This is a genomic window from Kitasatospora sp. NPDC089509 (assembly GCF_044749365.1).
GTDB lineage: Bacteria > Actinomycetota > Actinomycetes > Streptomycetales > Streptomycetaceae > Kitasatospora.
This window is the reverse complement of record NZ_JBIVHS010000007.1, coordinates 56686-113401: the sequence shown is the minus strand read 5'-3', so window position 1 is coordinate 113401 and position 56716 is coordinate 56686. Positions and strand designations below refer to the sequence as shown.

General features: G+C 73.5%; 49 protein-coding genes (2 of these 49 running past the window's edge). 32 read left to right on the top strand and 17 right to left on the bottom strand.

Annotated features, from left to right (window positions below):
* The 4 genes in view from ACIP4P_RS17225 to ACIP4P_RS17210 are tightly spaced (at most 56 nt apart) and all read right to left on the bottom strand, a layout consistent with a single transcriptional unit that may run on beyond the window.
* Positions 1–46, bottom strand: partial view of an iron-siderophore ABC transporter substrate-binding protein gene (locus ACIP4P_RS17225; protein WP_350513389.1) — the beginning only. It extends 953 nt beyond the left edge of the window; only the first 46 of its 999 coding nucleotides appear in the window; its start codon is at positions 44–46; the stop codon falls past the left edge of the window.
* A 56-nt stretch (positions 47–102) separates the two neighbouring features.
* Positions 103–1011: an ABC transporter ATP-binding protein gene (locus tag ACIP4P_RS17220; RefSeq protein ID WP_400919131.1), complete on the bottom strand. Its 909-nt coding sequence runs from the start codon at positions 1009–1011 to the stop codon at positions 103–105.
* Positions 1011–2045, bottom strand: a complete 1035-nt coding sequence (locus ACIP4P_RS17215) for a FecCD family ABC transporter permease (protein ID WP_400919783.1) — start codon at positions 2043–2045, stop codon at positions 1011–1013. The genes ACIP4P_RS17220 and ACIP4P_RS17215 overlap by 1 nt, the downstream gene beginning before the upstream one ends.
* Positions 2046–2083: 38 nt before the next feature.
* Complete coding sequence (locus ACIP4P_RS17210; protein WP_400919781.1) at positions 2084–3049, bottom strand: FecCD family ABC transporter permease; 966 nt, start codon at positions 3047–3049, stop codon at positions 2084–2086.
* Between the two features lie 230 nt (positions 3050–3279).
* On the opposite strand from ACIP4P_RS17210, the gene ACIP4P_RS17205 reads away from it, so the two are divergent.
* Positions 3280–4185, top strand: a complete 906-nt coding sequence (locus ACIP4P_RS17205; RefSeq protein WP_400919129.1) for an iron-sulfur protein — start codon at positions 3280–3282, stop codon at positions 4183–4185.
* 80 nt (positions 4186–4265) lie between these two features.
* Here ACIP4P_RS17205 and ACIP4P_RS17200 read toward each other — a convergent pair whose 3' ends face one another.
* Positions 4266–4592: a DUF6191 domain-containing protein gene (locus ACIP4P_RS17200; RefSeq protein WP_400919126.1), complete on the bottom strand. Its 327-nt coding sequence runs from the start codon at positions 4590–4592 to the stop codon at positions 4266–4268.
* Between the two features lie 123 nt (positions 4593–4715).
* On the opposite strand from ACIP4P_RS17200, the gene ACIP4P_RS17195 reads away from it, so the two are divergent.
* The 5 genes from ACIP4P_RS17195 (at position 4716) to ACIP4P_RS17175 (ending at position 11343) form a co-directional block, all read left to right on the top strand.
* On the top strand, positions 4716–5477 hold the full coding sequence (locus ACIP4P_RS17195; RefSeq protein WP_400919123.1) for a dienelactone hydrolase family protein: 762 nt from the start codon (positions 4716–4718) through the stop codon (positions 5475–5477).
* A 235-nt stretch (positions 5478–5712) separates the two neighbouring features.
* A complete protein-coding gene (locus ACIP4P_RS17190) occupies positions 5713–6648 on the top strand; it encodes an alpha/beta fold hydrolase (protein WP_400919120.1) in 936 nt (311 codons plus the stop codon).
* 106 nt (positions 6649–6754) lie between these two features.
* On the top strand, positions 6755–8767 hold the full coding sequence (locus ACIP4P_RS17185; protein ID WP_400919117.1) for a protein kinase: 2013 nt from the start codon (positions 6755–6757) through the stop codon (positions 8765–8767).
* Positions 8767–9105 carry a glutaredoxin domain-containing protein gene (locus ACIP4P_RS17180; protein ID WP_400919780.1) on the top strand — a complete coding sequence of 113 codons (339 nt, stop codon included), beginning with the start codon at positions 8767–8769 and terminating at the stop codon, positions 9103–9105. Before ACIP4P_RS17185 ends, ACIP4P_RS17180 begins: the two co-directional genes overlap by 1 nt.
* A 597-nt stretch (positions 9106–9702) precedes the next feature.
* Positions 9703–11343, top strand: coding sequence for a M4 family metallopeptidase (locus ACIP4P_RS17175; RefSeq protein ID WP_400919114.1), 1641 nt, complete (start codon positions 9703–9705; stop codon positions 11341–11343).
* A 221-nt stretch (positions 11344–11564) separates the two neighbouring features.
* Here ACIP4P_RS17175 and ACIP4P_RS17170 read toward each other — a convergent pair whose 3' ends face one another.
* Positions 11565–12545: an ABC transporter substrate-binding protein gene (locus ACIP4P_RS17170; protein ID WP_400919111.1), complete on the bottom strand. Its 981-nt coding sequence runs from the start codon at positions 12543–12545 to the stop codon at positions 11565–11567.
* A gap of 122 nt (positions 12546–12667) precedes the next feature.
* Positions 12668–13444 (bottom strand): MerR family transcriptional regulator, encoded by a 777-nt coding sequence (locus tag ACIP4P_RS17165; RefSeq protein WP_350513399.1) that lies wholly within the window; start codon positions 13442–13444, stop codon positions 12668–12670.
* Positions 13445–13657: 213 nt separating this feature from the next.
* Here ACIP4P_RS17165 and ACIP4P_RS17160 point away from each other — a divergent pair, with 213 nt between their 5' ends.
* From ACIP4P_RS17160 to ACIP4P_RS17150, 3 genes are read left to right on the top strand one after another with little or no spacing between them, the layout of a single operon-like run.
* Complete coding sequence (locus ACIP4P_RS17160) at positions 13658–15259, top strand: flavin-containing monooxygenase (protein WP_400919108.1); 1602 nt, start codon at positions 13658–13660, stop codon at positions 15257–15259.
* Positions 15256–16254 carry an alpha/beta fold hydrolase gene (locus ACIP4P_RS17155; RefSeq protein ID WP_400919105.1) on the top strand — a complete coding sequence of 333 codons (999 nt, stop codon included), beginning with the start codon at positions 15256–15258 and terminating at the stop codon, positions 16252–16254. The genes ACIP4P_RS17160 and ACIP4P_RS17155 overlap by 4 nt, the downstream gene beginning before the upstream one ends.
* Entirely contained in the window at positions 16251–17159 is a 909-nt protein-coding gene (locus ACIP4P_RS17150) for an SDR family oxidoreductase (protein ID WP_400919102.1), read from the top strand. The genes ACIP4P_RS17155 and ACIP4P_RS17150 overlap by 4 nt, the downstream gene beginning before the upstream one ends.
* Positions 17160–17274: 115 nt before the next feature.
* Here the strand turns inward: ACIP4P_RS17150 and ACIP4P_RS17145 are convergent, their stop codons facing one another.
* Positions 17275–18639, bottom strand: a complete 1365-nt coding sequence (locus ACIP4P_RS17145) for a PLP-dependent aminotransferase family protein (protein WP_400919100.1) — start codon at positions 18637–18639, stop codon at positions 17275–17277.
* A gap of 185 nt (positions 18640–18824) precedes the next feature.
* Here ACIP4P_RS17145 and ACIP4P_RS17140 point away from each other — a divergent pair, with 185 nt between their 5' ends.
* From ACIP4P_RS17140 to ACIP4P_RS17130, 3 genes are all read left to right on the top strand, one after another.
* On the top strand, positions 18825–19469 hold the full coding sequence (locus tag ACIP4P_RS17140) for a LysE family translocator (RefSeq protein WP_400919778.1): 645 nt from the start codon (positions 18825–18827) through the stop codon (positions 19467–19469).
* A 193-nt stretch (positions 19470–19662) separates the two neighbouring features.
* Entirely contained in the window at positions 19663–20436 is a 774-nt protein-coding gene (locus ACIP4P_RS17135) for an SDR family NAD(P)-dependent oxidoreductase (protein WP_400919098.1), read from the top strand.
* Between the two features lie 136 nt (positions 20437–20572).
* The gene (locus tag ACIP4P_RS17130) at positions 20573–22441 is read left to right on the top strand and encodes an ABC transporter ATP-binding protein (protein WP_400919094.1); all 1869 of its coding nucleotides are present in this window, start codon (positions 20573–20575) and stop codon (positions 22439–22441) included.
* Positions 22442–22481: 40 nt separating this feature from the next.
* On the opposite strand, the gene ACIP4P_RS17125 is transcribed toward ACIP4P_RS17130, so the two are convergent.
* Positions 22482–23150, bottom strand: a complete 669-nt coding sequence (locus ACIP4P_RS17125; RefSeq protein ID WP_350513407.1) for a lysophospholipid acyltransferase family protein — start codon at positions 23148–23150, stop codon at positions 22482–22484.
* 176 nt (positions 23151–23326) lie between these two features.
* On the opposite strand from ACIP4P_RS17125, the gene ACIP4P_RS17120 reads away from it, so the two are divergent.
* A complete protein-coding gene (locus ACIP4P_RS17120) occupies positions 23327–23539 on the top strand; it encodes an EF-hand domain-containing protein (protein ID WP_350513408.1) in 213 nt (70 codons plus the stop codon).
* 156 nt (positions 23540–23695) lie between these two features.
* Here ACIP4P_RS17120 and ACIP4P_RS17115 read toward each other — a convergent pair whose 3' ends face one another.
* Positions 23696–25912 (bottom strand): CDP-glycerol glycerophosphotransferase family protein, encoded by a 2217-nt coding sequence (locus ACIP4P_RS17115; protein ID WP_400919090.1) that lies wholly within the window; start codon positions 25910–25912, stop codon positions 23696–23698.
* A 740-nt stretch (positions 25913–26652) separates the two neighbouring features.
* Here ACIP4P_RS17115 and ACIP4P_RS17110 point away from each other — a divergent pair.
* Together ACIP4P_RS17110 and ACIP4P_RS17105 are read left to right on the top strand one after the other, a co-directional pair.
* A complete protein-coding gene (locus tag ACIP4P_RS17110) occupies positions 26653–26922 on the top strand; it encodes a hypothetical protein (protein WP_350513410.1) in 270 nt (89 codons plus the stop codon).
* 284 nt (positions 26923–27206) lie between these two features.
* Positions 27207–27662 carry a YjbQ family protein gene (locus ACIP4P_RS17105; RefSeq protein ID WP_400919086.1) on the top strand — a complete coding sequence of 152 codons (456 nt, stop codon included), beginning with the start codon at positions 27207–27209 and terminating at the stop codon, positions 27660–27662.
* Here ACIP4P_RS17105 and ACIP4P_RS17100 read toward each other — a convergent pair.
* Positions 27659–28231 carry a DUF1990 family protein gene (locus ACIP4P_RS17100; protein WP_400919083.1) on the bottom strand — a complete coding sequence of 191 codons (573 nt, stop codon included), beginning with the start codon at positions 28229–28231 and terminating at the stop codon, positions 27659–27661. The two genes, ACIP4P_RS17105 and ACIP4P_RS17100, sit on opposite strands and share 4 nt — an antisense overlap.
* 117 nt (positions 28232–28348) lie before the next feature.
* Here ACIP4P_RS17100 and ACIP4P_RS17095 point away from each other — a divergent pair, with 117 nt between their 5' ends.
* A complete protein-coding gene (locus ACIP4P_RS17095; protein ID WP_350513413.1) occupies positions 28349–28582 on the top strand; it encodes a hypothetical protein in 234 nt (77 codons plus the stop codon).
* 58 nt (positions 28583–28640) lie between these two features.
* Here ACIP4P_RS17095 and ACIP4P_RS17090 read toward each other — a convergent pair whose 3' ends face one another.
* On the bottom strand, positions 28641–31730 hold the full coding sequence (locus ACIP4P_RS17090; RefSeq protein ID WP_400919080.1) for an AAA family ATPase: 3090 nt from the start codon (positions 31728–31730) through the stop codon (positions 28641–28643).
* Positions 31727–32896, bottom strand: a complete 1170-nt coding sequence (locus ACIP4P_RS17085; RefSeq protein WP_400919077.1) for an exonuclease SbcCD subunit D — start codon at positions 32894–32896, stop codon at positions 31727–31729. Before ACIP4P_RS17085 ends, ACIP4P_RS17090 begins: the two co-directional genes overlap by 4 nt.
* Before the next feature lie 604 nt (positions 32897–33500).
* On the opposite strand from ACIP4P_RS17085, the gene ACIP4P_RS17080 reads away from it, so the two are divergent.
* The 4 genes from ACIP4P_RS17080 (at position 33501) to ACIP4P_RS17065 (ending at position 37777) form a co-directional block, all read left to right on the top strand.
* Positions 33501–34526 carry a hypothetical protein gene (locus tag ACIP4P_RS17080; protein WP_400919074.1) on the top strand — a complete coding sequence of 342 codons (1026 nt, stop codon included), beginning with the start codon at positions 33501–33503 and terminating at the stop codon, positions 34524–34526.
* A 188-nt stretch (positions 34527–34714) separates the two neighbouring features.
* Positions 34715–35353 (top strand): hypothetical protein, encoded by a 639-nt coding sequence (locus ACIP4P_RS17075; RefSeq protein WP_400919071.1) that lies wholly within the window; start codon positions 34715–34717, stop codon positions 35351–35353.
* A 394-nt stretch (positions 35354–35747) separates the two neighbouring features.
* On the top strand, positions 35748–36545 hold the full coding sequence (locus tag ACIP4P_RS17070; protein WP_400919068.1) for an SGNH/GDSL hydrolase family protein: 798 nt from the start codon (positions 35748–35750) through the stop codon (positions 36543–36545).
* 434 nt (positions 36546–36979) lie between these two features.
* Positions 36980–37777 carry an SGNH/GDSL hydrolase family protein gene (locus tag ACIP4P_RS17065; RefSeq protein ID WP_350513419.1) on the top strand — a complete coding sequence of 266 codons (798 nt, stop codon included), beginning with the start codon at positions 36980–36982 and terminating at the stop codon, positions 37775–37777.
* A 105-nt stretch (positions 37778–37882) separates the two neighbouring features.
* Here ACIP4P_RS17065 and ACIP4P_RS17060 read toward each other — a convergent pair whose 3' ends face one another.
* Positions 37883–38770 carry a nitroreductase/quinone reductase family protein gene (locus ACIP4P_RS17060; protein ID WP_400919063.1) on the bottom strand — a complete coding sequence of 296 codons (888 nt, stop codon included), beginning with the start codon at positions 38768–38770 and terminating at the stop codon, positions 37883–37885.
* A 276-nt stretch (positions 38771–39046) separates the two neighbouring features.
* Here ACIP4P_RS17060 and ACIP4P_RS17055 point away from each other — a divergent pair, with 276 nt between their 5' ends.
* Positions 39047–39445, top strand: a complete 399-nt coding sequence (locus ACIP4P_RS17055) for a hypothetical protein (protein ID WP_400919060.1) — start codon at positions 39047–39049, stop codon at positions 39443–39445.
* A 156-nt stretch (positions 39446–39601) separates the two neighbouring features.
* On the opposite strand, the gene ACIP4P_RS17050 is transcribed toward ACIP4P_RS17055, so the two are convergent.
* Together ACIP4P_RS17050 and ACIP4P_RS17045 are read right to left on the bottom strand one after the other, a co-directional pair.
* On the bottom strand, positions 39602–40744 hold the full coding sequence (locus tag ACIP4P_RS17050; RefSeq protein WP_400919776.1) for a polysaccharide deacetylase family protein: 1143 nt from the start codon (positions 40742–40744) through the stop codon (positions 39602–39604).
* 251 nt (positions 40745–40995) lie between these two features.
* The gene (locus tag ACIP4P_RS17045) at positions 40996–42825 is read right to left on the bottom strand and encodes an AMP-dependent synthetase/ligase (RefSeq protein ID WP_400919058.1); all 1830 of its coding nucleotides are present in this window, start codon (positions 42823–42825) and stop codon (positions 40996–40998) included.
* Positions 42826–43348: 523 nt separating this feature from the next.
* Between ACIP4P_RS17045 and ACIP4P_RS17040 the strand changes: the two genes are divergently transcribed.
* The 5 genes from ACIP4P_RS17040 to ACIP4P_RS17020 all read left to right on the top strand — a co-directional run bounded on the left by ACIP4P_RS17040 (position 43349) and on the right by ACIP4P_RS17020 (position 49768).
* A complete protein-coding gene (locus ACIP4P_RS17040; protein WP_400919055.1) occupies positions 43349–46345 on the top strand; it encodes a nitrate- and nitrite sensing domain-containing protein in 2997 nt (998 codons plus the stop codon).
* Positions 46342–46761 carry a roadblock/LC7 domain-containing protein gene (locus ACIP4P_RS17035; RefSeq protein ID WP_350513424.1) on the top strand — a complete coding sequence of 140 codons (420 nt, stop codon included), beginning with the start codon at positions 46342–46344 and terminating at the stop codon, positions 46759–46761. The genes ACIP4P_RS17040 and ACIP4P_RS17035 overlap by 4 nt, the downstream gene beginning before the upstream one ends.
* A 245-nt stretch (positions 46762–47006) precedes the next feature.
* Positions 47007–47411, top strand: coding sequence for a DUF742 domain-containing protein (locus tag ACIP4P_RS17030; RefSeq protein ID WP_400919774.1), 405 nt, complete (start codon positions 47007–47009; stop codon positions 47409–47411).
* Between the two features lie 139 nt (positions 47412–47550).
* Complete coding sequence (locus tag ACIP4P_RS17025; protein ID WP_400919772.1) at positions 47551–48099, top strand: GTP-binding protein; 549 nt, start codon at positions 47551–47553, stop codon at positions 48097–48099.
* Between the two features lie 880 nt (positions 48100–48979).
* Positions 48980–49768 carry a winged helix-turn-helix domain-containing protein gene (locus ACIP4P_RS17020; protein ID WP_400919051.1) on the top strand — a complete coding sequence of 263 codons (789 nt, stop codon included), beginning with the start codon at positions 48980–48982 and terminating at the stop codon, positions 49766–49768.
* A gap of 141 nt (positions 49769–49909) precedes the next feature.
* On the opposite strand, the gene ACIP4P_RS17015 is transcribed toward ACIP4P_RS17020, so the two are convergent.
* Complete coding sequence (locus ACIP4P_RS17015) at positions 49910–50692, bottom strand: IclR family transcriptional regulator (protein ID WP_400919048.1); 783 nt, start codon at positions 50690–50692, stop codon at positions 49910–49912.
* A 415-nt stretch (positions 50693–51107) separates the two neighbouring features.
* Here ACIP4P_RS17015 and ACIP4P_RS17010 point away from each other — a divergent pair, with 415 nt between their 5' ends.
* From ACIP4P_RS17010 to ACIP4P_RS16985, 6 genes are all read left to right on the top strand, one after another.
* Entirely contained in the window at positions 51108–52133 is a 1026-nt protein-coding gene (locus tag ACIP4P_RS17010) for an ABC transporter substrate-binding protein (protein WP_400919045.1), read from the top strand.
* 222 nt (positions 52134–52355) lie between these two features.
* Positions 52356–53384 carry an NrtA/SsuA/CpmA family ABC transporter substrate-binding protein gene (locus ACIP4P_RS17005; RefSeq protein WP_400919042.1) on the top strand — a complete coding sequence of 343 codons (1029 nt, stop codon included), beginning with the start codon at positions 52356–52358 and terminating at the stop codon, positions 53382–53384.
* Between the two features lie 71 nt (positions 53385–53455).
* Complete coding sequence (locus ACIP4P_RS17000; RefSeq protein WP_400919770.1) at positions 53456–54286, top strand: ABC transporter permease; 831 nt, start codon at positions 53456–53458, stop codon at positions 54284–54286.
* The gene (locus ACIP4P_RS16995; RefSeq protein ID WP_400919039.1) at positions 54283–55026 is read left to right on the top strand and encodes an ABC transporter ATP-binding protein; all 744 of its coding nucleotides are present in this window, start codon (positions 54283–54285) and stop codon (positions 55024–55026) included. The genes ACIP4P_RS17000 and ACIP4P_RS16995 overlap by 4 nt, the downstream gene beginning before the upstream one ends.
* A 93-nt stretch (positions 55027–55119) precedes the next feature.
* A complete protein-coding gene (locus ACIP4P_RS16990) occupies positions 55120–56025 on the top strand; it encodes an ABC transporter substrate-binding protein (protein WP_400919036.1) in 906 nt (301 codons plus the stop codon).
* 3 nt (positions 56026–56028) lie between these two features.
* A protein-coding gene (locus ACIP4P_RS16985) for an LLM class flavin-dependent oxidoreductase (RefSeq protein WP_400919033.1) crosses the window boundary here: on the top strand, positions 56029–56716 show its 5' portion. The gene runs 386 nt beyond the window's last position; 688 of the gene's 1074 nt are visible here — the first part of the coding sequence; the start codon lies at positions 56029–56031; the stop codon falls past the right edge of the window.

The following is a 56716-nucleotide window of genomic DNA, read 5'->3' as shown; positions in this document are numbered from 1 at the left end:
CGGAGAGCGTGACGGCGAGGACGGCGACGGGGAGTCGGCGGTTCATCGGAATTCCTTGGATCGGGTCGAACGGGGACGACTAGGGGGACGGGCAGAGGAAGTTCAGGAGGGGGAGGAAGTTCCGGCGGGGGCGGAGCGGCGGACCCGGGCCCGCGGCACGACCAGCGGCGTACCGGTCTCCGGGTCGGGCACCACCCGGCACGGCACGCCGAACACGGACTCCACCAGCTCGGCCGTGAGCACCTCGGCGGGCGGACCGGCCGCGGCGAGCCGTCCGTCCTTGAGCACCACCAGGTGGTCGGCGTACCGGGCGGCCTGCCCGAGGTCGTGCAGCACCATGACCACAGTGCGCCCGGCCTCGGCGTGCAGGTCGGCGACCAGGTCCAGCACGTCGAGCTGGTGCCGCAGGTCGAGGAAGGTGGTCGGCTCGTCGAGCAGCAGCAGGTCGGTCTCCTGGGCGAGCGCGAGCGCGATCCAGACCCGTTGGCGCTGGCCGCCGGAGAGCCGGTCGACCTGCCGGTCGCGCAGTTCGGCGGTGCCGGTGCGCTCCAGCGCCTCCTCGACCGCCGCCTGGTCGGCCTTGGACCACGGGCTGAGCATCCGCTGGTGCGGGTAGCGGCCGAGCCGGACCAGCGCCTCGACGGTGACCGCCTCGGGCGTGACCGGCTGCTGGGGCAGCAGGCCCATCCGCTTGGCGAGCGTCCGGGCGGGCATCCGGTGGATGTCGGCGCCGTCCAGGGTGACGGTGCCGGCGGCCGGGTCGAGCAGCCGGACCAGCCCGCGCAGCAGGGTCGACTTGCCGCAGGCGTTCGGTCCGACGATCGCGGTGACGGCGCCGCCGGGCAGTTCGAGGTCGAGCCCCTCGACGATGGTCCGGTCGCCGTAGCGCAGCCCGAGGCCGTGGACGGCGAGCCGGTTCCCGGCGGTGCGACCGGCGGTGCGACCGGCCGTGGGATCGGTGGTGCGATCGGCGGCGTGATCGGCGGTGAGGTCGGTGGCGGGCGAGGTCATCAGCTGCTCCTCTGGGGAAGCCGGCCCTGGCGGATCATCAGCACCAGGAGCCAGGGCGCGCCGAGGGTGGCGGTGACGGCACCGACCGGCAGGCCGTGGACGGGGATCACGTGCAGCACGAGGAGGTCGGCGGAGAGCAGCAGCACGGCGCCGGTGAGCGCGGTGAGGCCGAGGGTGCCGGGGGTGGGCGGTCCGGCGAGCAGTCGGACCAGGTGCGGGACGGCGAGCGCGACGAAGGCGACCGGGCCGGTCAGGGCGGCGGCCAGCGAGGCGAGGGTGATGGTGAGCAGCAGCAGCCAGAGCCGGTCCCGGGCGGGGTTCAGGCCGAGGGCGCCGGCCGAGTCGTCGCCGAGGTCGAGCACGGAGACCCGCCGCTGGCAGAGCACCACGGCCCCGGCGGTCAGCGCGATGGCGGTGCCGCCGATCCACACCTCGGTCCAGTTGCGGCCGTACAGCGAGCCGGTGGTCCACTGCATCGCGGAGGAGGCCAGCTCGGCCGGGAACCGTACGATCATCAGGTTCACGGCGGCGGCCAGGCCCTGCTGGACCGCCAGCCCGACCAGGATCAGCCGGGTGACGGCCATCCTGGAGCGCCACGCGAAGCCGCCGAGCAGCAGCGCGGCGAGCAGCCCGCCACCGACCGCGGCCAGCGGGATCAGCTGCTGCGAGGCGCCGGTGGCGAGCATCAGTACCGCGCCGAAGGAGGCGCCGCCGGTGATGCCGATGGTGTCGGGGGCGGCCAGCGGGTTGCGGAACAGCCGCTGCAGCATCGAGCCGGCCATCGCCAGCCCGGCGCCCGCGATCAGTGCGGACACCACGCGCGGCGCCCGGAACTGCTGCACCACCAGGACGTCGCCGGGCGAGCCCTGGCCGAACAGGGCGCGCAGCGCGTCCCAGGCGGAGATGCTCACCTGGCCGGTGCCGAGGGCGATGCCGGTGAGCACCACGAGCAGGACGACGGCCAGCAGCGACCAGGCGGCGGTACGGGCCCGGCGGCGCGCGATCGCGCTCAACGGGGCGGTGCGCGGGCTCAGTTGGCCACGCTCGGGCGTGGTCGGGGCGGTCGGCGCGCTCACTTGGCCACCCTCCGGGCCAGCACCGCGAGCAGCGGCGCGCCGAGGAAGGCGGTCACGATGCCGACCTCGATCTCGGAGGGCTGCACCACCAGCCGGCCGAGCACGTCGGCGGCGAGCAGCAGCAGGGGCCCGGCGATCAGGCAGCCGGGCAGCAACCAGCGGTGGTCGTTGCCGAGCAGCGGGCGGACCAGGTGCGGCGCGGCCAGTCCGATGAACGCCACCGGTCCGGAGACGGCGACCGCGCTGCCCGCGAGCAGGACCACGGCCAGTCCGCCGACCACCCGGATCCGGGCCACCGGCACGCCCAGCGCCTGGGCGGTCTCGTCACCGAGGGCCAGCGCGTTCAGCGCGGGGGAGATCGCGAGGGCGGCCAGCAGGCCGAGCACCAGGAACGGCAGGACGGGGGTGAGGGTGTCCAGGTGGCGTCCGGCGATCGAGCCGGCCAGCCAGAACCGGGCCTCGTCCAGGGTGCGGTGACTGGCCAGCATCAGCGCGGAGGTCCAGGAGGTGAGCACCACGGTGAGCACGGTGCCGCCGAGCGCGAGCCGGACCGGGTCGAGGTCCCCGCCGCGCCGGGACATGGCGTACGCGGCGACGGCCGCGACAGCCGCACCGGCGAACGCGAACCAGACGTACTCGGACGGGCGGGAGAGGCCCAGTGCGTAGATCGCGGCGACCACGGCGAGGCTCGCACCGGCGTTGATGCCGAGGGTGACCGGGGAGGCCAGCGGGTTGCGGGTGACGCCCTGGGCGACCGCCCCGGCGACGCCGAGCGCGGCCCCGACGGCCAGTCCGATGAGCGTGCGCGGGACCCGAAGGCCCGTCACCACGTCGGCGTCCCCGCCGTGCGCGGCGCCGGTGAGGGCGTCGACGACGGTGGACAGCGGGATGGCTCGGGAGCCCAGCGCAAGGCTCAGGGCGGCGCACAGCACGAGCGCGCCCACTCCGGCGGCCAGCAGCAACGGCCGCTTGACCGCCGAGGAACGGGGCGTCGCCGGGGCCGTGGCGGCCGGCGGATCGGTTCTCAGCACGAGCAGACATCTTAGGTTAGGTTTGCCTAAGTTCGTCAAGGTCGGGCCGGTCGTCGACGGGGGCGCACGGCCGTGCGGCCGGGTGGCCGGTGCACCCCCTGAGGCATTGTAAGGTGAGCCTCACCTTAATCGATCACTCGGAGTCGATCTCGGGAGCGCCGATGGTCCCCGGAACACCCCTGCCCGTTGCGCCGTCCCCGCTCCCCGCGGGACGGCCGAGCGCCCTGGTCGGCGACTACGAACGGCTGCGCCGGCTCTGCCCGGTGCTCCGGCTGCACCTGCTCGACCCCGCCGAGCCCGACCCGGCGGCCGCCGACGGCTGGTACTCCGGCGCCCGACTCGCCGCCGACGAACGGGCCCTGGCCGCGGTCCTGGCCGGAGAAGAGGCCCGGATCGCCGCCGAGCACGGCCGGGCGCCCCGCCCGCACGTCGCCGCCTCCCGGCTGCTCCACCACTACGCCTGGTCCGTCTGCCTGCTCATCGCCGGGCCCTGGCACCTCGCCCGGCGGGTCCCCCTCATCGACCCCGCCGACCTCTGGCTGCACGCCCCCACCGGGGCCCTCGCGCTGCGGCCGCGCGGGTCCGTCACCCTCCCCGGCGACGACGAACTGCGCGCCGAACTGCGGGCCGCCGTGGTCGCCCACCTGGAACCGGTGCTGGCCGCGTTCACCGGGCCGACCCGGCGCCGCGACCGCGCGCTCTGGGGCATGGTGACGGACGACCTCGCCTCCGCGGTCTGGTACCTCGGCCGGATGCTCGACGCCGCCGGGACGGATGCCGCCGGAACCGCGGACCTCGCCGGAACCGCGGACCTCGCCGGAACCGCGGACCTCGCCGGAACCGCCGGCGAGGACGCCGCCGTCGCGGCCGCCGGGGCCCTGCTGCCCGGTGGCACCCTTCCGTTGCCCGGAGCCGCCGACTTCCGTCGGCTGCGCACCCCGGACGGCCGCGAGCACCACACCCGCACCCGGCTCGGCTGCTGCCTCTACTACGCCGTCAAGCCCGAGGCCCTCGCCTGCCTGACCTGCCCGCGCACCTGCGACGAGGAGCGGCTGAGCCGGTTCTGACCCGGCGCCGGCGTACTGGCCCGGCGCCGACGTCCTGACCCGGCGCCAGCGCGATGACCCGTCGGCACTCCGACCCGGCGCTACCGACCGTCCGCGGCGCCCTCCGGACGGTCGGACCGCCGCAGTACCGCGGTGCCCCGCTCCAGGTCGATCCCGAAGTGCGGCGGCGCCCCGGCCTGGGTGTCGTCCCGGTGCGAGGCCTGCTCCCGCTGCTGCTCGACCTGGATCCGCTTGCCCGGGCTGAACATCGCCTGCAGTTCGTCCAGCGCCCCGCCGCCGCCCACCCCGACGCCCGGCGCCCGCTCGCGACGGTGCGGCGAGGACTCGCCCCGGACCTGCCAGCCGGCCAGGGCCACCAGCCCGAGCACCGCCGCGACCGCGCACGCCACACCCACCACAAGTCCCATGCCCGGTCCAACGGGGTTCCCCCGCACCGGTGTTCCCCGTCCCGGAGTTCCAGGTATCGGTGCTCCCGGCATCGGTCATGTACCGGCTAGGCTGCCCGCGGACCCTAAGGAGAGCTCTCACCCATGACCGTGCACGGAATCCTCGTGGACATCCCGACGGCGGACGGCACCGCCGACGCCTACCTCACCCACCCCGACGACGACCGGCCCCACCCCGGCGTCCTGCTCTACCAGGACGGCTTCGGAGTCCGCCCCCACCTGAAGGCCATGGCCGACCGGATCGCCGAGGCCGGGTACACCGTCCTGGTTCCCAACGTGTACTACCGCTCGGGCCGCGTGCCGTTGATCGAACTGCCCGAGCTGATCGACGTCGACCAGTGCGATGAGATCTTCGCCACGATCGGCCCGCTGCTCGTCGCGGCCACCGTCCCGGACGTGGTCCTCCGCGACGCGGAGGCCTACCTGGCCTGGTTCGCCGACTCCCCGCTGGTCACGGACGGCCCGATCGGCGTCACCGGCTACTGCCTCGGCGCCTACCTCTCGCTGCGCACCGCCATCGGCCACCCGGACCGGGTCGCCGCCGCGGCCTGCTTCCACGGTGGCCGCCTCGTCAGCGACCGCCCGGACAGCCCGCACCTGGAGGCCGGCCGGATCACCGCCGAGCTGTACTTCGGCCACGCCGACCAGGACCCGTCGATGACGTCCGAGCAGATCGCCGAGCTCGACGAGGCCCTCACCGCCGCCGGGGTCCGCTTCCGCTCCGAGGTGTACGAGGGCGCCACCCACGGCTTCACCCAGGCCGACACCTCCCGCTACGACGCGGTCGGCGACGCCCGGCACTGGACGGCGCTCCTCGACCTGCTGAAGCGCGCCCTCCCGGCGTAGCGCCCGGTGCGTCGGCACGCACGGCGCGTCGGCGCGCACGGCGCGGCACCGTACGAGGAAACCCACCGGTGCAACCCGGTTCGGAATCCGCCCGGTCGACCCCGGGCGGATTCCGGGCGGATTCCGGGCGGATTCCGGCCTGTCGGCCCCCGATCCATCGGCCGTACCGTGGGAGCCGGGGTCACGCCGCGCCGGAGCGGTGGGCCCGTCGACGCGAGCCACGGGGGAGCCGAACATGCCGATCAGGCCGAGTGGTCGGACCACACGACCCGACCGCCGGGCGCTGGAGGGCGTTCAGCGGGACATCGCCGAGGTGTTGGCCGAACACACGCCCGGCGGGGTGCGCCCCGGTGAACTCGACCGGGGCGGACGGGTGTTGTGCTGGCTGGAGGCGGGTCCGGCCGAGGGCCGGCCGATCGTCCTGGTCGCGGGCTGCGGCACCTCCTCGCTCACCTGGGCCCCGCTGCTGCCCGAACTCGCCCGTTCGGGGCGGGTGGTGGCGTACGACCGGGCCGGGCTCGGGGCCAGCGACCCGGATCGCGTCCCGGCCTTGACCCTGGCGGCGCAGGTCGCGGACCTGGCCGCGCTGGTGCGGCACCTGGACGCCGGTCCGGCCGTTCTGGTCGGCCACAGCTGGGGCGGTCAGCTGGCCCGACTCCTGCTCCGGCGGCGGCCGGAGCTGGTGGCCGGGCTGGTCCTGGTGGATCCGGCGCACGAGGACTTCCGGCCGCGGGCGATCAGTGTGATCGAGACGGCACTGACCCGGTACGAGCTGTTCCGGACGGCGCTGGCACCCGCCCGGCCGACCCCGGGTGACGCGCTCGCCCGGGCCGAGGCGGCCGTCCTCGCCCACCCCCACCAGCGGCGGGCCGTGCTCGCCGAGAACCGGCTGTCGAACCGCGCCACCGCGCAGTTGCGCCGGCTGCGGGCGGCCGGGCCGCTGCCCGAGGTGCCGGTGACCGTGCTGAGCGCGACCGAGGGGTTGCCGCGCGTACTGCGCGCCCGCTTCACCGCCGCGCAGGCCCGGATCACGGCCGGTACCGCCCGAGGCGTCCACGCCGTGGTGCCCGGCGCCGGGCACGCCGTCCACCAGGACGTGCCGGGGGCCGTCGTCGCGGCCGTCCGGGAGGTGTCCGGCCGGTCCCGAAACGCCCGGAAGGCCGGATCCTGAGGGGCGATTCCCGTCCCTACCAGGGCTGCTGAGTCCCTGACACGCTCTGGCACACTGTGTGCCGACGACCCGGCGGGGAGGGTCATGACACCGGGGGGCAGGGGAGATGAGTAGCGCGGGAACCGTGCTCGGCGGGCGGTACACGCTGGTCGAGAAGGTCGGTGGCGGGGGGATGGGCGCGGTCTGGCGCGCCGAGGACCAGGTGCTGGCCCGGCCGGTCGCCGTCAAGATCCTCCGGGCGGACCTGTTCGAGGACGACACCTCCGTCCAACGCTTCCGCCGCGAGGCCCAGTTGGTCGCGGCGATCGACCACCCGGGCATCGTGGGCGTCCACGACTACGGGGAGAGCGGCGCGGGTGGCTCCGACGATCCGGACGCCTCCGGCGACGACACCCACTGCGCCTACATCGTGATGGACCTGATCGAGGGCCGGCCGCTCAACCAGGTGCTCAAGGAGGACGGCCCGATGAGCGCCGAGCGCGCCCTGGGCCTGCTCGCCGACGCCCTGGACGCGCTGCACGCCGCCCACCGGCGCGGGATCGTGCACCGTGACCTCAAGCCCTCCAACCTGATGGTGCGCGAGGACGGCGGGGTGGTGATCACCGACTTCGGCATCGCCCGGGCCGTGGCCAGCACCAAGCTCACCGCGCCGTACGCGATCATCGGCACCGCCGCCTACATGTCCCCCGAGCAGGCCTCCGGGGAGACCACCGGCCCGGCCTCCGACCTCTACTCGATCGGCGTGGTCGGCTACGAGTTGCTGGTCGGGCAGGTGCCGTACCTGGGGGAGGGGCCGCTGCAGGTCGCGCTCAAGCACGTCAACCAGCCGGTGCCGGAGCTGCCGGAGACCTTCCCGGCGGCGGTCCGGGCGCTGGTCGCCACCGCGCTGGCGAAGCGGCCCGAGGACCGGTTCGAGAGCGCCGCCGGGATGGCGTCGGCGGCCCGGGTGGCGATCGGCCTGCCGGGCACGGCGCGGCGGGCGGCGAACACCGGGACGATCGACCTGCGGGCCGGAGCGGGGGCGGGTGCGGAGGTCGCCGCGGTCGGGGGAGCGGCCCCGGCCGCGCCGGAGCAGGTCGTGAAGGTGGACCCGCAGGCCGACACCGAGCCGGGCAAGCGCCGTTCGCGCCGCACCCTGCTGATCCCGATCGTCATCCCGGTCGTCATCTCGATGGGCACGGCCACCGCGCTGCTGATCGACCGCGGCGCCGGCGGCTCCGACGCGGCGGCCGGGACGCCCACCGCCCAGCCGACCGTGGTGGTGACCGTTCCGGCGGCCGCCGCCGGCACCGGCCAGGCCACCACGGCCCCGGCCACCGGCTCCGCGTCCGCCACCCCGCAGCCGACCGACGCGCCGTCGACCGCTCCGGCCGCCGCCCAGCCACCGGCCGGTGGGCAGCTGCCGCCGGGCGGGCAACAGCCCGTTCCGGCCCAGGGTGGGAACGGCGGCGGACCGGGGCGGGGCGGCAGTGGCAGCGGTGGCGGTGCCGGCAATGCGGGCGGGGGCAACGGCGGTGGGGGCAACGGGGCCGGTGCGGGCACCGGCCAGGGCGGCGGTGCGGCCCCCGGCGGCTCCTCGGGCGGCCAGGCCAACCCGCCGACCGGCTCGGGTGGCAGTGCGGCACAGCCCCCGGCCGGCTCCGGCAACTCGGCTTCCCAGGGCGGAAGTTCGGGCGGGTCCTCGGCCGGTGGCACGTCGTCCCGAGGTGCCCGGCCCTCCTCCTGCGAGGGCAGCAGCTGGAGCACCATCGTCAGCGTCAAGCACGGCAGCCCGATCGGGATGCGCAACGACAACCTGAACGGGGACAACCCGCTCGTCCTCGGCGGCGCCTCGCAGTACGGCTGGGTGCGCTCCACCGACCCCGGCGCCTGGACGCTGTTCAACGCCTGCAACAACGGCGGCCCGCAGCTGGTCCAGACCATGGACGGCAAGGTCGTGCTGAGCAACGGCTTCAGCTTCCTCACCAGATGGAGCGTCCGCAGCGGCAGCACCGCGGGCTCGTACACGCTCGGCGACTACCAGAACCAGTCCTGCATGACGGACAACGGACCGGGCAACGAGATCACCATGGTCACGTGCACACCCGGAAACACGGCCCAGGAATGGCGGTTGCAGTGATGGATCACGACGGCGTGAACAGCGGTGCGGGCGGCGGCGCGGGCGGCGGCGGCGCGGAGCGTGCCGCGGGCAGCGACGTGGTGCTCTACTGGCGTCCCCTCTGCTCGTTCTGCCTGCAGCTGCGGTTCGGCCTGCTCTTCACCCGCCTGCGCTACAGCCGCCGGTTCACCCGGGTCAACATCTGGAAGTCCCCGGACGCGGCGGCCTTCGTCCGCTCGGTCGCGGACGGCAACGAGACGGTACCGACCGTCACCGTGGCCGGCCGTCCGATGGTGAATCCGTCGCTCCGTCAACTCCTGCGTGCTGTACGGGAGTCCGACGCATCGCCCGCTTCCTGATCGACCCCTGATCGGCCCCTGGCCGACCCCTCGCGCAGTGGCCCCGAGCCGCCCGTGCCACCGGTTGAACCGGCGTCCGGGCGGCTCTGTGCTGTCCGTCGTCCGGGTCGTCCACTAGCAGACCGTCGTGCGGCGGACAAGGCCGGCCGGTGGCGGGACCTCGCCACCCCTCTGTCAAGGGTATGTATGGAAAGTTCTACAAGGATGTAAAAGTCGATCGTCCGACGATCGCTCTTGACACTCTGTTGGTCCGTTGGTGACCGTCCGTCTGTCGCCCCAGGCGGTCGGCCGTGGTCCGGATCGGAACCCGCTGCAAGGCGCGCTGGATTGCCCCGATTTGACCACCATTTGAATCCCTTTACCAACTGGCGGGACCTGGCCAATTCCTGAGGCAGACCTGTCATTTCACCAGCTGGATTGTCATGCTTCTGGTCACCCCCCAGCGGTAGCCCCCCACCCCCACCCCTCGGTGGCGAGCCGCTCGAACCGCACGGGGTTCCAGCACGTCAGCGCCCGTCCCGCCCCACAGGTGTCGACCCCGGCCCCCGGGACGTGGTGCGACCGCGCCCACACGCGGTTTCCCGGAAGGACTCGCACGTGAAGCGAAAGCTCGCAGCTGTCGCCGTCATCTCGGCCACGGCCCTGTTGACCGGTGTCGTCCAGGTCGCCACCACCGCCCAGGCCACCCCCGCGGCCCCCTCGCTGCAGGCGCAGGCCACCCAGCAGCACGAGGCCGTGCTCGCGGTGGCCAACGGCCAGTCCGCGCCGATCGCCAAGGCGCTCGGCCTCGGTGGCCAGGAGAAGCTGGTCGCCAAGGACGCGATCGTCGACAAGGACGGCACCCGTCACCTGCGCTTCGAGCGCACCTACGCCGGCCTCCCGGTGATCGGCGGCGACCTGGTCGTCCACCAGAAGGCCGACGGCGCCGTGAAGTCGGTCGACAAGGCGGTCTCCGCCCAGATCGCGCTGCCGAGCCTGACCCCGAAGATCCCCGCCGACAAGGCGGCCGACCAGGCCTCCGGCACGGTCAAGGCCACCATCGGCCAGACCATCGACGCCGACGAGTCCCCGCTGGCCGACGTCCACCAGGTCGGCAAGGCCCAGCTGGTCGTGTGGGCCACCACCGGCACCCCGCGGCTCGCCTACCGGACCACCGTCGAGGGCGTGCGCGCCGACGGCACCCCGAGCGCCCAGATCCTGGTCACCGACGCGGCCAGCGGCGAGGTGCTCTCCACCCACGAGAAGATCGAGACCGCGGCCGGCACCGGCAACGGCATCTTCGTCGGCCAGGTGGGCCTGAACACCAACCAGAACGGTTCCCAGTACGAACTCAAGGACGCCAGCCGCGGCGGCCAGTCCACCACGGACATGAGCAACAGCGAGTCGGGCAGCGGGTCGCTGTTCGCCAACACCAGCAACAGCTTCGGTGACGGCACCAACAACAACCGCGAATCCGCGGCCGTGGACGCCCAGTTCGGCGCCGCGACCACCTGGGACTTCTACAAGAACACCTTCAACCGCAACGGCATCCGCAACGACGGCGTCGGCGCGCTCAGCCGGGTGCACTACGGCTCCAACTACGTCAACGCGTTCTGGAGCGACGACTGCTTCTGCATGTCGTACGGCGACGGCGCCAACAACAGCGCGCCGCTCACCGAGATCGACGTGGCCGGCCACGAGATGACCCACGGCGTCACCGCCGCGACGGCCGCGCTCAACTACTCGGGCGAGTCCGGCGGCCTCAACGAGGCCACCTCGGACATCATGGGCACCATGGTGGAGTGGTACGCCAACCTGCCCTCCAACCCGCCGAACTACTGGATCGGCGAGCTGATCAACCTGCGGGGCGACGGCAGCCCGCTGCGCTACATGGACCAGCCCAGCAAGGACGGCTCCTCGGCCGACTACTGGGACGCCAACGTCGGCAACCTGGACGTGCACTACTCGTCCGGTGTGGCGAACCACTTCTTCTACCTGCTGTCCGAGGGCAGCGGAGCGAAGACCATCAACGGGTTCAACTACAACAGCCCGACGTCGGACGGCTCCTCGCTGGCCGGCATCGGCCGCGACAAGGCCGCACAGATCTGGTACCGCGCGCTGACCACGTACTTCACGTCGACGACCGACTACGCGGGTGCCCGTGCGGCCACCCTCAGCGCGGCGACGGACCTGTACGGCGCGAACAGCGCCGAGTACAACGCGGTCGCGGCCACCTGGACCGCGGTCAACGTGAACTGACTCGGCCGTGAACCGGGACCGGGCCTGAGTTGGGCAGGTCCGTCCCGGGGCACGTCCGAGCGGAGCCCGGCCGGACTGTGGGTGCCGAACGGTCGGGCCTGACGGCGGGGGCGACGGTGCGCGGACCACCGTCGCCCCCGCCGTCGCGTGCGTCGGCCGTCGACGTCAACTGTCCTCCGCGCGCCGCCCGTTGTACGCCGCGCGTCGCATGCCGTCCCGCGTCACCCCAGGTCCTTGCGGATCTGGTCCAGGATCAGTCCGGCCCCGGTGTAGCCGATGCCGAGCATCCACAGGTTGTCGTCCACCGGGAACACCTTGCCGTTGCGGACGGCGTCCAGGTTCTTCCACAGCGCGCCCTCGGTGATCCGGCTCCGGTCGGACTTCGCCGGGTCCCCGTACACCGAGTAGAAGATGACGTCGGCCGCCGCCTGGTCCACCTGCTCGGGGCTGATCTCCAGCGAGAATCCGGGCTTGTCCTGATTGGCCGGGCGGCCCAGCCCGAGGTCCTTGAACAGCGAGCCCACGAAGGTGTCGTCGAGGTAGAGCCGGGTGGGCGCGCCGGCCAGGAACCGGGCCATCTCGACCCGGGTGGCGGCCGCCTTGGCGGGCCCGCCCAGCGCGGTGACCACGTCCCGCAGCCGGGCGCGGTACGCCGTGTCCGCCGCGTCGGCCTCGCTGCGACGGCCCATCGCCTCGGCGTGCAGCCGGGCGTTCTCCTTCCAGGTGGGCCCGGTGGTCTTCGACAGCACCGTCGGCGCGATCCTGGACAGCTGGTCGTAGTGCTTGTCGTCGCGGACCTGGTTGCTCAGGATGAGGTCCGGCCGCAGCGCCGCGATCGCCTCCAGGTCGGGTTGGCCGATCGTGCCGACCGGCTTCGTCCCGGCCAGCCGCTCGGCGGGCAGGTAGGCGGGGAAGGACGCACCCGCGTCGACCGTGGTGGCGCCGACCGGGCTCAGGCCGAAGGTGACCACCGAGTCCAGGGCGTCGGTGTCCAGTGCCACGACGCGGCCGGCCCGGTCCGGTACGGTGCTCTCCCCGCGCGCGTGCTGGACCGTCCGGGTGCCCCCGGAGGCGGAGGAACTCCCGTCGGCGGAACTCCCGCCGGCGGAACGGGAGTCGGACCCGCAGGCGGCGAGGACCAGGCCCGGGGCGAGGCCGGCGGCGAGGCCGAGGGCGCTGCGGCGGCTGAGGGTTCGGGGCATCGGCGGCTCCTCCAACGAACGGGGCGCCCCCATGGGACTGCCCATGGGACCGTCCCCGTCAACGGGCGGGCGCCCCAACTGGCCGACGGCGCCCGGGAATCACTGCCCGCCCGGCGGCCCCGCTACGCCTCGGGGCCGTACTCCCGTCGCTGGCGCAGCAGTTCGGCGTACTCGGCCTGCACCCGGCGGTCCATCGCGAGGGTGAACTGGGCGTCGGCCACCGTACGGGCGAGCGGCCGCACCCGCAGGATGCGCTCGGTGAGCCGGGCCGCCTCGCCGGGCGCCAGCGGGGTCTCGCCGGAGAGCGCGTTGAGCAGGTGGTCGCTGACCACCTCGATGAAGATCTCGGCGATGGCGTCGACGTACTCCCGGGTGCGCCGGCTGGCGTCCAGCACGGCCGCGAGCGGTACGCCCTCGGCGACGAGTTCGGTGGTGGCGTCCATCAGCCGCCGGCTGATGTGGGTGATCCCGTCGTCCTCGATCGAGATGTAGCCCTGGGCGATGGCCTCGGCGGTGTTCTCCTCGGTGAGCTGGTCCCCGAAGGCGGTCTTCAGCTCCTCCCAGTCGAGGCGGACCGGGGTCTCGTCCGACCAGGGGGCGACGATCGCGGCTTCGAGCCCGATCAGTTCGGCGACGTCCCGCCCGCTCTCGCCGGCGCCGATCAGTTCGGTGATCCCGCCCAGGGTGTGGCCGCGGTCGAGCAGCTCGGCGATCATGCGCAGCCGGGCCAGGTGCTCCTCGCCGTACCAGGCGATCCGGCCCTCCTTGCGGGGCGGCTGGAGCAGTTTGCGCTCGCGGTAGAAGCGCAGGGTGCGGGTGGTGATCCCGGCCGCCTCGGCCAGTTCCTCCACCCGGTACTCGCGTTTTCTGTCGTCCGCAGCAGCTCTGACCTTGTCCACGGCGATCAGCATAGGTCCGTCGGGTCGGCGCGGGAGCCTTCGAGGACTTCGGGAACTTCCGGTGAATCCGGGCTGTCGTGCTCCTTCCCTCCGGTGTCGGCAAGGACTACCCTGCCAATCGTGCCAGTATCTACTGGCGTGATTGGCAGGGTTCGGGGAGCGCGATCCCCGGAAGAGCGTGAAGACCACCGCCCCACCCTCAGGAGGAGCCGCATGGCATCCAGCAGCAAGCGCCCCCGCTCCGGCACCGCCGGCGCGACCGACACCAGCGCTGCGGCGGAGCCCGTACCGCACGTGCGGGTGGCGGTGATCGGCTCCGGCTTCGGCGGCCTCGGCGCGGCCGTCCGGCTGCGCCGCGCCGGGATCACCGACTTCGTCGTCCTGGAGCGCGCGGACTCGGTCGGCGGCACCTGGCGGGACAACAGCTACCCCGGCTGCGCCTGCGACGTGCCCTCGCACCTCTACTCCTTCTCCTTCGCGCCCAACCCCGACTGGCCGCGCAGCTTCTCCGGCCAGCCGGACATCCGCGCCTACCTGGAGAAGGTCGCCACCGTCTTCGGCCTCCGCCCCCACCTGCGCTTCAACGCCGAGGTGCTGGAGGCGCGCTGGGAGAGCGAGCAGACCCGCTGGCGGGTCACCACCACGGCCGGCCAGTGGACCGCCGACGCCGTCGTCTCCGCCGCCGGACCGCTCGCCGACCCGCAGGTCCCCGACCTGCCCGGTCTGAGCTCCTTCCCCGGCAAGGTGTTCCACTCCTCCCGCTGGGACCACGACTTCGACCTCACCGGCAAGCGCGTCGCGATGGTCGGCACCGGCGCCTCCGCCGCCCAGATCATCCCGTCGATCCAGCCGAGGGTCGGCAAGCTGACGGTCTTCCAACGCACCCCCGCCTGGGTCCTGCCGCGCCGCGACCGCGAGATCACCCAGCTGGAGAAGTGGCTGCACGGCCGCCTGCCGGTCACCGCCAAGATCCGCCGGGGTACCCTCTTCGCCCTCCGCGAGCTCCAGGTGGACGCCTTCGTGCGCCGCCCCGGACTGCTGCGCGTGGTCCAGCAGCTCGCCGAACGCCACATCGCCCAGAGCGTCTCCGACCCGGCGCTGCGCGCCCGGCTGACCCCGGACTACCGGATCGGGTGCAAGCGCATCCTGCTCAGCAACACCTACTACCCGGCGCTCGCCGCGGCCAACACCGAGGTCGTCTCCTCCGGGCTGCGCGAACTGCGCGGCTCCACCCTGGTCGCCGCCGACGGCAGCGAGCACGAGGTGGACGCCATCGTCTTCGGCACCGGCTTCCACGTCACCGACATGCCCATCGGCGCCCGGGTGTTCGGGGCGGACGGGACCAGCCTGGCCGAGGAGTGGAAGGGCGGCATGGAGGCGCTGCGCGGCTCGACCGTGCACGGCTTCCCGAACCTCTTCTTCGTGATCGGCCCCAACACCGGCCTCGGCAACAGCTCGATGATCCTCATGATCGAGTCCCAACTGAACTACCTGATCGACGCATTGACCACGCTGGACTCGGTCGGCGCCACCGCCATGCAGCCCACTGCGCGCGCCCAGCGGCAGTGGAACCTGGAGCTGCAGCACCGAATGGACCGCACCGTCTGGACCACCGGCGGCTGCCTCAGCTGGTACCTGGACCCGAGCGGCCGGAACACCGTGCTCTGGCCCGGCTCCACCACCTCGTTCCGCCGTGCCACCCGCAAGGTCGACCTCGGCGAGTACGAGCTGATCATGCGCACCGCCCCGACCGGCGGATCCCGCCCCGTCGCCCGTGCCGCCGCCCGCACCGCCGCCCAGGAGGCCAGCGCATGACCGCCGTCCAGCTGCCCGCCGACTACGAACCGCCCACGCCCGTCGAGGAGTTGAGCGTCCGCTCGGCGGACGGCATCCGGCTGCACGTCGAGGTGCACGGCCAGCCCGGCGCGCCCACCGTGGTGCTCTCCCACGGCTGGACCTGCTCAACCGCCTTCTGGGCCCCGGTGATCCGGCAACTCGCCGACCGCTACCGGGTGGTGGCCTACGACCAGCGCGGCCACGGGCACAGTGAGATCCCGCCCAGCCGGGCCCGCTACTCCACCCGGGCACTCGCCGACGACCTGGCCGCCGTGCTCGCGCGGACCGTCCCGGCGGGGGAGCGGGCCGTGCTGGCCGGACACAGCATGGGCGGGATGACCATCATGGCCGCCGGCGGCCGCCCCGAGGTCGCCGAGCGCACCGCCGCGAACGTCCTGATCTCCACCGGCCCGGCCGACCTGGTCGCCGAGCTCACCGTGATGCCGGACGGTGTGCGCGCCCCGGGGCTGCGGCGCTTCCTGCACCGGCAGCTGCTGCGCTCCCGGATGCCGCTCGGGCCGGTCTCCGCGGTCAGCCGGGCCGCGCTCAAGTACGCGGTCATGGGGCCGGGTTCATCCGCCGGGCAGGTCGAGGCGACGGCCCGGATCGTGCACGCCTGCCCGTCCGCCGTCCGCTTCCACTGGGCCGGGGTGCTGGAACGGCTGGACGTGCGCGCCGGACTCGGCCGGATCACGGCCCCCACCGCCGTGGTGGTGGGCACCTCGGACCGGCTGACGCCGCCGGTGCACGCCCATCGGATGGTCGCCGAACTCGCGGACCCGCAGGGGCTGTTGCTGCTGCCGGGGGTCGGTCACATGGCTCCGCTGGAGCGGCCGGAGGAGGTGGCCGCGGAGATCCACCGGATGGCCGCCGCCCACCTGGCCGGCGCGCTTTCCTCCGGCGCCGCCTCGTCCGTCGCTCCTGCCGTCGAACCCGGCTCCGCCGCCGCTGTCGAGAGGACCACCGTCGCATGAACGCCGTACCGCCGTTGTCCGCACAGGTCGTGGTGGTCACCGGGGCCGCCCGTGGGGTCGGCGCCTCGCTGGCCCGCAAGCTGGCCCGGCGCGGGGCCAAGGTCGCGCTGCTCGGCCTGGAACCGGAGGAGCTGAAGGCCGTCGCGGCGCAGTGCGGCGCGGCCGCCACCGCCTGGGAGGTGGACGTCACCGACCTGGCGGCGCTCAGCGACACCGCGGAACGGATCAAGGAGCACTACGGGCGGATCGACACCGTGGTGGCCAACGCCGGCATCGCGATCGGCGGACCGCTGGCCGACAGCGACCACCGGGCGTTCAGCCGGGTGATCGAGGTCAACCTGCTGGGCAGCGTCGCCACCGCGCGGGCCTTCCTGCCCGCGCTCACCGAGAGCCGCGGCTACCTGCTGCAGATCGCCTCGCTCGCCGCGCTGACACCCGCGCCGTTGATGAGCGCGTACTGCGCCAGCAAGTCCGGGGTGGAGGCCTTCGCCCATTCGATCCGCGCCGAGGTCGCCTACCAGGGGGTCAAGGTCGGTGTGGGCTACCTGAGTTGGACCGACACCGACATGGTGCGCGGCGCCGACCAGGACGCCGCGCTGAAGCAGATGCGCAGCCGGCTGCCGTGGCCGGCCAACAAGACGTACCCGTTGGAGCCGGCGGTGGACCGGATCGTCGCGGGCATCGCCCGCCGGTCCGCCCATGTGTACGCCCAGGCCTGGCTGCGCGGGATGCAGCCGGTGCGCTGGCTGCTGCCGAGCCTGATCGCGGTGGTCGGCTCCCGCGACGTGGCCAGGATCGCCCCGCAGCTCGCGGCCACCGCCGCCTCCCGCCTGCGCGCGGTCGGGGCCGGCGGCGCCGCGGACACGGCGGCGGCGCGGGGGAACCGGACGGGGGCGGAGGACTGACGGCGGGCGGCTGACGACCGACCGCTGAACAACGAACAACGAACAGCGAACAACAAACAGCCGACAGATAACAGATTTCGTCATCTGTCGGCTGTTATCTGTTGGTTGTTCGCTGTCATCTGTCGGTTGTCAGTTGTTCGCCGACTCCCGTTCCCGTTTCCCCGCCCGAGGCGATCCCCGCCAACACCCCCAGCGCCCGCCCCAGCACCGGCAACGGCGGCGAGGCCAGTCCGACCCGGACCGCCGACGGAGTGCTCCGCGGGTCGACGGCGAACGCCGCCGCGGCCGTCACCGAGATCCCGGCCCGCGCCGCCGCCGCGACGAAGGTCTCCGCCCGCCAGGCCCCCGGCAGCTCCCACCACAGGTAGTACGAGCACGGGTCCGCCCGCACCCGTTGCCCCGCCAGCACCTCCCGCGCCAGCGCCTGCCGGGCCGCCGCGTCGGTCCGCTTCGCCGCCTCGACCGCCGCCACGGTGCCGTCCCCGATCCAGCGCACCGCCGCCTCCAGCGCGAAACCGCCCGGCGCCCAGCCGCCCGCCCGCAGGGCACCCGCCACCCGGTCGCGCAGCCCGTCCGGGAGGACCGCGAACCCGGTGGTCAGCCCCGGCGCGAGTCGCTTGGACAGGCTGTCCACCAGCACCGTCCGCTCCGGCGCCAGCGTGGCGAGCGGCGCCGCTGCGGGCCGCAGGAAGGACCAGATCGCGTCCTCCACCACCGGCAGGTCCAGCCGCCGCAGCTCCCCGGCCAGCGCGACCGCCCGCTCCTGCGGCAGGCTCGCCCCGGTCGGGTTCTGCAGTCGCGGCTGCAGGTACACCGCGCGCAGCGGCGCGGTCCGGTGCGCCGCGGTCACGGCCCCGGGCAGCAGCCCGTCCCCGTCCATCGGCAGCGGTACCAGCCGGATGCCCAGCCGCTCCGCCACCGCCCTGACCACCGGATACGTCAGTGCCTCCACGCCCAGCCGCTGCCCCGGCGGCACCAGCGCGGACAGTGCCCCCGCGACGGCCTGCCGTCCGTTGCCCGCGAACAGCAGCCGCTCCGGGTCGACGGTCCAGGCGTCCGTCGACAGCAGTCCCGCGAAGGCCCGCCGCGCCGCGCCCGTCCCGGCCGCGCCGACCGGACGCAGCGCCGCGCCCAGCGCGTCGGCCCGCAGCAGCGGCGCCAGCCCGGCGGCCAGCAGGTCGGCCTGCCCGGGCGCGGTCGGGTAGTTGAGCTCCAGGTCGACCGGCGCGGCGGCCGGTTCGGCGAGTGCGACCCGTCCGTCGTCGCCGTCCCGTCCGGCCCGGACGAAGGTGCCCCGCCCGACCTCCCCGACGGTCAGGCCGCGCCGGGCGAGCTCGCGGTAGACCCGGGTCGCCGTCGAGTTGGCGATGCCCCGACGGCGGGCGAAGGCGCGCTGGGTGGGCAGTTGCTCGCCGGGTCGCAGTCGTCCGGTGGCGATGTCGGCGGCGATCCCGTCCGCGATCAGCCGGTAGTCGTCCATCGCGAGCCAACCCCTCCTCTGCGGGCAACCCCATGATTGCACCGAGCGCAAAGTCATCATTGCATCGACCTCGCGCCGGGCCCTAGCCTCCTCCCATGAGCGATTCGCACGCGTTGGCGTCGGTGGTGTCCGGGGCGTCCGGGGTGTCCGGGGCATCCATGACTTCCGTGACGTCCGTGACGTCCGTGGTGGACGGTCACGCCGTGCTCGGCGTCGCCGCCGTGGCCCTGGGCATGGTGCTGTCGCCAGGGCCGAACATGATCTACCTGGTCTCGCGCTCGATCTCCCAGGGCCGCCGCGCCGGGTTGATCTCCCTGCTGGGCGTGGCGGCCGGCTTCCTGGTCTACCTGGTCGCGGTCACGGCCGGGGTGGCGGCGGTCTTCTCGGTCGTCCCCGCGCTCTACACCGCGATCAAGCTGGTCGGCGCCGGCTACCTGCTCTGGCTGGCCTGGAAGGCGGTCAAACCCGGCGGCACGGCGGTCTTCGCCCCGCGGCAACTGCCCCCGGACCCGCCCCGCCGGCTGTTCGCGATGGGCTTCCTGACCTGCCTGCTCAACCCCAAGATCGCCATCATGTACATCTCGCTGCTCCCCCAGTTCGTGGTGCCCGGGCGCGGCCACGTCGGCCTGCAGAGCCTGGTGCTGGGCCTGGTCCAGATCCTCGTCGCGCTCGCCGTGAACGGCCTGATCGCGATGAGCGCGGGCGGCATCGCCGGGTTCCTCAACCGCCGCCCGGCCTGGCTGCGGATCCAGCGCTACGCGATGGGTACCGTCCTGGCGGGCCTCGCCGTGCGGATCGCCGCCGACCGGGCCAAGGTCGTTGCCGCCTAGGGCCGTCGCCGCCTAGGGCCGTCGCCGCCCAGGGCCGTCGCCGCCCGGGAGCGGCGAGCGGTGACCCGCAGCACCAGGAGGCGAACCCCCGGGTGCCGCCGGAGTGGATGCAGTCCGCCGCCGGCCTCCGGCGGGTACGTGGGACGTCGCCCTGGGTGTGGGCACGGCTGCGGTGAGTCGGTACGGTCTGGGCATGACCACAGCCTTGATCACCGGCGCGACCGCCGGCATCGGAGCCGCGTTCGCCCGCCGGCTCGCCCGTAGCGGCTACCAGCTCGTGCTGGTGGCCCGGGACACCGGGCGCCTGGAGCGCGCGAGCGCCGACCTGCACGCGAAGTTCGGCATAGAGGCGGAGGTGCTGGCCGCCGACCTCGCCACCGAGGAGGGCATCACCGCCGTCGAGGCCCGGCTCGCGGACGTCGAGCGCCCGGTGGACCTCCTGATCAACAACGCCGGCTTCGGCAACAAGGGCGCCTTCGGGACGGTCCCGCTCCAGGACGAGCTGGACATGCTGAAGGTGCACATCGAGGCCGTCCTGCGGCTGACCACGGCCGCCCTGCCGGGGATGCGCGAGCGCGGCCGGGGTGCGATCGTGAACGTCGCCTCGGTGGCCGCCTTCCTGCCGCGCGGGACGTACGGGGCGAGCAAGGCGTGGGTGGTGAGCTTCACCCAGGGCGTGCTGCGTGACCTGGGCGGGACGGGCGTGCGGATGATGGCGCTGTGCCCGGGCTTCACCCGGACCGAGTTCCACGAGCGGGCGGGGATGGGCACCGGCAACATCCCGTCCTGGTCCTGGCTCTCGGCGGAGCGGGTGGTGAACGAGGCGATGCGTGACCTCGCCCGCGGTCGCACGGTTTCCGTGCCGGGCAAGCGCTACAAGCTGGCGGTGGCGGTCGCCCGGGTACTGCCGTCCGGCAAGCTCGGCGGCCTCTCCAACAAGGCGGCGCGCACCTACCGGACCGACTGAGACGGTGGGGCCGGGCGGGCGGATCGTCGTCGGCAGCGGGAATAGAGCGAGCCTCACTATTAGCTTGCCTAACTATGAGCTACCCTCGCTATGCTGATGACATCCGCCCGTCCGTCCTACCCAGGGAGGCCCGTTCTTGAGGCCCGCCATCGACTGGACCCCGCCCGAACGCGCCGAGGGCGACCCCCGCCCGCCGGCCCAGTGGCGCCGGATCCTCGCACTGTTCCGCCCCTACCGGGGCCGCCTGACCACCGTCGGCCTGCTGGTCGCCGCCTCCGCCGTGGTGTCGGTGGTCTCCCCGTTCCTGCTCAAGGCCGTGCTGGACACCGCCATCCCGCAGGGTCGCACCGGGCTGCTCAGCCTGCTCGCGCTCGGGATGATCCTCACCGCCGTGGTGAACAGCGTCTTCAACGTGCTGCAGACGCTGATCTCCACCACCGTCGGCCAGCGCGTCATGCACGACCTGCGCACCTCCGTCTACGGCCACCTGCAGCGGCAGTCGCTGGCCTTCTTCACCCGCACCCGCACCGGTGAGGTGCAGTCCCGGATCGCCAACGACATCGGCGGCATGCAGTCCACGGTGACCTCCACCGCGACCAGCCTGGTCTCCAACCTGACCGCGGTGATCGCCTCGATCGTCGCCATGATCGCCCTGGACTGGCGCCTGACCGTCGTCTCGCTGCTACTGCTCCCGCTGTTCGTCTGGATCAGTCGGCGGGTCGGCCAGGAGCGCAAGAAGATCACCACCGAGCGGCAGAAGCAGCTGGCCGCGATGAGCTCGGCGGTCCAGGAGTCGCTGTCGGTCAGCGGCATCCTGCTCGGCCGCACCATGGGCCGCTCCGACTCGCTCGCCCGGGAGTTCACCCAGCAGTCCGACCAGCTCGCCGACCTGGAGGTGCGGGCCAGCATGGCCGGGCGCTGGCGGATGAACACCATCCAGATCGTGATGGCCGCGATGCCCGCGCTGATCTACTGGGCCGCCGGACTGACCTCCGCGGCCGGTGCGCCGATCGTCTCGGTCGGAACCCTGGTCGCCTTCGTCACCCTGCAGCAGGGCCTGTTCCGCCCGACCGTCAGCCTGCTCTCCACCGGCGTGGACGTGCAGACCTCGCTGGCACTGTTCCAGCGCATCTTCGAGTACCTCGACCTGCCGGTGGAGATCTCCGAACCGCCGCGCCCGGTCGTCCTGGACGACATCCGCGGCGAGGTCCGCTTCGAGGCCGTCGACTTCCGCTACGACCCCGAGCAGGAGCGCCCGACCCTGGCCGGCGTCGAACTCAAGGTCCCGGCCGGGAGTTCACTGGCGGTGGTCGGCGAGACCGGCTCCGGCAAGACCACCCTCAGCTACCTGGTGCCGAGGCTGTACGACGTCACCGGCGGCCGGGTCACCCTGGACGGCGTGGACGTGCGCGAGCTGTCCTTCGGGACGCTGGCCCGCGCGGTCGGCGTGGTCTCCCAGGAGACCTACCTGTTCCACGCCTCGGTCGCCGAGAACCTGCGCTTCGCCAAGCCCGGCGCCAGCGACGCCGAACTGGTCGAGGCCGCCCGGGCCGCGCAGATCCACGACACCATCGCCGGCCTCCCGGACGGTTACGACACCATGGTCGGCGAACGCGGCTACCGCTTCTCCGGCGGCGAGAAGCAGCGCCTCGCACTCGCCCGCACCATCCTGCGCAACCCGCCGGTGCTCATCCTGGACGAGGCCACCAGCGCGCTCGACAACCGCACCGAACGCGCCGTCCAGCAGGCCGTGGACACCCTGGCCGCGGGCCGGACCACCATCACCATCGCGCACCGGCTCTCCACCGTCCGGTCCGCCGACCAGATCGCCGTGCTCGACCACGGACGGGTGGTCGAACTCGGCACCCACGAGGAACTGGTGGAGCTGGACGGCCGCTACGCGGCGCTGCTGCGCCGGGAGGCTCCGGAGTCGCCGGACGCGGTGGAGGCCGTGGAGGCTGCCGAGGCCCTGGCCCTGACGAACGCGGCCCTCGGCCACGCGTGATGCTTGCGACGCGTGACCGGACGTCGTCCCGGGCGGGCGGTCAGGCCGCCTTCGGTGCCTCGTTGTAGCTCTCCGCGACCTCCTGGCCGGAGAGCCGCTGGATCGCCGCCATCACCTCGTCGGTCACCTGGCGGCGGGCCTTCAACGCCCGGGCCTGCCCGTGCAGTTCGTCGAAGTGCAGCGGCTCGCCGAAGCGGACGGTCACCTTCTTGAGCCGCGGTACGCGCTTGCCGACCGGCAGGATCTGCTCCGGGCCCTCCAGGGCCACCGGCACCACCGGGACGCCCGCGGTCAGCGCGAGCCAGGCGACGCCCGTCTTGCCCCGGTAGAGCCGGCCGTCCAGCGAGCGGGTGCCCTCGGGGTAGATGCCGAAGGCCTTGCCGGACTCCAGGATCTCCAGCGCCGACTCCAGCGAGGCCTGAGCGGAACGGTAGGTGCCGCGCTCGACCGGCACCGCGCCGATCGCCTCGAAGAAGCCCTTGGAGAGCCGGCCCTTGAGCCCGGTGCCGGTGAAGTACTCGGCCTTGGCGAGGAAGTGGACCCGGCGCGGGGCGGTGAGCGGGATCACCACGCTGTCGATGAACGACAGGTGGTTGCTGGCCAGGATCACCCCGCCCTTGCGCGGCACGTTCTCGATGCCCTCGATGACCGGGCGCCAGATCCCGCGCGACACGGGTTTCAGCACCAGCTTGGTGGCGAGGTCGAGCACGGTTCCCTCCCTGGACGAACGACCGCCCGGGAGGAGCCCGGGTCAGCAATCAGATCCGCAGACTACGACACCCACCCCGGCGGGCGTCCACTCCCGGCGACCGTGGCGAACACCACGGCCGGGTAGGGTGCGTCCGTCCGAACCGAGCAAGACCCCGCAGTACCCAGGAGGGAACGATGGAGAGCGTCGAGGCCATCAAGGAGATGTTCGACCGTATCGACAGGAACGGCGACGGCAAGATCACCGCGGCCGAGTACGCGCTGGCCGCCAATGAGATGGGTGACCACGGCGTCACCCTCTCGATGGCCGAGGCGCTGATCCACGCGATGGACACCCGTCACCAGGGCTACCTGGACTTCGAGGAGTTCCTGGCCGCCCGCCAGCGCTGAGCGCGCGCCGACGGGGCCGGTCGCCGTACCGGCGGCACCGGCTCCCGTCGGCGGCCCCTCGATGGCCCTCGGCCTCCTGAGGCCGATCGAAGGCCCCCGGCCTCCTGAGGCCCCTCGAAGGCTCTGGAGCGCCCGCCAGGGGCCGCTACCGCCCGGTCACTCGTCGGCCGGCGCCACCGGGAACACCCGGCGCACCACCCGCTCCGCCGCCCCGCCGTCGTCCCAGACGCAGAACCTCGCCCGGAACCGCTCCCGCGCCGCCGGCTCCGGATCGCCCGCGCGCAGCGCCCGCGCCAGCCCGTCCAGGTCCACCGTGACCGCGCCCGGCGGCTCGGCGAACAGGTCGAAGTACACGCCGCGTTCGCGCTGGTACTCCTCCCAGTCCGGCGCGAATATCACCACCGGGCGGTCCAGCACCGCGTAGTCGAACATCATCGACGAGTAGTCCGTCACCAGCGTGTCCGCCGCCAGGTAGAGGTCCTCGACCACCGGGTGCTCCGACACGTCGACGATCTCCGCCGCGTCCGCACCGGCCGTCAGGTCGCCCGGGCCGTCGGTGTGGAAGTAGTGGGTGCGCACCAGCAGCGTGAACCGCGGGCCCAGTCGACGGGCCAGCTCCGCCACGTCCAGCAGCGGCACGTAGCCGCCCTTGCCGCCGCGGTGGGTCGGCGCGTACAGCACCGCCGTGGTGCCGGGGCGCAGTCCCAGCCGCTCGCGCATCGCCCGGACCTCCGTCGAAGTGGCGTTGGCCAGGCGGTCGTTGCGCGGATAGCCGGTGTCCAGCAGCTCGTACCGGCCAGGGAAGGCCCGGATGAAGTGCTCACTGGTGTGCGGGTTGGAGGAGACCAGGAAGTCCCAGCGGTCGATGGCCTCCCGGAGCCGGTCGAAGTCCATCCCCTCGGCCGCCTCGGGACGGCCCTGGAGGTCCATGCCCATCGCCTTGAGCGGGGTGCCGTGCTGGGTCTGGACGTGCACCGTGCCCTGGCGCTTCGCCATCGTGCGCGGGAAGTTGACGTTGTTGACGAAGTACTTCGCGGTCGCCATCGCCTTGAGGTAGGCGGGGGTGTTGACGATCACGTACGGCACGCCGGGCGGCATGGCCTCGGCCTGCCGGCGGTTCTCCACCACCCACACGCCCCTGATCTGCGGGGCGAGTTCCTTCGCCTTCTCGTAGATAGCCGCCGGGCTGCACGCGTAACCCCGGTGCCAGTAGGCGGCGTAGACCGCCAGGTGCTCGTCCAGCGGGAGGCGGCGGAACGCGTTGTACGCGGTGAACCGGGCGCCGCTGCGCATGCCCTTCTTCACCGCCGGTGCCACCGCCCGTGCCCCGCGCTTGAGTTCGCGCGGCAGCCGGCCGGTGCGGCGCAGCTCGGCGTACGCGATCCGGGCGCCTCGGGCGGCCAGCCGGTACTGCACGCCGCGCACCCCGCCGGGGAAGCGGTAGTCGGCCGGGCGGTGGCGCTCGAAGTGCACGGCGAGCCGGTGGAAGTAGTCCTTGCGCCGGTGGAGGGGGACCAGTCCCGGGGTGTCGTAGACGTTCAGCGCCTGGCGGACGGTCCGGTCGAAGACCAGGGTGCGCAGCGACTGCGGGACGGGCCGGGCGGGGCCGCCCGGGCGGTCGCAGCGGTCCAGGAAGGCGAAGATGGCGTCGTACTGGGCGAACACGTCGGCGTGCTTGGGGGAGGCGGTGGCGGTGATCGCGCCGTCCCGGCCGCGCCGGTAGAAGTAGCAGGGCCGGTCCAGGTAGCGCAGCCGCTCGGCGGCCAGCAGCGCCGGGTAGGTGACCGAGATGTCCTCGTAGTAGCCGCGTCCGAAGGCGACGTCCAGGCCCTCCAGGAAGGCGCGGCGGAACACCTTGTTCCACACCGACATCACGGTCTGGAACAGCGCCGGGTGCTCGGCCGCGGTGCAGCCCTCGACCAGCGGGGAGCCGACCAGCACGTGCCGCCAGGGGTTGGGCTCGCTCCCGCCGTCCGGGTAGACGTGGGTGAAGTCGGTGAGCAGCACGTCGGCGGGCACCTCGCGGCGCCGTTCCTGGGCCAGCTCGTCCAGGATCACGCCGACCGTCCGCTCGGGCAGCCAGTCGTCGCTGTCCACGAACCAGACGTAGTCGCCGCGCACCTGCGGCAGGGCGGCGGCCCGGGCGCCGCCGAGGCCCTGGTTCTCGGTGAGGTGCATCACGCGCAGCCGGGGGTCACGGGCGGCGTAGGCGTCCAGGATCGCGCCGGAGCCGTCGGGGGAGAGGTCGTCGACCGCGATCACCTCGAAGCGGGTCTCGGCGGCGGGGGTCTCGCCGAGGATCGAGTCGAGGCAGCGCGGCAGGTACCGCTCCACGCCGTGGACCGGAAGCACGATGCTGAGGAGGAGGGACACGCTGGCCGAGTCTACCGATCCACACGGTGCGACCTGCGGGGACGTCCGGTTGTTCGGGCTCCGGGCGGGAGGCGGGGTGGCTGGGTGGGGGCCGGGACCCGGAACCGCCGGTGCCGGGCCCCGAGTGGGGCGGCACCGGCAGTCTGGTGGCGGCCCGGCCGACCCTCGACGGCCGGCCGCCGGTCCGGGCACCGCGCGGGCCTGGCCACCGCAGCGTCGAGGTGGCCGGGCAGTGGCCCGCGGGAGCCGGGGTTTTTCGTTCGAGCCATTCACCACTCGAACACACGGTCGGTGCGATGCGGGCACCTGCGTGTTGCATCAGATATTGCTTGGAGGATTGACGCGAGTCAATCCCTCGAATGTGTTCACTTCATGAAGTTGCCCGATGGACCGGTCGCCGGGTGCCACAGGGCACTGATGATCGTTTTGTCGACCTCGCGGCTGTCCCCTATATAGGAGCGATTCGTCGACACGGCCACGGCTCCGCCCGGGCCTCTCCCCGCGCCCGGCGCACGCGGCGCGAACGGGCGCCGGGCCCGCGCCTCCTGGCCCTGGTGACGGACGGCCGGTCGTGCACCATCATTGATGCCTAGTCGTGACCGCCCTGGTGGCCCCTGGTGCATCGTCAGTTGACGTCGCACGGTACGGTGGCACAACACCATGGACGGTTGCGCGAAGGCCGTCTCTCACGGATAGTCTTCGCCTCACGGCCCTGGCGCCTCGTAGGGGTGGGAAAACTGATGGAACACATGCAAGTGCGGACTCGGCCCCGTGTGCCGGCGATCCAGTGCGGTGTCGGCGCGACCGGCCGCCGGATCGACCGACACCTGGCCGTGCTCGGCGCGCCCGCGCTCCCGGCGGTGGACACCGCCGAGGCGCTCGGGCTGATAAGGGAGTTGACGCCGCGCGGCGCCGACGCCCCGACGCCGGCCCGTCGTCGCCACACGCGGGTCTCGCTGCTGGCGCCGCTGCGCCGGCTGCGGCGGAGCCTCTTCGGCGGACGCGGCTAGGTCCGGGGTTCCGGCCCGGGGTTGCGGTCATCGGAGCTCCGGCCTTCCGGATCTCCGGCTGTCCGGGGCATCGGCTTTCCGGAACATCGGCTTCCGGGGCTCCGGTCCTGGCGTCGACTTCCGAACGACCCGGTGGACCACTCGGTCCGTCGGGTCGTCGGCGTATCCGGCAGCCGGGAGGCCACTTTGGTCTGAACCTCTCAGCCTATGCGAGGCCGCCGCTCCGGCGCGGGCAGTCGGCGAGGCAGTACGCCCGGCCCGCAGAGCTGGGTCAGGATGGCGCCATGGCGGACAACAACCACTCCACGTCAACCGGATCGACCGGGTCGTTCCAGACCACCACCCTGGAGATCACCACCGGCAACCGCGAGGTCGCGCTCGACATCACCGACCGCTGCGCCGCGTTCCTCGACGAGCGGGCCCCGGGACGGGACGGACTGCTCAACGTCTTCGTCCCGCACGCCACCGCCGGGATCGCCGTCCTGGAGACCGGCTCCGGCAGCGACGACGACTTCCTCGCCACGCTGCGCGAGCTGCTCCCGGCCGACGACCGCTGGCGCCACCGGCACGGCAGCCCCGGCCACGGACGCGACCACGTGGTGCCCGGCCTGGTCGCCCCGCACGCCACCCTGCCGGTGCTCGGCGGTCAACTGGCGCTCGGCGTCTGGCAGTCCGTGGTGCTGATCGACACCAACGGGGACAATCCGCGCCGCACCGTCCGGCTGTCCTTCCTCGGTTAGGCCCTGTCCGGACTGCCGGGCTGCCGGACGTGCTCGGCCACGGCGGCGAGGTAGCGCTCGATCGCCAGGTACTGGCAGAGCAGCGCGACCGGGCGGCCCAACCGCGCGTACCAGGCGGACAACCGGGAGAACGCGGCGACCTCGAACCACACCTCGCCCCCGGCGTCCATCGACACCAGGAACGACTCCTCGCCGCACTCGGGGTGTCCCGGCAGCGTCCCGTACGCGAAGCCGATCCGGTCCGGCTCGGCCACCGTCCACACCACCCGGCAGGGGATCACCAACCGCGGCCACCGGCTGCCCGGCAGGCTCAGCCGCAGCAGTACGGTGGCCCCCTCCCGGGCGGGGCCGGCGGGGTGCACCGCGAAGCCGGTCCCCAGCTGGCTGCCCCACCCGAGCACGTACCGGCCGGCCCGCTCCAGCACCTCCGGGCCCCGCCCGAGGTGCACCCGCCGCCGCAGGTGCGCGTACCCGTCCGGCAGCCGCCCGCCCCGGGTGGCCCCCACCTCGGCGTACGTGGGCTCGGCGGCTCGGGCGGCACGCAGTCGCTGTTGAAGATCGCCAACCATGTCGGTCACGGTAGCCCGGGCGTCGGGCACGGCCTTCGGCGGGGGCGGGGCGGGGTGGGGCGAGGGTCGGGAGGGGGCGCCTTGCGGCGGGGTGGGGGCGGGGAGTAGGAAGGCGGCATGAGCGATTTCCCGACGAACGAGGCCGTTGTGAGCGAGGGCGCGGCGGTCTGCGACCTTGCGCCCGCCGTATCGGCGGAGGCGGCACTGCGGGAGGACCCGGCGGCGGTCGGGCCGCGCGCCGACTGTGTGCTCTGCGGTGAGCCGACCGTGCTTCCCGCCGATCAGCCGGGCAGCACGCTGTGCCCGACCTGCGCCTGGCAGCAGGCCCAGCGGATCGCCTGTTCCGGCTGAGCCTCCTCGGGCTCTGCCCGTGCGGGCGGGGCGGGCGGGGTCGGGGCAGGGGCGTCCTCTAGGCGTCCTCCCGTCCGGCCAGGGCCAGGGTCGAGCCGTGCCGGCCCTTGCGGACCAGCAGCTGGGCGGGGATCCGGCTGCGCAGGTCGGCCACGTGACTGACGATGCCGACCGCGCGGTCCCGCTCGCGCAGGCCGTCGAGGACGTCCATCACCTCCTCCAGGGACTGCTCGTCCAGGGTGCCGAAGCCCTCGTCGATGAACAGGGTGTCCAGCGGCATCCCGCCGGCCTCGTCGGTGACCACGTCCGCCAGGCCGAGGGCGAGCGAGAGCGAGGCGAAGAAGCTCTCGCCGCCGGAGAGGGTCGCGGTGTCCCGCTCGGTGCCCGTCCAGGCGTCGACCACCCGCAGGGCCAGGCCGGAGCGCTTGTTGCCGGTGCCCCGGTCGTCGCTGTGCACCAGGGTGTAGCGACCGCCGGACATCCGGACCAGCCGGGCGCTGGCCGCCGCCGCGACCTGCTCCAGCCGGGCCGCCAGCACGTACGACTCCAGGCGCATCCGCAGCCGGTTCTCGGTGGAGGTGCCGGCGGCCAGCGCGGCGAGCCGGTTGATCCGCCCGTACTGCTCCAGCACCGGGGCCAGCTCGGCGACCAGCTCGCCGAGGCCCTGCCCGATCGAGGCCAGCGCCGCGCAGCGCTCCTGGGCCGCCGACCGGGCCGCGTGCGCCCGGCCGAGCCGGTCGGTGGCGGCGTCGAGCGCGGCCGCGGCGGCGGGCAGGTCGACCGGTGGACGGGCCGCCGCCTCGACCAGCTCGGGCAGCGCCAGCTCGTGCCGGACGGCGGCCGACTCCGCGCGGTGCCGCTCCAGCCGGGCCTCCAGTCGTTCCCGTTCCTCGCGCGGCAGCAGGACGGCGAGGGCTGCCCGGGCGTCCGGGAAGCCCGCTCCGGCGGCGGCCTTGCCGAGCTCCTCCTCGGTCTCGTCCAGCCGGGCCCGGGCTTCCGCCACCGCCCGCGCGGCCCCGGCGGCCCCGGCGACCGCCTCGGCCAACGCGGTCAGCGCCGCGGCCCGGGCGGCGACCGAGCCGGCCTCGCCGCGGGCGACCGCGACCTTGGCCGTCAACTCCCGCTGCTCATCGCTCAGTTGCAGCAGTCGGTCGGTGAGCACGGCGGCGCGCTCCTTGGCCTCGCGCAGCTCGTCCAGCCGACGCGTGCGGTCCTGCGACAGCCGGGCGATCTCCTGCTCGACCCGGCCGAGCGCCTCCGCCTCGTGCAGCGCGGTGCGGTGCTGCTGCTCCAGCCCGGCGAGCGCGTGCGCGAGCACGTCCGCGGGCTCCGGACCGGCCGCGCCGACGGCGGTCGCCTCGCGCACCCGCAGCGCGGTCAACGCCTGGTCGGCCTCGCCCCAGACGCGCTCGGCCGCGGCCTGGGCCCGGCCGGCCCGCTCCTCGTCCTCGGCGCTCACCCGGCCGCCCTCGGCGGCCTCGGCGGGGGACGGGTGCTCGGGCGAACCGCAGACCCGGCAGGCCTCGCCCGAGCGCAACTGCTCGGCCAGTTCGGCGGCCATGCCCGCCAGTCGGCGGTCCCGCAGGTCCAGGCCGAACTCGCGGGCGTCCAGCGCGGCCGTGCGCAGCTCGACGACCCTCGGCTCGGCGGCCGCGATCTCCACCCGCAGGCCGTCCCGCTCCCGGGCCGCGCCCAGGCGGGTGGTCAACTCGGTGCGCCGACCGTCCAGTTGCTCGACCCGGGCGCCCGCCGCCTGGGCCCGCGCCTGCTGCTCCTCCAGGCGGGCCAGCTCGCCGTCGAACTCGGCGAGCCAGTCCTCGGCCTCCTCGGCCAGCTCCTCGGCACCCCGCCGCTCCTGCGTCAAGGAGTGCTGTTCGCGGGCGAGTTCGGCGCAACGCAGCTCCTCCGCCCGGGCCGTCTCCAACCGGACCACCTCGGCGCGCAGCCGCTGCTCGGCCTCGGCCAGTTCGGCGGCCCCCGCCTGGGCCAGGTCGGCGGGACCGTTGGCGTGGGCAAGGCCGTTGGCGTGGGCGGGACGGCTGGAGTGTCCGAGACCGTTGGAGTGGGCGAGCGCCTCCCGCCGTAGCCGCTCCGCGGCCCGGGCCCGTCCGAGCGACTCGGCCGCGTTCTCCCGCAGGCGCAGCGCCGACTCCACCCCGACCGCCGCCTGGGCGGCCGCGAGCCGCTGCCGGTCGCGCGCCGCGGCCGACTCGAAACCGGCCAGCCGCTCGGCCTCGGCCAGCGTCTCCCGGTGCCGGCGCTGCCGTCCGGCCAGTTCCTCGGCGAGCTCCCGGCGCTGCTGGGCCGACCGCTGCGCCGCCTCCGCGCCCGTGAGCGCGGCCTCGGCGACGGCGAGCCGTTCGGCCGCGCCGCTGCGCAGGATCGCCGCCCAGCCGAGCAGCCCGGCGGAGAGCTCGGCGTCGCCGTCCTCGCTCGGCACCCACTCCTCGGCGGGCTCGGCGCCGGGCCCGGCCGCCTGTTCCGCCTTGCTGGCGAGGTCGCGCAGCCGGCGCCGACCGGCCAGGACGACGTTCTCCTGGGCGCGGCGCCGTTCGGCGAGCCAGGCCTCGACGAGTCCGTAGCGCTCGGTGTCGAACAGCCGGCGCAGCAGCTTGCCGCGCTCCTCGGAGTCGCCCTTGAGGAAGCGGGCGAAGTCGCCCTGGGGCAGCAGCACCACCTGGCAGAACTGCTCGCGGCTCATGCCGATCAGCCGGTGGATCTCCTCCCCGGCCTCCTGGTGCGAGGTGCTGACCGGCCGCCAGCCGGGCGCGCCGTCGCCCGCATCGACGGCCCACTCGCGCAACAGGGTCTGCGGCCGCTCCACGGTGGTGCCGGTGCCGACCTTCTTCGGGCGGCGCTGCTCGGGCAGCCGGGTGATCATCAGCCGCCGCCCGCCCAGCGTCAGCTCCAGCTCCACCTGGGTCAGCCGCCCCGGATCGGCGTGGTCGCTGCGCAGCCGGTTGGCCCGGCGGGCGTTCGGCGTCTCGCCGTACAGGGCGAAGCAGACCGCGTCCAGCACGCTGCTCTTGCCCGCGCCGGTCGCGCCGCGCAGCAGGAACAGCCCGCCGGCGGCGAGCGCGTCGAAGTCCACCGTCTCACTGCCCGCGAACGGGCCGAAGGCGGTGACGGTCAGCCGGTGCAGCCTCATCGGGGCAGGTCCGCCTTCCGGTCGGCGCCCTCGCGGACGTGCTCGAAGCCCTCGCGCAGCCAGCCGAGCTCGTCCGCCTCCGGTGCGGCACCGGGGCGGACGTGCCGCAGGAAGCCCTCGGCGATCTCCAGGTCGCCCCGTCCGCTGACCCGGGCCGCGTAGGACCGGGTCGGCTCGGTTTCGCCGTCCTCGGGGTCGAACAGCAGTTGGAGGGTGTGCGGGAAGCGGCGGCGCAGCTTCTCCATCGGCTGGCTCGGGCGGGCCGGGTCGGTGAGCGTGGCCTGCACCCAGGACTGCTCGTGCTCGGCGTACTGCTCCTCGGTGAGCAGCGCCTCCAGCGGGCCGCGCAGGGTGGCGAGCGGGCGCGGCTGCGGGCAGTCGACGCGTTCGGCCGCCACCGAGCCGTCGGCGGCGAGGTCGACCAGCCACATGGTCTTGCGCTGGCGGACCTCGGAGAAGGAGTAGGCGAGCGGGGAACCGCTGTAGCGCAGGTGCGGGGCCAGGGTCTGGCAGCCGTGCAGGTGGCCCAGCGCGGCGTAGTGCACCCCGTCGAACACCGAGGTCGGCACGGAGGCGACCCCGCCGACCGCGATGTCCCGCTCGCTGTCGCTGGCCTCGCCACCGGTGACGAAGGCGTGCGCCAGCACCACGGCGCGGGTGCCCTCGGGGCGCGCCGCCAGGTCGGCCCGGACCTGCTCCATCGCCGCGCCGAGCACGGCCGCGTGCCCGCCCCGGGCCAGCCCGAACCGCTCGCGCACCAGCGTCGGCTCCAGGTACGGCAGCCCGTACACCGCCACCGGACCGTGCTCGTCCGCCAGCAGTACGGGCTCGGCGCACGCGCCCGGATCCGTCCGCAGGTGGATCCCGGCCCGGCCGATCAGACCGGCGCCGACCCCGAGGCGGCGGGCCGAGTCGTGGTTGCCGCTGATGAAGACCGTCGGCACCCCGAGGTCGGCCAGTCGGTGCAGCACGTCGTCGAACAGCGCGACCGCGTCCAGGCTCGGCAGTGCCCGGTCGTACACGTCCCCGGCGACCAGCACGGCGTCCACGCCCTCGGACCGGACCACGTCCACCAGGTGGTCCAGGAAGGCGCGCTGGGCGTCGTGCAGGCTCTCCCGGTGGAACGATCGCCCGAGATGCCAGTCGGAGGTATGCAGCAGTCGCATGGTCCCCGACCCTAACGCCCGGCACCGACAATCCCGGTGGGCGCAGTGGCCACAGGGGTTCAGGGGGGCTCCCGGGGATTTCGGGGAGTCCGGGGACGCCGGGGACGCCGGGAATTTCGGTGCCCGGTGCCCGGTGCCCGTCCCGGTCTGGTGGCCGCGTGAGGGGCACATTTTGTTCCCTCGATGCTCGGGTGCGCGGCGTTGTGGGTGGGCGGCGGGGCTGTGAGGGGCACATTTTGGCCCGCTGGGGTGTCCCTGATCGGCTCTCCAGGCAGCCTCGGGTGGTCTCAGGACGAGGGTGTTCGATTACTCGGGGTGGATTGTCAGTGGCTCTGTGTAGGTTCCGTGATGTCGGCGACTCCGGGATCCGGGGTGGTCGGTGCTGGTTCGTGCTGTTCCGTTCTGTTCTTTCTTTGTGTGCTGGTCGAGTGGATGGGAGGACCCCATGACTGGATGGGAGTCGGTGTACGAGGTGCCGGGCGTCGTGATGGTGCGGGGACGGTGGCCGCGGACGCCCCGGGCGTTGCTGTTCGGCGGGCGGAGGCCGGGGTCCGGTCCCGGGTCGGGGTTCGGTCCCGGTGGTCTGCCGGGAGGGGGGCCGGGCGTGCCCGGCGGGGCTCCGCCGCCCGGGGGTGGTCGGCCGCCGGGTGCGCGCGCCCTCGGCGGCGGTGCCGGCGGTGCCCGTGGGCGGCGCGGCGGCCGGGCCCGGGGCGCGCCGCCGCAGCCGGTGGCGCTGGCGCTGGCCGTGCAGGCGGCGGACTTCGCCGACTTGGCGGGGTACGGGCTGTTCGGTGCGCTCGGGCACGAGGAGTACCTGCGGCGGGCGGAGGGGCATCTGAGGGCCCTGTACGAACAGGGGCTGGAGGTGCACCTGCGGGTGCTGGAGGCGGGCGACTTCGAGGACTACTGCTCCGCGCTCGGCCTCGATCCCCGGTCGTCGGCCGCCCGGGTCGCGTACGCGGGGGATCCGGAGCTGGCCGGAGAGCCCTTCGTCTACGCGGGGCAGCGGCTGGCGGAGCTCGCCCCGGTGCTGCTGGACGACCACCGGGCGCGGGTGCGGATGTCCGTGGCCTGCGCCGTGCTGCTGGAGGCGCTGGGCGACGACCCGGTCGGGCAGCGGCGGATGGCGGCGGTGATGCGGTACGTGACCTCGGTCTACCTGGCGCTGGCCGAGGGGGCGGGGGAGGGCTGCCACCTGCTGACGCTGCGCTGCCACGGCCCGGAGGACGGTGAGCAGCTGACCTCCGCGGTGGACGTCTGCGTGGAGGCGGGGCGCCTGCAGCCGGCGGGGCGGGACGTCGAGGCGTTCTGCGTCACGCTCGCGGCCGGGGTGGCCTCCGGCGGCGAAGGGGCGCTGCTGCTGCACGGCGACCCGGACGGGCCGTCGGGTGGGTTCCCGGCGGGGCGCTCGTCGGACGGCCCGTCGGGTGGGGCGGGGTCCGGGCCGCGGGTGCGGGGCTGGGCGCTGGCCGGGGGACGTCTGCGGCCGATGACGGCCCACGAGGTGTTCGACGAGCTGGCCGACGACGCGGCGCGCGGGCTGCCCTTCCCGCCCGGTGTGGTCCCGCAGCCGGGGTTCCCGTTGCCGGGCTTCCCGGAGGCCGGGGGCGGAGGTGGGCCGCTGGGGTGATCAGGGCGTTCGTGGCCTCCGCATCCACCATGCGGCGCTGGGGACTGTTCATCGACCGCCTGTTCGGGGAAGATCGGAGAAGATCAACAGCAGGAGCGCGCGGTACCCCACGCCGCCGCTCCGGTCGCTCCGCTCCGAACCGTGCTCCGCAGGTCCGGCGAGCCCGACAGCGAGAGGGGGCGCGCGGCATGAGCCGGATCGAGTTCACGGCGGAGATCGCCGAGCTGCTCGGGAAGGTGCGCCGACGTCCCACGGCGGGCTGGCCGTGGCGGCCGGGCGAGCAGGTGCCGGACGGCTTGCCGGTGAAGCAGTCCTGGGGCTGGCTGTTCGCCCCGGACGGGCGGGTGCTGACCCTGGTGAACCCCCGGGACGGCATCTGCTCGTTGCCCGGCGGCTCGCTGGAGCCGGAGGACGACGGTGACCCGGCGGCCGCATTGGCGCGGGAGGCGGGCGAGGAGGCCCAGGCCGTGATCGGCCGGCCGTACTATCTCGGCTACCTCTACGACCGGGTCGGCTCGGCGAACGGCGGGCACGAGTGCGCGCGGGTCCGGATGGCGGCGGCGCTGCGGTCGGTGGGCCCGAGCACGGCCGACCCGGCCTCGGGCCGACACTACCGGCGGCTGCTGGTCGCGCCGGGCCTCGCGGTCGAGCTGCTGGGCTGGGGCACGCCCGGGCTGCGCCAGGCCCGGGCGGCGGTCGCCATGGCCGCCCACTGGCTCGGCGTACCCGAGGTCGCGAACGAGACGATCGAGGAGCTCCCGATCGGGGGCTGCACGGTCCTGCCGGGCTCCGTCTACCCGGGCACCGTCCACCCGGGTTCCGTCTAACCGAGCCCCGTCCACCTGGGTCCGTCCAACCGAGCCCCGTCCACCCGGGCGGCGGACGCGCCCCGGGGCGCTCAGCCGCGCCCCTGGCGGGTGTTCGAACGGCGTTCCGGGGCGGCCTCGACGGAGGGGACTCGCGCCGCTGAACTGACGCACCGGCGGCCGTGCGCTGACCATGGGTCGACGTCGAGCTGACTTCTCGAAAGTTTTTCATCTACACGCGATGACCGATGTGCGTCGACATAGACCCACACCCACCTGGGCGGACTCACGCTCCGTCGGGGACGGTTCACTTCTCCGCTATCAGACTGTCCGTCAATGTCCTTGGCATGACCGCTTCCCCGTACGGCTACTGCCTGGTATCCCTTCTGTGACCCGCGTCATATCAGGAGGTGCCATGCTCCGCCATGCTCGTGTCCTGTCCGTCGCCGCGATAGCGGCCGGTCTCACCATGTCGACGCTCTTCACGGCGTCGGCCGCCAATGCGGCCGGCGTCAACTACGTCGCCCTCGGGGACTCCTACTCGGCCGGCGTCGGTGCCGGTGGCTACCTGAGCGACAGTGGTAGCTGCAAGCGGAGCACCAACGCCTACGCGTATCTCTGGAAGAACACGCACAAGCCGTCCTCCTTCACGTTCGTGGCCTGTTCGGGTGCGAGAACCGGCGATGTGCTCAACAGTCAGATCTCCGCGCTGAACAGCGGCACCACACTGGTCAGCCTCTCGATCGGCGGCAACGACGCGGGCTTCGCCGACACGATGAAGACCTGCGTGCTGGGCTCCGACAGCGACTGCCTCAACGCCGTCAACACGGCGAAGAGCTACGCCACCAACACCCTGCCTGGCCAGCTCGACCGGGTGTACTCGGCGATCCACGCCAAGGCACCGAAGGCCCATGTCGTGGTGATGGGCTACCCGCGCCTGTACAAGGTCGGCGGCGACTGCCTGTTCGGCATCGGCGACACCAAGCGCGCCGCCATCAACGGCGCCGCCGACGCACTGGACGGCGTGATCGCCAAGCGGGTCGCCAACGTCGGTTTCACCTTCGGCGACGTGCGCAGTGCCTTCTCCGGGCACGAGATCTGCGGCTCGCTGGACACCTGGCTGCACAGTACGACGCTGCCGATCGACGAGAGCTACCACCCGAACGCGGCCGGCCAGGCCAGCGGGTACCTCCCGGTCTTCAGCCGCTCCTGAGCGGATCCGTCGTGACGTTCGCCGTCCGGTCGTCCGGGCGGTGCCGCTGACCGTGGTCGGAGTCGCCGTCTCTTCCCGTGATGCGGGAGGGGTGGCGGCGCCGGGGTCGCTGTCCTCCTGATCCCGGTCGGCCTTCCCCGACGGGCCCCGTCCTGCCCGGGGGCGCTCCGCCCTGCCACGCCCCGCCCGGCCGCGGCACGCCCCGCCCTGCTCCCGCACGCCCCGCCCCGCATCGGCGTGCGCGCACGTGCGCCGTCGTCATCGGTGCGCGCACGGACGCAGTCCCGCGCCATGCCAATCGAACCAGCGCCACCGCAAGGGCAGTTCACTCAAGCGACAGCTGACGATCCGTCAATTGCCTTGGCATGAACGCTTCCGTGTTCGATTACCGCTTGGTATCCCTTTCTGTGACCCGCGTCATACCTGGAGGTGCAATGTTCCGCCCTGCCCGTGCTCTCTCCGTCGCCGCGATAGCCGCCGTCCTCACCATGACGACGCTCTTCACGGCATCCACCGCCAACGCCGACGGCGTCAACTACGTCGCCCTCGGCGACTCCTACTCGGCCGGTGTCGGCGCCGGCAACTACCTGGGCGACAGCGGCAGCTGCAAGCGCAGCGCCAACGCGTACGCCTCCCTCTGGGCGAACGCCAACTCGCCGTCCTCCTTCACCTTCGTCGCCTGTTCGGGCGCCAGAACCGGTGACGTCCTCAACAGCCAGATCTCCGCGCTGAACAGCGGCACCACGCTGGTCAGCCTCTCGATCGGCGGCAACGACGCGGGCTTCTCCAGCACCATGAAGACCTGCGTGCTCAGCTCCGACAGCGACTGCCTCAACGCCGTCAACACGGCCGAGAGCTACGCCACCAACACCCTGCCCGGCCAGCTCGACCAGGTCTACAACGCGATCCGCGCCGCGGCCCCGAACGCCCACGTCGTCGTGATGGGCTACCCGCACCTCTACCAGGTCGGCGGCGACTGCCTGTTCGGCATCGGCGACACCAAGCGCGCCGCGATCAACGAGGCCTCCGACACGCTGGACGGCGTGATCGCCAAGGAGGTCGCCAACGCCGGCTTCACCTTCGGCGACGTGCGCAGTGCCTTCTCCGGGCACGAGATCTGCGGTTCGCTGGACACCTGGCTGCACAGCACCACCCTGCCGATCGACGAGAGCTACCACCCGAACGCGGCCGGCCAGGCCAACGGCTACTTCCCGGTCTTCAGCCAGTCCTGAGGTCCCCGGTTCCACCGTCCCGTCGGAGTCCTGTCGGAGTCCCGGCGTGACACCGGTGCCGCCGTCCGCTCCCGGGCAACCGGAGCGGACGGCGGCACCATCGCGTCAGCGCCGGTCGGGCGTCGGGCGCACCGGGGGGAAGGGGATCGCGGCGAGCGCCGGCAGCAGCTCCGCCTCCTCGTGGTCCAGGTGCGACTCCAACTCGTCCGCCATCCGGTCCAGTTCGGCCCGGAGTCGCTCCGGCTCGGCGACCTCGATGTCGGACAGCAGTGCCACCAGCTCCTCCTTGATCCGTCCGATCACCTGGTGCTGCTCGCCGAGTCGTTCCAGCACGGCGGCGAGCTCGGGGTGGCTGCGTGCCAGGGCCGGGAAGATCACCGAGTCCTCCCCGGTGTGGTGGTGGGTCAGTCCGGCACAGAACGCCAGGCAGTGCTGGCGCAGTTGCAGCCCGAGCCCGGCCGGACGCCCGGGGACGTGCGACCGCGCCTCCGTCCGGACGTGCCGCAGCTGGGCCCGTAGCCAGCCGTGGGTCTCCAGCAGCTTGTCGGCCAGGCTGCGTACCTCGTGCGGCCGGCCCGGTGGCGCTTCGGGCCGCTCCAGTACGACCACCGGCAACTCCCGCTCGGTGTGCGCCTGGTAGTCGCCGTACCCGGGTGCCGCGTGGACGACCGCGGCGAACAGCCGCTCCCGGCGGGGGCCTTCGGCGGGGACGGCGATCGCCTCGAAGGCCTCGGTGCCGAGTTCGACCCGGACCACCGGGTGGGTCAGCAGATTGCGGTACCACTGCGGGTGCTCCGGCGCCCCGGCGGCCGAGGCGACCACCAGGAGCAGCCCTTCGGCCCGGACGAACCCGAGCGGTACGGTGTGCGGCCGACCGGAGCGGGCCCCGGTGGTGGTCAGCAGGAGCAGGTCTCCGCCCGCGAACGGGCCGCCGACCCGACCGTCGTTGGCGCGGAACTCTTTGATGACGTTCAGATTGAAGGACATGGACATAGGTGTGTGGTGAAGTCTCCTGGGAATTCGGGGATTCGCGGCCACACGCGGTACCACGCGACGAACGGGCGGACACCGCGGTGACCGCCGAGGTCAGATCAGGGCAGCGGAGAAGGTGTTCATCGCGCATCGTCCCTTTACACGTCAGGTGCTGGCTCGGCTGCCGGCCGGCCCACTACTCTGTGGCCGACGCCGCGCTGCACGACCCCATTAGAGCCACGCCGCGGACGCCCTGTCAACGAGCATGATCACTATCGAAGGGGAGCCGGCACCGCGGTGGAGCACATCGTCGATCTCGACCGGGCCGCCGAACGGATCACCGCCCGGACCCCGCACTGGCACGCGGCCGGCCTGGTGGTCGGCGCACCGACCTGGCGGGCCGACGGCGCTCCCTGGCCGCAGCCGCTGGAGACGGACCGGAGTAGGGTCGCCGATCCGGATTCGGTCGGCGTCGAGGTGGTGGATCCGCGCACCGGTGCCGAACTGCACGTGGTGCTGTTCCGCGGTGGCTGGGCGGACGTGGACTACCTGGCGCGCGACTGGGCGGTCGAGGGGAGCGAGGCGTGTGAAGGGGAGACGGCGGGCGCCGGGGTGTTTCCGGCCCAGGGCATCGTCTCCGACACCGACTTCGAGGAGCGGCTGATCGCCTGGACGGTCGAGGTGTTCGGCCGCTGATCGGGCCGCGGCGAACAGTTGACAGGTCTCAGCGAACAGGTCTCAGCGAACAGATGTCGGCAAACAGATGTCAACGAACGGATTTCAGCGAACAGAGTTCAGATGACGAAATCTGTTCGCTGAAATCCGTCTGTTGTCAGCCGTGACCCGATGCGGTCAGTGCAGGTAGTCGATCAGTCCGGCCGGCTTCAGGCCTGCGGCGTCGGCGGCGGCGAGGGCGCGGGGCAGGTCGGTGGCGAGGGTGTCGGTCCAGTGCATCAGGATCACGTCGCCCGGCTGGAGCGGGCCCGGGTGCCAGATGTTGGAGGCGCCCCAGCTGAAGTCCGCGTCGGCGGTGAGCACGGTGCGGATGCCGCAGTTGGCGGCGGCCTGGAGGGTGTCGGCGTTCCAGGCGAAGTACGGCGGGCGGAACACCACCGGTGCGGTGCCGAACAGTCGGGTCATCGCGTCCCGCGCGTCGCAGATCTCGACCTGCTGCTGCTCCAGCGGGAGCTTGCTGAGGTCGGAGTGCGAGACGCTGTGGTCCTGGATGGACGAGCCGGGCACCGAGGTGACCCGCCGGAAGAAGTCCGGGTCGGTGCCGGCCGGCATCGGCAGCGGGAACGCCGTGATCGGCAGGTGGTGGTCGGCGATGAACCGCTCCGCCTCGGGGGTGCGTGTCCAGCCGTCGTCCACGGTGAAGAAGACGACCTTGTCGGTGGTCGGGATCGAGCCGGCCGCCGTCGCCGGGGCGGGTGCCGGGCCGTTCACCCGGACGTCGTCCACCGAGAACGGGCCCTGCTCGTACCAGCCGTGCACGTACAGCCGGATGCTGTGGGCGTTCCGGCCGGTGGTGAAACGGGTGGTCAGCTGCTGCCAGCCGCCGGAGGTGGTCTCGGTCCAGGCGGGGGCGACGTCCCGGCCGGTGCCGGTGGCGCCCAGGTAGACGAAGTTGCCGCGTACCCAGGCCGAGGCGGTGTACGTGGTGTCGGGCTGGACGGCGACGGTCTGCGCGCACTCGCCGGTGGAGTCGGCGTTCGCCGGGGTGACGGTGAGGGCCGAGGTGCCGGAGTGGGCGGCGGTGGTGGTGACGGCCGCTTCGGCCGGGCCGCCGGTGCAGTTCCATCCCGGGATGCTGCCCCAGTCGGCGAGGTTGGGGGAGGGCAGTTCGAAGCCGGGGTTGGTGACCAGGTTGACGGTCGGGGCGCCGGCACCGGCACTGGCGGAGGCGGCCGGGAGGGCGAAGGCGGTGAGCAGTGCGACGGAGGCGGCCACCGCGGACAAGCGGGCAGGTAGGCGCGCGGGCAGGCGCGTGGACATCGACACGTGAGGACTCCAGCAGGTGGGGGCACGCCCGTGGGGAGGGCGTGAACGGGAATCTGAACCGTGGAACCGGGGCGCTCCCGGAGGGGCGGGAGCGGGTGGTGCTGGTGCGCCGCACTCGGACCGAAGAGCAACAATGGACTGGACCAATCGACCCGTCAAGGGAACGGCAGGTGAACCGGCGGCCGAACACACCAGCCCCGAACGGGACAAGACGTCACGTCAGAAATAGTGCGGAGCGGTGAGGTTCAGGAGAGGTACAACTCCTCGATGTCCGACGCGTAGTGCTCCGCGATCGCCGCCCGCCGCAGCTTGAGCGAGGGGGTCAGCAGTCCCTGCTCCACGCTGAACTCCCGTGGCAGCAGCCGGAACGCGCGGATCGACTCGGCGCGCGACACCGCCGTGTTGGCCGCCGCCACCGCGCGCTGGACCTCCACGTGCAGCTGCTCGTCGGCGAGCACCGCCCAGGCGTCCAGCTGCTCCCGTCCGTGGGTCTTCAGCCAGTGCGCCAGCGCGCCCGGGTCGAGCGTGATCAGGGCCGCCACGTAGGGGCGGTCGTCGCCGACCACCAGGCACTGGGAGACCAGCGGATGTGCCTCGACCCGTTCCTCCAGGGCCGTGGGGGCGAGGTTCTTGCCGCTGCTGGTGACGATCAGGTCCTTCTTGCGGCCGGTGATGGTGAGGTAGCCGTCCTCGTCCAGCAGGCCCAGGTCGCCCGTCCCGAACCAGCCGTCGATCAGTGAATCGGCCGTGCACTGAGGATGGTTGAGGTATCCGCTGAACACCGATCCGCCGCGCACCCACACCTCGCCGTCGTCGGCGATCGCCACCGAGGCGCCCGGCACCGGGTGTCCGACGGTGCCGAGCTTCTGTCGTCCGGCCGGGTTGGCGGTGATCGCCGCGGTGGTCTCGGTGAGGCCGTAGCCCTCGTACAGGTGGAGCCCGGCGCCGGTGAAGAAGAGGCCCAACTCCCGCCGTAGCGAGGAGCCGCCGCACATCACCGTGCGCACCCGGCCGCCGAGCACGGCGCGCAACTTCGGGTAGACCGTCCGCTCGTAGGCGAGGTGGCGCAGCCGCAGGGCCGCGCCGGGCCCGGGGCCGCGGCCGAAGGCCTTCTGTTCCCGGGCGGCCGCCCACTCGACGGCCACCTGCCGGGCCTGCTCGAAGAGTTCGGCGCGACCGGCCGCCTCGGCGGCGCGTCGGGCCCGCTGGAAGATCTTCTCGAAGACGTACGGGACGGCGTGCAGGAAGGTCGGCCGGAAGCTCTCCAGGGCGGGCAGCAGGGCGTCGGTGGAGACCTCGGGGACGTGGCCGATCCGGAAGCCGCCGCGGATCGCCGCGATCTGCACCGCCCGTCCGTAGACGTGTGCCAGCGGCAGGAACAGCAGGGTGGCGGGCTGGCCGGAGCCGCCGGTGTCGCGGAGCACCTCGCCCCAGCCGGCGAGCAGCGCGTCGGCCTCGGCGGCCAGGTTGGCGTGGGTGATCAGGCAGCCCTTGGGGCGTCCGGTGGTGCCGGAGGTGTAGACGACGGTCGCGATGTTGTCGGCGGTGACGCCGAGCCGTTGGCGGTGTACCAGGGAGTCCGGGACGTCCCGACCGTCCTCGGTGATCGAGGCGACGCAGTCCCGGTCCAGCTGCCAGATCCCGGTCAGGTCGGGCAGGGCGTCGCAGACCGCCCCGACGGTCATCGCGGCGTCCTCGTCCTCGACCAGACAGGCCACCGTCTGGGTCTCGGCGAGGATCCAGCGCACCTGCTCGGGTGCCGCCGTCGGGTAGACCGGGACGGTGATCGCGCCGATCGACCAGAGGGCGTAGTCGAACAGTGTCCACTCGTAGCGGGTGCGGGACATCAGGGCGACCCGGTCGCCGTAGCGCACGCCGCGGGTCAGCAGGCCCTTGGCGAGGGCGAGCACCTCGTCCCGGAACTCCCGTGCGGTGACGGCCTGCCAGCGTCCTTCGCCGGTGCGGCGGGAGAGCTGGACCAGGTCGGGGAGGCGGTCGGCGGTGTCGTACAGGGAGTCGGCGAGTCCTCCGGTGGCCTCGGGCCCGGCCGGGGCGGGGGTGGTGAACTCGCGCACATTCCTCCCCGGTTCGCGTCCCTCGGCGCTGTCCGCCGACCCGGCGCGCGAGCGCCGGAGGGCGGCGCCCGGTCGCGCGGGGTGGAGCGAAACTATCGGATCGCCCTGTCACTGCCCAGGGTTGTGACGGCGACGCGACGAGATCGGCACGGGCCCGTACGAATGGTGTCGCAGTTGGGGAGGAGTCGAGGAGACGTCCGGGCGGCGGGCCGGGGGGCGACTGCGGGGTGGGGCACAGGGCGACCACAGGGCGACCACGGGGTGATCGCGGGGCGGGGCACCGGGTGACCGCGGGGCGGGGTACGGGGTCGGAACAAGGTAAGAAGTGGTGAAGAAGTGGAATGGTTCGGCCCTCGAACGTGTGGTCAGGGCGTAGTAGAGTCTCGCAGACCTGTGGCCGGGACCTCCTCCGGCTCCCTCGCCCCAGGGCTCCCCACGCCCCGCCGAACCCGCCGCTCCAGCGGCCCGGATACCCTCCGAACCGCTCCCCGTCCGCGCCTGGCACTTCCCGACCGAGGACTCCATGCGTCTGCGCAGCAGCTCGATCCGCGCGAAGATCATCGCGCTGCTCCTGGTGCCCATCGTCGCGCTCGTCGCCCTGTGGGCGTACGCGACGCTCGCCGCCACCGGGGACGCCTGGAACCAGCTGGCGATCAGCCGTACGTACAAGGAGTACGGGGCGGCGGTGGACCAGTACACGGGCGACCTGCAGAACGAGCGCCGCGCGGCCGTCCAGCACCTGGCCGACCCGAACTCACCGGTCGCCCGGGACGCCTTCGAGCACGCCACCACCGCCACCGACCGCAGCCTCGCGGTGCTGCGGCAGAAGAAGGACGGCGCCGGCGACCGGCTCTCCACCGCCCAGCGGGCCCGCCTGATGCAGATCATCGCCGCCGCCGACCAGCTCGGCCCGCTGCGGGCCCAGGTCGGCCGGCTGGCGCTCAACTGGGAGTTCGCGCTCGGACAGTACAACGACCTGGTCAGGCCGGTGTTCGGCTTCCGGTCCGCCTACGTCGCCCGGCAGAGCGGCCAACTCCCTCGGCAGGGCACCATCCTGATCGAGCTGGTGCGCGCCCGCGAGTACCTGGCGCAGGAGGACGCGGCCATGGAGGGCCTGCGCACCGGCGCGACCCGGCCCACCGGCGAGCAGTACCAGACCGCGCTGGACGCCCTGCACAACCAGCAGGCGCTCTTCACCGTCTACATCGCCGAGCTCGAACCCGCCGACCAGTCCGACTACCTAGCCCTGCGCGGCGGCGAGGCCTGGGGCGCGCTGGCGCGTGCCGAGGCCGACTTCGTCGGCGCCGGCGGCCCCGACCGGGTGGTCCAGGCGCTCAACGGCGATGACTGGCGGCAGACCGCCGACCGGTCGCTCGGCGACCTCTCCGCCATCAACTCCCGGATCGGTGCCGGGCTGGACGACCGGGGTCGCTCCGCGGCCGTCACGGCACTGTGGCGCGGCGGCATCGCCGGCGCCGTCGGCCTGGTCGCCGTGGTGCTCTCGGTGCTGATCTCGTTCCGGATCGGCCGTGGCCTGGCCCGTGAACTGATCGGCCTGCGCAACGCCGCCAACGAACTCGCCACCACCCGGCTGCCGTCCGTCATGCTCCGGCTGCGCCGCGGCGAGCCGGTGGACGTGGCCGCCGAGACACCCGAACTGCGCTTCGGGCAGGCCGAGATCGGGCAGGTCGGGCAGGCCATCAACGCGGTCCAGCGGGCCGCCGTGGAGGCCGCCGTCGAGCAGGCCGAACTGCGCCGGGGCGTCGCCGCGGTCTTCGTCAACCTGGCCCGGCGCAGCCAGGTGCTGCTGCACCGGCAGCTCACCCTGCTCGACACCATGGAGCGCCGCACCGAGGACCCGGCCGAGCTGGAGGACCTCTTCAAGGTCGACCACCTCACCACCCGCATGCGCCGGCACGCCGAGGGCCTGATCATCCTGGCCGGTGGTTCGCCGGGGCGGGCCTGGCGCAAGCCGGTCCGGATGGTGGACGTGGTCCGGGCGGCGATCGGCGAGGTCGAGGAGTACGCCCGGGTGATCGTCCGGCCCTTCCCCGGCACCGGCCTGCTCGGCAGCGCCGTCGCGGACGTGACCCACCTGGTGGCCGAACTGGTGGAGAACGCCGCGGTGTTCTCCCCGCCGACCACCCAAGTCACCGTCCAGGGCGAGGTGGTGGCCCACGGCTTCGCGCTGGAGATCGACGACCGCGGCCTCGGACTGAGCGAACAGCTGCTCGCCGAGATCAACGAACGACTCGCGGTGGAGCAGGAGTTCGACCTCGCCGACACCGACCGACTGGGACTGTTCGTGGTCAGCCGGCTCGCCCGCCGGCACGGCATCCGGGTCCACCTGCGGCCCTCCCCGTACGGCGGGACGACGGCCGTGGTGCTGATCCCGCGCGAACTGCTGGCGGAGGCGCCGGACGGGCTGCCCGAGCCGCCCGCGGCCGGTGCGACCGGGGGCGGGGGACGCCGCCCGGCGGGCCGGACGGCGGGACGACGCGACCTGGTCGCGGTGCCCGACCCGGGCTCCTCCGCCTCGTCCGGTACGGCCACGGATGCGCCGGCGGGCTCGGCGCCCGTGGCGGGGACGGGCGGGCGGCACCGGGGGAGCGGCGGTCCGCGACCGTCCGCGCCCGAGCCGGGCCGCACGGCCAACGGGCTGCCGCGCCGGGCGGCGCGGACCAAGGGCGGACCGGTGCTGGTGCCCGCGCCGGGGGCGGACGTCGACGGCGGAGCGGGTACGGGGCGGCACCGGCGGGACCTGGCGGAGGCGGCGGCGTTCCCGGACGCGGCTCCCGTGGACGTGGGGCCGGTGGTCCCGTCTTCGGTGGAGCCGTCTTCGGCGAATGCGGTGCCGGTGGACGTGGTGCCGGCGGATGCGGTGCCGGTGGACGCGGTGCCCCGGACACCTGGTGGCCTGCCCCGGCGGGTCCGGCAGGCGAACCTCGCGCCGCAGCTCAAGGAGCAGGCGAAGGAGCGGCTCCGCGCCGAGGCCGGGCCCGAGGACCGGGCCGGTCGGTCGGGCGCGCAGTCGGCCGAGTCGGCGGAGGCCCGGGAGGCCCGGGAGCGCTCGCCGGAGGAGGCCAGGGCCACCTTCGCCTCGTTCCAGCGCGGCTTCACCCGGGGACGCGGGGCCACCGGTCCGGTCGGCTCGCCCGGCTCGCTCAGCCGGACGGGGCCGCCGGCTTCGCAGGGCTCGGCGGGCTCGGCGGGCTCGTCGAACGCCAGGCCCGCCGCCGTACCCGTTTGGCTGCCGCCGGACCCGTCCCGGCGGGCGATCAGTCCGGCGCCCGCCCCGGCGGCGCTGCCCGCACCCGCGCCCGGAGACTCCGACCGGGCGTCGCTGGCCCGTCGGATCCCGCCCGGCCAGCCGGTCCGGCGGAACCCTGCGACGGTCCCGCCCGTACCACCAGTGACACCCTCGACACCCGTAGCGCCGGCAGGACCCGGAACGACCGCAGTACCAGCAGTGCCCGTAGTACCCGCACCACCCGCTCCAGCGGAAGGAACTGATTCATGACCACTTCGACGCAGCCGTCCGGGGACCTCAACTGGCTCCTGGACGACCTGGTGGGCCGCGTCGCGGCCCTGCGGCACGCGGTGATCCTCTCCAGCGACGGGCTGGCCACCGGCGCCTCGCGCGACCTCGACCGTGAGGACGCCGAGCACCTGGCGGCCGTCGCGGCCGGGTTCCACAGCCTGGCCAAGGGGGCCGGCGGGCACTTCAAGGTCGGCGGGGTCCGGCAGACCATGGTGGAGCTGGACGAGGCGTTCCTGTTCATCACGGCGGCGGGCGACGGCAGCTGTCTGGCCGTGCTGAGCGAGGCCGAGGCGGACATCGGCCAGATCGCCTACGAGATGGCCCTGCTGGTCAAGCGGGTCGGCGAGCACCTGGCCGCCGAACCGCGCACCGAAACCGCCGCGCCGAGGGGCTGAGCGGTCCGATGGCGGATCCCAAGGCGGACGGGCCGGGCGGCCCCGCGGCGCACGACGGCCGGGCGGTGCTCGACGGCCCCGTGGGGCACGACGGCCCGGCGGCGCTCTACGACCCGGCCCCGGCGGTGCCGGAGGGGCCCGCCGAGGGCGTCGGCTTCGACGGCGTCGCGAGCAGCGGCGGGAGCGACGGCGGGAGCGACGGCGCGGAGCCGGAGCAGGGGACCCCGGACGACCCGGAGGTCGACCTGTTCCGTCCGCGCACCCCCGTCGACGACCGGTGGTTCGACGACGAGGCCGGCCCGGTGGTGCGGCTCTACTCGATGACCCGGGGCCGTACCCGGCCGGTCGAGGACGGCCTGTTCGACCTGATCTCGCTGATCACCGCCAAGGAGCCCGGGCCGGACGCGGGGGCCGTGCCCGCGAGCGTCCTCGACCCGGAGCACCACACGCTGCTGGCCTGGTGCCGCCACGAGCCGCTGTCCGTCGCCGAGCTCGGCTCGTACACCGATCTGCCGGTCAGCGTCGTGCGCGTCCTGCTCGGCGACCTCTACGACGCCGACCTGATCAGCGTCACCCGACCCGTTCCGCTCGCCGAGCTGCCGGACGAGCGCCTGCTGCGAGACGTGATCAATGGACTCCGTGCGCTCTGACCCGATCCCGCCGAGTGCCACGCGGAGCACTCCGCGGGGCACCCCGCCGAGTGCCGTGCGAAGCGCTGCTCCGAGCGCCCCGTCGGCGTCGGACCGGAGCGCCACCGAACCGCGCTGGCGCGGTGGCCCGGCCGTCGCCGTGAAGATCCTGGTGGCCGGCGGGTTCGGCGCGGGCAAGACCACCCTGGTCGGCTCGGTCAGCGAGATCCGGCCGCTGCGCACCGAGGAGGAGCTCAGCGAACTGGGCCGCCCGGTGGACGACACCTCGGGGGTGGAGGCCAAGCGCACCACCACGGTGGCGATGGACTTCGGCCGGATCGACCTGCGGCCGGGCCTCGCGCTCTACCTGTTCGGCACGCCCGGGCAGGACCGGTTCTGGTTCCTCTGGGACGAGTTGGCGCGCGGCGCGCTCGGCGCGGTGGTGATCGCGGACACCCGGCGGCTGGCCGACTGCTTCCCCTCGGTGGACTTCTTCGAGCAGCGCGGCATCCCGTTCCTGGTCGCGGTCAACTGCTTCGAGGGCACCGAGCGGTTCGCCCCGGAGGAGGTCCGGGACGCGCTGGACCTCGACCCGGGGATCCCGGTGATGCTCTGCGACGCGCGGCTGCGGGAGGACGGGAAGGAACTGTTGGTCGCCCTGGTCGAGCACGCCGCCGACCGCCGTCGCCGGGCCGCCGCGCGGACCTGAGACTCCGTGGGATCGCCGCTGGTCAGGAGTGCTTCGTGCACCCGACGTCTCATTCGGCCGTCCACATGGCGGACGCTCGTCGTGCGGAAGGTTGCCTAGACAGGCTCGGGCGTGGAAGGCTCTGTGGACGAAAGCCGTCCCGGCCATGCCGTCGGGAAGGTCGGGAACGTCCTGTTCACACCGGTCCGTTCGGGCCGGTGGGTCCGTACGGACGCCGCCGACCGGCCACCGGCCTTCGACGATCCGACGCGGCACCGTCGCCGCACACCGGAGCGCGGCAGGTCGCCGCGCACCCGCAGCACGACGAGGCAGGACGAAGGGGGAGGGCAGCAGGGATGACCGTCGGCCAGCGACGCATCACCGCCGTGCCCGGCCCCGTCATGCCGGTGCTCACCGTCCGCCGCTACATCGACCACGCGCTGATCTGCAGCGCCTGTTGTCGCTGACCGGCCTCGCCCCGACCCGGTACGTCCCCGGCACCTCCGGCCCACGCGGGCCGCTGCCGCCCGACGCACCGCCGACCCCGTCGACCAGGCCGTAGCGGATCGCCCGTCAGGTGCGTCCGCGGCCGACCGATCCGGCCCCGCCCAGCGGAGAAACCACCAGTGAACATCGCCTGCCCCAGCAAATCCCCCGGTGTCGCCGGTCCCCCCGGCGTCGACGGTCTCACCCGGGACGGCCGGCGGGGTCACCTCGACCTCGAACCGTTCTGGCCGTCGCGGCAGCCGCACCTGTTCGATCAGACGTGTCCGGGCTCGCCCAGCGCGTCCCGGCCCTCCGCCCGCTGACACCGGCCCACCCGGTCCAGCTCCGGCAGTACGCCCGGTCGACGCGCAGACGACTCCACCCCGTCCGTCACGCGCGAAATGAGCGGCACACCATGTCTTCCTCCTCCACGGCCACCCTGCCCCTGCCCGCCGCGACCCCGCACCTGCGCGCGGTCCGGTCCGTTCACCCCGTCTCCGTCCTCCCGTCCGTCTCCGCCGTCCCGCCGCACACCCCGGCCGTCGGGCCGCACCGCCCGGGCGTGGGCCAGGCCCTCGCGCCGAACCGCCAGGGCGGCGCGGGACCGGTCGTCGGCCCGCAGCCCGGTGCGGTCGCACCGCCGGCCCCCGCCTCGCTGCTCGCCGCCCTGCCGGAGGGCGCGACCGTCGTCGCCGCGCTGCCCCACGGACTGCTGCCGCAGGGCCTGCTCGCCCAGTACGGTGCGCAGGCCGGCGCGGCCGCCGGGCACCCGATGGTCGGCTACCTGGTGCTGGTGCCGGCCGAGGGCCTGTCCGCCCCGGCGGGCGTGCCCGGCGCGGCCGGTGCGGCCGGGGCCGCTGCGACCGGTGCCCTGTCGGGCGGCGCTCCGGGCGCCGTCCGCCCGGTCCGACCCGCCGGCCGCGGCATCAGCGTCGACGCCGAGCGGCGCAACGCCTATGTCGACGGGCGGTTGCTCGACCTCACCTACCTGGAGTTCGAGCTGCTGGCCCACCTCACCGAGCACCCGCAGCGGGTGCACACCCGGGACCACCTGGTCTCGGCCGTCTGGGGCTACGGCCACGTCGGCGACGGCCGCACCGTCGACGTCCACGTCGCCCGGCTGCGTCGCAAGCTCGGACCGGCCTACCGGGACTCGATCGTGACGGTGCGTCGGGTCGGGTACAAGTACACGCCGGTCAACTGACCGTCGCCGATTCGCCGATTCGCCGAGTCGTTAAGTCGTCCAGCGCCGTAGCGGGTTGTCCGTTCGTTCCGTGAACGGGCGGCCCGCTGCGGCTTGTCGGCGTGTCAGGGCGCGGTCGGGCCGGGCGGTCGGGCCGGACACTCAGGGGCGCTGGTCGGGCGGCAGCAGGAGGACGGCCAGGGCGTCGGCGCAGGTCCGGGCGTGGCCCAGGAACCAGCCCAGTCGGTCGTCGGTGAGGTGCGCGGGAGTCGAGCGGACCGCGAGCGCGAACCGGGCCTGCCCGGCCGCGTCCAGGACGGGCACCGCGACGGTCCGCACCCCGGCGGCCGACTCTCCGTCGTTCAGGGCGTGACCGGCGGCCCGGACCTTGGCCAACTCCTCCTCCAGGGAGGCAGGTTCGGTGATCGTGCGGTCGGTGAAGGAGGCCAGCGGACCCAGCGCGGCCACCGCGGTCTCACCCGACCGCGGCCAGGCGAGCAGCACCTTGCCGAGCGCCGTCGAGTGCAGCGGCCGGCGCAAGCCCAGGCCGGTGTCCGGGCGGACCGAGCCGCCCACCAGGATCACCGCGTGCGGACCGCTGCGGATCGCCAGGTCGGCGGTGGTCTGGGTGCGCCGGGCGAGCAGGTCGAGCTCGGGCCCGGCCAGGTGCAGTCCGCGCTGGTGGAAGCTGAGTTGGCCGAGTTCGGCGACGGCCGGGCCGAGCCGGTAGCGGGCGGTCTGCTCGTCCTGTTCCAGGAACCCGGCGCTGACCAGAGTGCGGGCCAGCCGGTGCGCGGTGGACACCGGGAGTTCCATCCGCCGGGCCAGGTCCGAGGCGCTCAGGTCCGGGCCGTTGTCGTGGAAGCAGTGCAGCAGCCCGAGTGCGCGCTGGACGGCCTGCGCACCGGCCGGCGGGTTCTGGACGGCGGTGGCGGCCTCGGCCATGGCAACTCGCGTTCGGTCGGGTGGCTCCGGGCGGACCGCCGGAGGGAGTCTCAGCGTAGGGCAGCCGGTGCTGCGGGAATGTGTCAACGGTGTTGCAATGGGAAGGCATTGATGAACAACTGATCCCACCATGTGGCAAAGGCTTGCCTCCGGTTCGGCCACCGTGGAACGCTCCTCGCATCGCGCTGCCCAACCCCTCGGGCCGGGGCGCGCCCGAACAGGAAGGAGTGGCGCCGTGATGTCCCACCGGTGTCTCCCCTCCTGTGCCTGTTGTCGCTGACGCACCCCGCGCCACCCGCTCCTGTCACCGCTCGCCGGTCACAACTCTGCTGCGCCCGAGGCCCGATGGCCCGCAACGTACTCGATCGCCGCTGCTTCCGGCTGCCGCCGGAGCCCCCGGAGAGGAACAACTCCCGTGTCCAGTCGTTCGCCAGGTTCGCCCGCCCTCCCCGAGACGCTCTGGTTCACCCGCTGCCCGGTGCCCACCGCGACCGGGATCGCGGCCGACCAGGGCTGGCTGGCCCGGGAGTTCGCCGCCGACGGGATCGCCGTCCGCTCGCTCCAGGATGCCCCGCCGGAGGTGGCCGCCGACCATCACTACACCCATGCGCTGACCGGGCTGTTCCGCGAGGGCGGCAACGTGCCCGCGCTGTGGGCCCGTTCGCGGGGCGAGCCGACCCGGCTGATCGGGCTGACCTGGATCGAGGAGCGGCAGGTCGTCCTGGTCCGGGCCGGGAGCGGGATCGGTGAGCCCGGCCAGCTGCGCGGGCTGCGACTGGCGATCCCACGTCATGGGATCGGCATCGACTTCTGGCGGGCGATGGCACTGGCGGGTTTCCGCGGCGCCCTGGGGCTGGCCGGTCTCGGGCTGGCGGACGTCGAGCTGGTCGACGTCCCGGCGGTCCGGGGCGGCGGGCAGTGGTCCGCCGAACTGTCCGCATTGCGAGACGGTGTGGTGGACGCGGTGTACGTGAAGGGGGCGCTCGCCGTCGAGGCCGCCCGCCGGATCGGCGCGGAGGTGGCGGTGGAACTGGACACGGCGCCGGACCGCCGGGCCCGGGTGAACAACGGGACGCCCCGGCCGGTCACCGTCCACCAGCGGCTGCTGGACGAACACCCGCGGCTGGTCGCCCGGTTCCTGGCCGTCCTGCTGGAGGCCGCCGACTGGGCGGCCGAGCGCCCGGCGGAGGTGGCCCGCATCCTGCAGGCCGAGACGGGGGCCGGCGCGGAGGGTGTCGCTGGGGCGTACGCGGCGGGTGGTCACCGCACCCTGCACCTGGATCTCTCGGAGGAGCGGCTTGAACTGCTGGCGCAACAGGAACGATTCCTCGGCGGACAGGGGTTCCTCGCCGCGTCGGTGGACGTCCGCGCCTGGGCCGACCCGGAGCCGCTCCGGGCCGCCCGTGCGCTGCTGCGCGAACGGCGGGGCGTGACCGGCTGACCGTCCTGTCGTTCGTCCGGTCGTTCCTCCGTCTGGCGGTTCCGGCCCCGCTCCATCGGCAGCGCTCGACGAACAGCCGTCGGCGAACGTCCCCCAGTGGACGGCCGCAGGCGAACAACTTTCAGCGAACAACTTTCAGCGAACAGAGTTCAGACAACAGGGTTCAGCGAACAACATCTGAAAGTTGTTCGCCGTCATCTGTCACTTGTTTTGGAGACCCCCGTGAACACCGCCCGCCTCGCCCTCGCCGCCACCGCGCTGCTCGCCTCCACCGCCCTGGCCGCCTGCGGCTCGACCGCCGACGGGGCCAAGGGCTCCGCCGAGGGCGGGGCCGGTGGCACGACGGACGTCGTGCTCCGCCTGCCCGACCCCGGCAACAACGGCTTCCTCGCCCGTGGCAAGAAGGACGGCTCGCTGGACCAGGCCCTGGCGGCCGTCCACGCCAAGGTCGCCTGGACGGGCAGTGCCGGCCCCTTCGCCCCCGCCGCCCAGGCGCTCTCCGCCGACCAACTCGACGTCGCCCAGGGCTCGATCACCTCGGCCGTCGCCGCGCTCGCCCAGAAGCCCGGCTTCAAGCTGTTCGCCCAGACCGCTCCCGACGGCGTCGGTGAGGGGATCCTGGTCAAGAACGACTCCGCCATCAAGACCGTGCAGGACCTGGTCGGCCGGAAGGTGGCGGTGTCCCAGGGCGGCACCAGCGAGTACCTCCTGCTCAAGGCGCTGGAGAAGAACGGCGTCCCCGCCGACCAGGTCCAGCGGGTCTACCTGCGGGCCGACCAGACCTCGGGGATCTTCAACTCCGGCCAGGTGGACGCCTGGGCGACCTGGAACACCTTCTCCACCCCCACGATCGCCAACGCGGGCGCGCACTTCCTGGTCGACGGCAAGGCGATCGGCTCCGACAACTACGCGGTCTGGGCGGTGCGCAACGGCTTCGCCGACAAGCAACCCGAGGTGGTCAAGGCCTTCTACGCGTACCTGCGCGACAACGGCCTGAAGGAGAAGGCCGACCCGGCCGCCTACCTCAACGTGTTCACCGACTCCGGCCCGACCGCCGTCACCGCGGCCGAGAAGGACGTCGCGGTCAACGTCGGTCGGCAGGGTGCGGCGGCCGCCGCGATCTCCGAGGCGGACACCGCCCGCTTCGGCACCGTCGCCCGCTTCTTCGCCGACCAGAAGGTCACCAAGCAACTGGTCGACGTCAAGCCCTATCTGATCGACATCGACAAGCTCGGGGACGGTGCCAAGTGACCGCCCCGGCAACGGGACGAGCGGACGGCCCACCGCAGCCGGCGCACGCCGCCGAGGAGACCGAGGCCGCCCTGGCCGCCGCCCTGGCTGCCGGTCTGGTGCCCCCGCGGGCCGAGCGCCGACGCCCCCGCCCCCGGGCGCTCGCCGCCCTCCTGCGCACGCTGGGCCCGCTGGCCCTGCTCGGCGGCTGGGCGCTGGCCTCCGCCACCGGGGCGCTGACCCAGGACGTACTCGCCTCACCCGCCCAGGTCGCCGAAGCCGTCGGCGAGTTGTGGGGCAACGGGCAGCTGGCCGACGCCCTCACCGTCTCGCTCACCCGGGCCGGACTCGGCCTGCTCTTCGGCGCCAGCACCGGCCTGGTGCTCGGCGTGGTCACCGGATTCACCCGGCTCGGCGAGGAGTTGCTCGACTCGGCGATCCAAGTCCTGCGCACCGTACCGTTCCTGGCGCTCGTCCCGCTGTTCATGGTGTGGTTCGGCATCACCGAGACCGCGAAGGTCGCCCTGATCGGCGTGGCCACCAGCTTCCCGATGTACGTCTCGGCCTCCGGCGGCGTCCGCGCCACCGACCGCAAGCTGGTCGAGGCGATGCGCAGCTTCGGCCTGGGCCGCTGGGCGATCGTGCGTACGGTCGTGCTGCCCGGTGCGCTGCCCTCGCTGCTCTCCGGGCTGCGGCTCTCCATGACGCTCAGCGTGATCGCCCTGATCGCCGCCGAGGAGATCAACTCCACCGAAGGCATCGGATACTTGATGGCCCAGGCCCAGAACTACTCACGCACCGACGTCCTCGCCGTCTGCATCCTGATCTACGGGCTGCTCGGCCTCGTCGCCGACGGCGTCGTCCGGGTCCTGGAACGCCTGCTGATGCCGTGGCGCCGGGCCGTCCCAGGAGGCGCCCGATGACGTCCCCTACCACTCCGGTCGGCACTCCCGCCGTGACCCCCGCGGCCACTCCGGCCGTCCATCTGCGCGGCCTGCGACGGGTGTTCGGCACCCGGGCCGTCCTCGACGGTGTCGACCTCTCCATCGCCCGGGGCGAGTTCGTCGCCCTGCTCGGGGCCAGTGGCACCGGCAAGACCACCCTGTTGCGCATCCTCGGTGCGCTCGACCGGGCCGACGAGGGCACGGTGCTCGTCCCGCCGGTCCGTACAGTGGTCTTCCAGGAACCCCGACTCGTGCCCTCCAAGCGGGTGCTGGCCAATGTCACGGTCGGCCTGCCGCGCGGCGCCGCGACCCGGGCGACCGGGCTGAAGGCGCTCGCCGAGGTCGGCTTGGAGCGGCACGCCGAGTCCTGGCCGGCCACCCTCTCGGGCGGTGAGGCGCAGCGCGTCGCGTTGGCCAGGGCGCTCGTCCGCGAGCCGCAACTCCTCTTGTTGGACGAGCCGTTCGCAGCCCTGGACGCCCTGACCCGGCTGCGCATGCAGGACCTGGTCGGGGACCTGGTCCGCTGCCACCGTCCGGCCGTCCTGCTGGTCACCCACGACGTGGACGAGGCCGTTCGGCTCGCCGACCGGGTCGCCGTGCTCCGCGACGGCCTTCTGGTCCGGGACGAGCCGGTCGCCGTCGACCGGCCCCGCGACCCCGCCGACCCGGCCTTCGCCGACCTGCGCCGCCGCTTGCTCGCCGATCTGGGCGTCCACTGAGCGGCGGACCGCCGTACCCCGCGTACCCCGCCACCCCGCGCATGCCTCCGCAGTCCTCCCGCAGAAACCGCACGCACCACCGGAGTTGACCAGATGACCGTCACCCTCGGCGTCCACGCCAGCAACCCCTCGCTCTACTACCTCGCCCGACTGCCCTATCTGGACGAGGAGTTGTCCCCGCTCGGCGAGACCGGCGGGTTCCACCACTACACCGACGGCACCCGCACCGGCGAGCTGCTCGCCGACGGCACCATCGACTTCGGCGGCACCGGTTCGACCCCGCCGATCACCGCCCAGGCGGCCGGACACGACCTGGTGTACGCGGTCGTCTCCGCGCCCCGCCCCGACCACGGCGCGCTGCTGGTGCTGGACGGGGGACCGGTCCGTACGGTCGCCGACCTCAAGGGCGGCACCGTCGTCCTCGGCGTCGGCTCCTGGCAGACCCATCTGCTCGCCAAGGCCCTGCACGCGCACGGGCTTTCGTACGGCGAGGACGTCACCCCGGAGCGTCCGGCGGCGGGGGAGGACCAGGCCCGGCGGCTGCGCGAAGGCGGGATCGCGGGCTGGATCGCCCAGGGCGCCGAGCTCGCCGCCGCCCGCCGCAGTGGGGAGTTTCGCGAGCTGATCCGCACCGGTGACGTCATCACCGACCGCTCGGTCTTCTTCACCCGCCGGGACTTCGCCGCCACGCGCCCGGAGGTGGTCGCCGCCGTCGCCACCGCACTGCGCCGGGCGGACGCCTGGGTGGCGGCCCACCCGGCCGAGGCCGCCGCGATCGCGGCCGGGGAACTGGGCGGGGCGCTCGCCGACTGGCGCACCGCGCTCGCCGCACTGCCCTGGCAACTGGAGCCCGCCACGGCCGAGTTCATCGCCGAGCAGCAGGAGGCCGCGGACATCTTCCACCGGGTCGGCTTCATCGACCGCGCGCTGAATGTCGCCGACGCCCATCTGCCCGCCCTGGAGGCCCCGGTGGCCGCCGCGCTCGGGAAGGAGAGCTGAGCCGTGGCCTCCGAAGTCCTCTGGTACATCATCCCGCGCGAGGGCCACTACCCCTGGGAGCCGGCCGGCCGTCGCCCGGTGGACCTGCGCTACCTCCAGCAACTCGCGGGCAGTGTCGAGCGCCTGGGCTATACGGGCGCGCTGCTCGCGACCGACCTGTACGACGTCTGGACGCTCGGCAGCGCGCTCGCCGCCGCCACCGGACCGGCCTTCAAGCCGCTGCTGGCCGTCCACCCCGGACTGGTCTCGCCCACCCTGCTGGCCAAGATGGCACTCAGCTTCGACCACCAGTACGGCGGGCGGCTGCGCTTCAACGTGGTCAACGGCTCCACCGCACAGCTGCGTGAGTACGGCCTGGACGTCGAGCACGACGACCGCTACCGGCTCAGCGCCGAGTACTGGTCGATCGTCAGGCGCCTCACCAGCGGCGAAGTCTTCGACCACGAGGGCGAGTTCTACCGACTGACGAACGCCGGCGCGAGCCTGCGCGAGCTCACCCCGGTGCAGTCCGGCGGCATCCCGCTCTGGTTCGGCGGCAGTTCGCCGGCCGGCATCGAGATGGCCGCCCAGCACGTCGACGTGTACCTCACCTGGGGCGAACCCCCGAACCTGCTCAGGGAGAAGCTCGACCTGGTGCGCGAACGCGCCGCCGCCCACGGCCGGACCCTGCGGATCGGCCTGCGGCTGCACC

Bases quoted from the DNA above. Each gene is read 5' to 3' on its own strand.
- ACIP4P_RS17220 (WP_400919131.1), bottom strand. From the start codon at position 1,011: ATGACCTCGCCCGCCACCGACCTCACCGCCGATCACGCCGCCGATCGC.
- ACIP4P_RS17205 (WP_400919129.1), top strand. From the start codon at position 3,280: ATGGTCCCCGGAACACCCCTGCCCGTTGCGCCGTCCCCGCTCCCCGCG.
- ACIP4P_RS17200 (WP_400919126.1), bottom strand. From the start codon at position 4,592: ATGGGACTTGTGGTGGGTGTGGCGTGCGCGGTCGCGGCGGTGCTCGGG.
- ACIP4P_RS17195 (WP_400919123.1), top strand. From the start codon at position 4,716: ATGACCGTGCACGGAATCCTCGTGGACATCCCGACGGCGGACGGCACC.
- ACIP4P_RS17190 (WP_400919120.1), top strand. From the start codon at position 5,713: ATGCCGATCAGGCCGAGTGGTCGGACCACACGACCCGACCGCCGGGCG.
- ACIP4P_RS17185 (WP_400919117.1), top strand. From the start codon at position 6,755: ATGAGTAGCGCGGGAACCGTGCTCGGCGGGCGGTACACGCTGGTCGAG.
- ACIP4P_RS17180 (WP_400919780.1), top strand. From the start codon at position 8,767: ATGGATCACGACGGCGTGAACAGCGGTGCGGGCGGCGGCGCGGGCGGC.
- ACIP4P_RS17170 (WP_400919111.1), bottom strand. From the start codon at position 12,545: ATGCCCCGAACCCTCAGCCGCCGCAGCGCCCTCGGCCTCGCCGCCGGC.
- ACIP4P_RS17160 (WP_400919108.1), top strand. From the start codon at position 13,658: ATGGCATCCAGCAGCAAGCGCCCCCGCTCCGGCACCGCCGGCGCGACC.
- ACIP4P_RS17155 (WP_400919105.1), top strand. From the start codon at position 15,256: ATGACCGCCGTCCAGCTGCCCGCCGACTACGAACCGCCCACGCCCGTC.
- ACIP4P_RS17150 (WP_400919102.1), top strand. From the start codon at position 16,251: ATGAACGCCGTACCGCCGTTGTCCGCACAGGTCGTGGTGGTCACCGGG.
- ACIP4P_RS17145 (WP_400919100.1), bottom strand. From the start codon at position 18,639: ATGGACGACTACCGGCTGATCGCGGACGGGATCGCCGCCGACATCGCC.
- ACIP4P_RS17135 (WP_400919098.1), top strand. From the start codon at position 19,663: ATGACCACAGCCTTGATCACCGGCGCGACCGCCGGCATCGGAGCCGCG.
- ACIP4P_RS17120 (WP_350513408.1), top strand. From the start codon at position 23,327: ATGGAGAGCGTCGAGGCCATCAAGGAGATGTTCGACCGTATCGACAGG.
- ACIP4P_RS17110 (WP_350513410.1), top strand. From the start codon at position 26,653: ATGGAACACATGCAAGTGCGGACTCGGCCCCGTGTGCCGGCGATCCAG.
- ACIP4P_RS17105 (WP_400919086.1), top strand. From the start codon at position 27,207: ATGGCGGACAACAACCACTCCACGTCAACCGGATCGACCGGGTCGTTC.
- ACIP4P_RS17100 (WP_400919083.1), bottom strand. From the start codon at position 28,231: ATGGTTGGCGATCTTCAACAGCGACTGCGTGCCGCCCGAGCCGCCGAG.
- ACIP4P_RS17095 (WP_350513413.1), top strand. From the start codon at position 28,349: ATGAGCGATTTCCCGACGAACGAGGCCGTTGTGAGCGAGGGCGCGGCG.
- ACIP4P_RS17090 (WP_400919080.1), bottom strand. From the start codon at position 31,730: ATGAGGCTGCACCGGCTGACCGTCACCGCCTTCGGCCCGTTCGCGGGC.
- ACIP4P_RS17085 (WP_400919077.1), bottom strand. From the start codon at position 32,896: ATGCGACTGCTGCATACCTCCGACTGGCATCTCGGGCGATCGTTCCAC.
- ACIP4P_RS17075 (WP_400919071.1), top strand. From the start codon at position 34,715: ATGAGCCGGATCGAGTTCACGGCGGAGATCGCCGAGCTGCTCGGGAAG.
- ACIP4P_RS17070 (WP_400919068.1), top strand. From the start codon at position 35,748: ATGCTCCGCCATGCTCGTGTCCTGTCCGTCGCCGCGATAGCGGCCGGT.
- ACIP4P_RS17065 (WP_350513419.1), top strand. From the start codon at position 36,980: ATGTTCCGCCCTGCCCGTGCTCTCTCCGTCGCCGCGATAGCCGCCGTC.
- ACIP4P_RS17060 (WP_400919063.1), bottom strand. From the start codon at position 38,770: ATGTCCATGTCCTTCAATCTGAACGTCATCAAAGAGTTCCGCGCCAAC.
- ACIP4P_RS17050 (WP_400919776.1), bottom strand. From the start codon at position 40,744: ATGTCCACGCGCCTGCCCGCGCGCCTACCTGCCCGCTTGTCCGCGGTG.
- ACIP4P_RS17040 (WP_400919055.1), top strand. From the start codon at position 43,349: ATGCGTCTGCGCAGCAGCTCGATCCGCGCGAAGATCATCGCGCTGCTC.
- ACIP4P_RS17035 (WP_350513424.1), top strand. From the start codon at position 46,342: ATGACCACTTCGACGCAGCCGTCCGGGGACCTCAACTGGCTCCTGGAC.
- ACIP4P_RS17020 (WP_400919051.1), top strand. From the start codon at position 48,980: ATGTCTTCCTCCTCCACGGCCACCCTGCCCCTGCCCGCCGCGACCCCG.
- ACIP4P_RS17015 (WP_400919048.1), bottom strand. From the start codon at position 50,692: ATGGCCGAGGCCGCCACCGCCGTCCAGAACCCGCCGGCCGGTGCGCAG.
- ACIP4P_RS16995 (WP_400919039.1), top strand. From the start codon at position 54,283: ATGACGTCCCCTACCACTCCGGTCGGCACTCCCGCCGTGACCCCCGCG.
- ACIP4P_RS16990 (WP_400919036.1), top strand. From the start codon at position 55,120: ATGACCGTCACCCTCGGCGTCCACGCCAGCAACCCCTCGCTCTACTAC.